Genomic DNA, 57,671 nt, shown 5'->3' with positions numbered 1-57,671 from the left:
TTACCTTTCGTTTGGGTTTTATCCAGTTTCGTCAATTTCCTTATATGGTTAAAGTCATGGCGAATAGCCGTACGGGAGCTGGTGAAGGAATTTCCTCTTTTCAGGCGTTTTGTACCTCATTAGCCGCTCGCGTGGGTACAGGTAATATGGCGGGTGTCGCTGTAGCGCTCTATCTAGGTGGCGCGGGTGCCATTTTCTGGATGTGGCTAATAGCATTAATCGGTATGGCCACCAGCTTTGCAGAAAGCACACTCGCACAACTATATAAAACAAAAGACAACGATGGTAACTTTCGAGGTGGCCCTGCTTATTATATGGAATATGGTTTAGGCAAACGATGGATGGGCATTCTTTTCTCTTTGTGTTTAATCTTAGCTTTTGGTTTAGTCTTTAATGCGGTACAAGCAAATTCAATTGCCGCAGCATTTGAAGTCGCATTCGACATACCTAAGCATATAGTTGGTGTACTGTTAGTTATTGGCTCTGCCTTTATCATTTTCGGTGGCTTAAAAACTATCTCGCGTTTCGCCGAACTTGTTGTGCCATTAATGGCGTTGGCTTACTTACTTGTTGCACTTTATGTTTGCTTTATTAACTATGACTTATTACCTGCTGTATTTAAGCAGATCATATATAGTGCACTTGGGTTTGAACAAGCCGGTGCTGGTGCCATTGGTTATGCAGTGATGCAAGCCATGATCCAGGGGATCAAACGTGGGCTATTCTCAAATGAAGCTGGTATGGGTAGTGCAGCCAATGCAGCCGCAACCGCCTCACCAAATCCAAACCACCCTGCCTCTCAAGGTTATGTACAAATGCTTGGAGTGTTTGTTGATACCATTATTATCTGTTCAGCTACCGCAGCCCTTATTTTACTGTCAAACCAGCTAGTTCCAAACTCAGGAGTAACTGGGATTGCTTTGACTCAAGCAGCTTTGGTGCAACATGTGGGTGAATGGGGCGCAATTTTTATTGCTATCGCGATTTTGTTCTTTGCGTTTACTTCAATTGTTGCTAACTATTCTTACGCTGAAACCAACTTAATGTTTTTAAACACCAAATATAAGCACAGTATGTTGATTTTCAGAGCCTGTGTTTTAGGTATGGTAATGTTTGGTGCGGTAGGTGAACTTGGCTTAATTTGGACAATGGCTGACATCTCAATGGGTATGATGGCTATCGTGAACGTTGCAGCGTTATTTATGCTCTCTGGATTTGTGATTTGGTTATATAAAGACTATTGCAGCCAGTTAAAATCCGGAGTAACCCCTGTTTTTAATCCAGACAATCATCCAGAAATGAAAAAAACCTTACCTCAGGGTATTTGGAAAAAGTAAAACCAACATGAGTAATTGCCTACTTCATGGGCAATTACTCATTTTACGCTCAATTAATGTTCAAACAAACCAGTTACTTATTGCCTTTTAAATTTTTATAAGTATAGTAAAACGCAAGTCGGTATGTGGCGCAGCTTGGTAGCGCACTGTCATGGGGTGTCAGGGGTCGCAGGTTCAAATCCTGCCATACCGACCAATCTTTTCCCAACTATTCTTTATCGTATAAAACTTTTCTTCTAAATATATTGTAGTAAACTCTGTTTTTTTATCCTTTATCCTTTATTTTCGCAACCTGTTACAACTTTGCTATCTAATTTGACAACACCACGCTCTAATATACATATGCTAACCTCACACCTATTATAGAAATAATTCAATGGAAGCAGCTACCACTGTACAATACAGTTCGATAGTAGATCAAAAAATAGATATTTACGTATCAGAGGTTCTTATCGAAACAGGCTGCGGTGTGTATCTGGTTAGAACAGAGCTAAATAATGAAATTGAAAAAGCGTATATGAGATATGCTTTCATACTCACCATATCTCAGTCGCATCTGATATTTATTAGTGACGTTTAGGACGTTTTTTGGCTACCGCTTGTATCGTGATTAGCTGCTTAAGCTTTGATCCAATACCTAAATCACTCCCACCGGTTACTTGTATAAGCTGACTTTCAGTTAAATGAACGAGCTTTTTCATAATCTAATCCTTAGTTTATTTTTGGGACTATGATGCTAATTAAAAAAATATACAAATACAATAAAGATTTTACGACAATCATTCTTCCACCAAAATAATTGTTTTTATAATGATAGTTATAAGTCTTATTTTTATCGATGCTTCTTCAATGAGAATGACCCATAGGGATCTCTCTATTTCAAGATTTGAAAGTTTATTTTACAGCGTTAGTGAATCACTCTTCACGTGAAATGCAATATGCACGTCGTTTAAAAGCAGCTCAATATATACACCCCATACTCAAGGGAGCACAAACAAGTCACTCTCTCTTAGCAACATTCTTATTTTTTAAAATGTCTTGAATAGTGGGTTTTAAACTGTTAATAATGGTGCAGCTGCTGAATGTTACAGCTATGTGAAATAAAAAATATAAATAAATTTTTCAAGGAAATGATATGAAACTTAATTTAAAAAAAGCACCTCTAAAGAACTTATCAACAAAAAATAGTCTACCAAATGATGCTACACCACAAATTGCTGGTGGCGCCAGCCGTCGTGCATGTAGACCTCCAGTGTCTCAAACCGGTGGACCATTTTGGGCATGTGAGTGTTAATAAACATTAAAGCCTACGTACAGCATATGTGATTATGCTGTACTATCTTCATACCGCTTTATTTATACTAATTTTCAGGGCACGTTTTTTTAGAATCAACCAGTCGACAGTCATTCATAGGCAAAATCACGTACTCTTCACCGCCAATAATAAACTGTATTAATTTACCGTAGTTGGAGCTTGGCTTCGCGACAGAGAACAACACTGAGAATACAAAAATCATTACTGCAAACAACGCCGAGCCGAGGGCACCTTTTAATATTGCACTACCCCAGCTATCGCTGTTAAGTCCAATGGTATGTTGAATTGCTTCACTTTCACTTTTAACGGTTTTTGCGACGGCATCATCCTTTAATTCATCATACAAATCATCAATACGCTGTTCTGCATAATGTTCTGCAAATGACAAAAAGGTTGCTTCAGCATCGCTCAGTAGCTTTTTTAATTTTGCATCGTGGTAATTTAATAAAAAGTTTGCAACGACTTCGGGCGGCACACTGCTGTCACCATGAACTTGGCGATACTGTTCTTTCCACTGATATTTTTCTAATTTGTAGTCTGCGTAGGCAAGCATACCAATGAGTCTATATTTAGAGTCTTCACTGGAGTCTATAACTAACCTTTCAAAAATTGGATTGTAATGTGGGTGGGAGGTGGTATTAGCCTGCGAGACCATGTACTAAAAGCTCCTGCTCTATTTGCTTTTTACGCCCGTTCCTTACTTTTAGCGCAGCTTCAAACGCATGATCAGCACCATTTACTTGTACTTTTTTCATAACGCCATTTACCCGTACAAACCGACTCGTAATAACGTTATTTTCATTTACATGATTCATAGTGCCCCCAATTAGTCTGCCATCATAGTATCAAACCTCTAGCACCCTGCTCAAGGTAAATTAAACTATGCTTTAAATCTAGCACATTCTGACTGATATCCGCAGCCCTTTAATAAACGCAATTATTAATACTTGCTTGGCATAGCCAGTGACTGATACCTTAAATTATCATAATATTACTACTTAGCTTAGCCATGCATAACTTTTTATCCCAACTCCCTCAAGATACAACACAAGAACACTTTGAGTCGCTTATTAGCACAAAGCAAACGCGTATTGAACGCATTGTCTCATTTGGTCAAATATCACCCGATACCGGTTGGTATGATCAAGATGAACATGAGTGGGTTATGGTACTAGAAGGCTCTGGTACCATTGAATTTGAAGACGGCACAAGTACAACGCTTAATAAAGGGGATTATTTAAACATAACCGCCCATACCAAACATAAAGTAACGTATACCGCAGTCAACCAACCAACAATTTGGCTTGCCGTTTTTTATACCTAATACGATGTAATTGGATCACTATACCCACTTAGGCACACCCGAGTATAAGTTAGCAAAATAAACCTATACTTGCTCTTCGAGCACAGACATAGCAGCTAACTCATTGCTGTCTATTTTGCCATCTGCAGAGATAACTTTGTGCGCTAACTTTACTGCAAATTCACGCATAGGCTGGTCAACAATATGTTTCATCCTATGCTGGATAAATGCTTCTATCTCATCGTTTTTTACTGCCAACACACACTTTCCTGTCATATCACAAATATAATCATCGAGCTTTACCGCTGAATTCCAACTTAAGGCGTCAGCCCACTTTTTAACAACAGCTAGCTCTGAATCTGAAATAATGCCATCTACGCCTACAAAGAGTAAGGCTAAATCTAATAGTGACTCTTTTTGTAATTGCTCAACACAAATGCCACTATCAAAGTGATTTAATAATTGTTCAAATTTCATTTGATTTCCTTTTGCCTACTTTGCTCAGATAGTTTCTTACCTTATGGAAAAGAAAATCAGTTGTCACGTTTGATTATTTCATACAGTGAGTTCTTTCCTCTCTCGCAGCAAAAAACTTTAGAGTTAAAACTTAACATTAGTGTTTAAAAGTCAATTTAAAATTAAGTTACTGATAAGTAATTGAAAATAAATTAAACTACAAAGCTAATGTAAGTGTACTATGCAAACCAACGCTATAAAATACCGCCTTAAACACTCAAAATAGTTACAATAAAAAGCACATCCTAAAAAGGAATGTGTATCCATTTACAATTCATAAAATACCAATTAAAGGTACTGATTATGGATTATTTCAGTTTACTCATGGCAATACTTTAAGCTTGCGTTCTTTCTTTTTTTCACCGAACAAAAAACTGCCTGCACATTAATCAACCACCAAAAACTCACTATTTTTTCTTAACTTCATATTTCATCCATTTTGTTTCAATATCTTGCACAGCCTCAATACACCCCTTACTCAAATAGGAAGAAATAGTTCATGAAAGAACTCAAGTTACAAGTCAATTTCGCATTTTACTGTGTTATTGGTATTATTGCTTTTTCGATATATATCATATCCTTAAGCCTTTCAGGCGGTTCACTAAGTGTACTTTTTAAAGGCCAAATGGCGTTAGCACTTATCGTGATAGTTATTGCAGCCATCAATTTTACACTTGCAATCACAGGTCAAAGGCATGTTCTTTTTTGCAATAATGGATTGTCGTATGTCAATGTATTTGGTACTCAAAAGTATATTCCAGCGGAAACTATTACCAATGTAAAAGTACAAACAAAACTCGCTGTTAAAGTGACAACAGTATCTACAGAACTTAATACAATTTATCTTGTCGGCTTCAAACCAGCTAAAGACCAAAAGCTGAAACTAAAGCAACTTGGTTATTTGGCCTAGAATATTTGCCTCATTACGACAAAGCCAATAGGATCGTACAATAATAATTTAAAAGAGGCATCTTATGTCACACCCTTATTCTATTGGCACAGTTGGCACACCTTGGGCTACACAAGAAAAACAACATTGGCTACAAGCACAATCGATTAAACGTAGTTACCAAGACAATGTAGTTTCTAAAATAGCTGAATTGAAAAAAGCATTTACCGTCGAACAGTATGGTTCGCTTAACTACAACGAACGGACCTTTGATTTGTTCGCGATTAAATCGCCAAATTGGGATATTACCAAGCCCGTCGCACTCGTTACCGGTGGCGTACATGGCTATGAAACCAGTGGTGTACATGGTGCGTTAGAATTTGTCGAAAAGTTTGGCCAGCACTACAGTCAGTCATTCAATTTGCTCGTACTTCCCTGCCTGAGCCCGTGGGGATATGAAACAATCAACCGCTGGAACCCTCATACTGTAGACCCAAACCGTTCTTTTTATCAGGAAAGTCCGGCTCAAGAGTCTCAAATGGCCGCTAACTACTTAGCACAATATGATGAAAATATACTATGCCATATTGACTTGCATGAAACCACAGACACAGATAACTCTGAGTTTAGGCCTGCACTAGCAGCCAGAGATGGCGTGGTAAATCATAATTGGAATATTCCCGATGGTTTTTATTTGGTTGGGCATACTCAGAAGCCGCAAGCCGATTTTCAAAAAGCCATTATTGAAGAAGTTGCGAAAGTTACTCATATTGCACCCGCAGATGAACAAGGCAAATTAATTGGCGTACCAATTGAGCAATTTGGGGTTATTAACTACGACGGAACCAAACTCGGCCTATGTATGGGTGTAACTAACGCGCCTTTTGTGTCAACGACTGAAGCTTACCCAGACAGCGCCGTTGCCACTCCTCAACTATGTATAGATGGCCAAGTCGCAGCGATTAAAGGCGCACTCAATTACTTAATTAAAACGCCACTGTAACTCGCCTTAAAGAAGGTTGAATAGGCAGGAATACCCTGCCTACTCCTTACGCTGTCATTTCCTGATGTTCATGAATAATTGAAAAAATATCTTTAAAAGAGTGCGCTTTTTGCAAAATATTTACTGGGATATGTAAGGCACGGGCTATATCACTGGCTGAAATCATTCCTCGCAATACTCCCTCATTATCAACTAGCAAAACATGTTGATGACCAAGGTCTTTGAGCGTTTCAAGTACATCACCAATCTTTGCTAATTGGACCATTGCATAGGGCATAGCATGTAAATCCGCTTTGCGTGTCATGAGATCTTCGACAGTTAAGTCGCTGCGCGCTTGATTACGTTGCTGCGCAATACTTAGCACCTTTCTACCGGTCAAGTCTTTAGAATTAATCACACCTAAAAACGTATCATCATGATCAATCACCATTTTAGAGCGTACATGACCATTAACCATCATATAAAGCGCATGATCAATATCCACATCCTTTAACACCACTTGTGGGACTCTACGCGTAAAATCAGTGATCACTGTCGTCGCATCACTTGATAATTCAAGGCGTTGAGAATCAAATTGATCACAAAACTGATATATCCCCTCTAACTTCACTGTCTCTAACTTTGTATATTCACCCATAGAAACCCCTTTCACTTCGAACAACAAATCGTACTTATAAAAATATGGTTCACCACCAGCAATAGTGCAAGGCTCGCCGTGTAACCTTGGTGTAATGTAGTGTAATAGCCAACGCGAGTTAAACATCCTAAAATCACGTATGTTCAGTCGAGCCTATGCCCAGGTTCGTTAGGTAAAAGAATAGATTGTAACCAGTCCTATTTCTTGAGTTTTATCTGTGAACATGCTCATTAACCACTGTTAATACAGTGCTTGATCAGCAGCTTCCCTCAATGATTAAGACCCACTTACGTGGGTCTCTTTTGAGTAAATAGTGGGAACGGTCTAATTAATATTTTGTTAAATAACAAAACATTGTAAAATACCGAGATAAACACTCCCATAGAAGAATATGGCGTAAAAAGATTTAAGGAATATGAATGGCTTACCTCATAGATGAACACAAATTAGAAAAAATATATCTCAAAAGCTACCACACAATCGGACGTTACAAATTTAATGTAGATACACTAATAGACCAACCTGGCGTATCTCGGCACCATGCAATCATCGAGCTCGCGCAAGGAAAATGGTTAATTCGCGACGTAAGTACTAATGGCATTTGGATAAACGATAAAAAAGTTGATAAAAACTTACCCTATCAACTGTGCGAAAACGATAAAATTGATTTCGCAGCACATGGCCAAAATTCATATGTGGTGGCCAACCTAAGCGATGACTGTCAATATTTAGTTTCTCAGACTCATAGTAGCCAAGTTATTGAAGTTAAAGATCAGATACTGCTTCCAAATAGTGACGATCCAAGTCATATTATTTATTTCGATTCGGTTTTAAATTACTGGTTTTTAGAAGACCTTACAAACAACGATCGTCAAGCACTTATTGATGGTGGTCTGGTCAGCGCATTTAACGACCAATGGCTATTTTATTCTGCCAGTACTGCGGCCATGACTAAACACCTTGATAATCAACCTACCGTTAAGCCATGTGGCCTTACCTTTAGCGTGAGTCAAGATGAAGAAAGTACCCAACTTTCTGTTGAGCTCAATAACGAGAGCTTTGATTTAGGCACCCGGACCCATCACTATCTTATGCTTTTATTAGCAAGAACCCGTATACAAGATAAACACGCGGGTATGGAGCTGGATGAACAAGGTTGGTTATACCGCGAAGAATTGGTTAAAGCACTTGGCGTACAAATGAACCATATGAATATAATGGTGCACAGAGCACGTAAACAATTGTCTGATGCTGGCGGGGAGTCAAACCCTGAACTCGCTTATTTACTAGAAACAAACAATGGTCGAGTACGACTAAATAGCCAAGACATCACCATTATTAAAGGCAGCAAGTTAGAAACTCGCATCACCATATAACGCTGTTACTCTTCTCCCTTTGCGATAAGTGAAGTATGCTTATCGCACTATTTTTTATCACTCTTGTGATTTTTGTAGGGACCAGCAATATCTATGATCTGTTGTTCTAGTGTATTTAAAAAGCCCAGCTTAAAGGCAATTTCAGCCACAACAAATAGTGGGCCTATAATTAACCCCATCAAATCATCAACAAAAGCCGGCTTTTTACCTTCAAAATAGTGACCTATAAACTGTATAACCCAACCAATCAAGAATAGTATACACGCCATGGCATAAAACCATTGCTCTATACCCGAGAAATATAAATAACTGCTCTGAGCCGTTATATAACCGGCGGCCAAGCAGCAAACCATAACACAACCGAGCTTAACCTCTAGCCAAATATAATAGACAGACACGCTAAAAATGATAAACAATGCTGGCGTTAACGTGACATTCTTAACGTTTTGCATAGGGATGTACAATAGCCAAATAACTGCCAATACAATCAAAGGCACCCCTATAAAATGAGTCAATATGTTTCGTTCATCACGATGGTAAATGGCATATTGTCCTAAATGTTCAATGAGTGTTTTCATCTTGAGCCCTATAAGCTTTACTCGTTAAACCATATTAGAGACGCCACTGACAATCAAGTTTTTGACGCAGGTTACTTGAAATACCAGCCACTCACTGTAAATTGAAGTGTGTTTAATAATAGATAATAAAAATACAACGATAGGAACACCCATAATGAGAGCTTTATTTACCCTAATTGTATTGGCCATACTTTCAGGGAGTGTATCAACAGTAATGGCCAATACGCCTTTGATCGATAAAATCAATAAAGATGTGATTACATGGCGTCGTCACTTACATCAGTTTCCAGAGCTGAGTAACAGAGAGTTCAAAACAGCTCAATACATCACTGATCATTTAACAAACTTAGGACTAGAAGTTACCACAAACATCGCACACACAGGTGTAGTTGCCACTTTAAACGGTGCTCAACCAGGACCTCTTATTGCTTTGCGTGCCGATATGGATGCACTGCCTATCACCGAGCTAGTCATGTTGCCTTTTGCTTCAAAACAAAAAGGTGAATATAAAGGGCAAGAAGTCGGTGTAATGCACGCGTGTGGCCACGATGCTCACGTAGCAATCTTAATGGCCGTTGCAAGCAGACTCGTTGCTCAAAAAGAACAACTCAAAGGTTCTGTCATGTTTATATTTCAACCTGCTGAAGAAGGTGCACCAAATGGGGAAGAAGGCGGTGCTCAGTTGATGTTAAAAGAAGGGCTTTTTACAAAAAGAAAACCGGATGCCATATTTGGGTTGCATGTAACAAACCGCTTAAATACTGGAAAGATTGGCTATCGAAGCGGTCCAATTATGGCGAGCGAAGATTCGTTTACAATTAAAGTACAAGGCAAACAAACTCATGGCTCAAGACCATGGCATGGCGTTGATCCAATAGTCACATCGGCTCAAATTATCTTAGCTACACAAACCATTGCTTCTCGACAAGTGAATGTCACTCAAGCTCCATCAGTGATTTCATTTGGTGCCGTTAATGGCGGTATTCGCTCAAATATCATCCCAGATCATGTAGAGCTTGTTGGCACTATTCGCAGCTTCGACCAAGATATGCGAGCTGATATTAAAAAGCGCTTAACAAGCACAGCGAGTTATGTTGCTCAATCTGCAGGCGCTACGGCACATACCCATATTAACCATGGTTACCCTGTCACGATTAACAACCCAGACTTAACCAAGAAAATGCTGCCTACTTTACAAAATGTGGTCGGTAATAATAATGTGATTGAAATGGATTTAATCACTGGTGCTGAGGACTTTTCATATTATGCGTTAAAAACCGCAGGGTTATTTTTCTTTTTAGGTATTACACCCAAGGAGCAAGATCCCGCTACATCGCCAAGCAATCACTCTCCTCACTTTTATATTGATGAACAAGCTCTACCAATCGGTGTTGAATCCCTTACTAACCTTGCACTTAATTATTTAAATACACCTTAGGGGCTGTTGATCTTTGCTGTTCTATTTTTGTTCTCTTTGAGCGTACTTTTATCGCGGCGCTTAATGTGTGGCCTAGTAATCTAAGCGAATATTAAGCAACAAAGAGAAAAGGGCGCTCAAAAGAACCGATAGGCAGCGCTTGATTGGCTTTTCTACTATGTTATCGGCTGACTCATATGGAATAACCATGCTACGCAGCCTCTGCCTTGTATAAAAGCCAATCAAACTGCTGCAAAAATGAACCTGAAAGATCAACAGCCCCTAATATTACTCGCAAAAAATACCGCCATACACAGCTAAAGTATGGCGGTGATCTACTAACCACTGGGCAGTGGGTTCAATTATTTATGTACTCAAACACATAGGTAGTGAGTGCCTAGCTTTTTGAAATAAAGCGTCAATTATTAAAATTAAATGTAGAACAGACCATTAAAAAAAACAACTAAGTATCATTAAATTAACCTAAAGTTAACCTATCTCGTAGCCCAGAGCATCGTGATACCGATTTTGCCATTGCCATATAAAGTACTTGAGGTTGTGCTACCAGCTCAAATTGGTGTTTGGCACGCGTAATACCGGTATAAACTAATTGACGGTTCACGCCTCTTGCTGCACGTTGCCTAGGAGGTAAAATCATTGCGGTATGGCTAAATTCAGAGCCTTGTGATTTATGAATAGTCATGACATAAACACTTTCATGACTCGGGAGCCGAGCTGGATAAAACGCTCGCTGCGCGCCTTGCTCATCAATAAATACCGCTTTAAGTTGCTGTGTTTCATCTGGTAATAAGATACCAATATCGCCATTAAACAGTTTTAACTGGTAATCGTTTTGCGTGATCATAATAGGTAACCCTGCATAGTATCGCCCGCTGGGCATGATCAACCCCTTAGAAAATAACTGCTGCTCAATACGCTTATTTAGCGTTGTTACACCATAAGGCCCTTCCCTTACCGCAGCCAGTAATTGATACTGACCAAATGCATGGTGAATAGCCACAGGATCTGCTTTCTCATGCATCAATTTTAGATACTCTGCGTAACGATTGGCAGAGCGAATAATTAAAGCTGTGTACTGCTCAGTCGTTAAGTCATACAACGCTAAATCTTTATACCCTTGTTCAAGGGTGTGGGATAGCTGTGCACGGCTATTATTGTTTACTGAAAATGCCAATTGACCTATCCCACTGTTGCTATCAAAGCGATGACTTTTTTGTAGAAATGCCACGCTATCAGCTAAATAAAACTCACTCTGTGTAGCATGTAAATACGGGTTACCTGCAAAGCAAAGTTGATTCAGTTGTGAAACAAGGTTCTTGCTATAAGGAGGCTGTTCGCCAAGTGTCAGCCCTTGGCACAAATCACTCAATACACTGCCCGTATCTACTGAAGTGAGTTGATCTTTATCTCCCAGTAAAATCAGCCGCGCATGATCTGGCAACGCAGTCACTAATTTAGCGAGTAACGACAAATCAACCATAGAGGCTTCATCAACAATCAATACATCCAGATGTAACTGATTTTGTTGGTTAAAGCGATAGCGATTACTGTGTGGGATCACGCCCAACAAGCGATGTATAGTTTGTGCGTGCTCAGGAATAAGGTGATCTATGTCTGGACCGAGATTAAGCTTATCTTTTGCACCTAAAATAGATTCACTCAAACGTGCTGCTGCTTTGCCTGTTGGTGCAACCAACTTGATAGTTAAAGGCGCTTGTTTATAAAGCGACTGCAAAATTGCCAGCAGCTTAGTGACTGTCGTCGTTTTCCCCGTTCCTGGGCCACCCGTTAGCACACAGAACCCTTTAATTGCAGCTATGGCACACGCTACTTTTTGCCAATCAACATCATGGTTAGTGTTATCAAACTCACCAAAATATTCCGTTAATAACGACTGCAAACGAGACAGATCTACCTTTATATTCTGAGCTTGCATCTTTTTAAAGCGTTCAGCTAAAGTGACTTCATAAGTCGCAAGTCGACTCAAATACAATTTTTGCGCAAACAACTGCAGTGGCTTGCCATCACCAACTGCATGATGCGAGTCTAGTCGTTGCCATATTTTTTTTCCGGATGACGATTGCCATGGTGTTATAGGTAAGTCTTCCTCCACCAGCTCAACGATCAATGAGAAAGGGTTGTCCCAATCGATATCACTATACGCTAAACAGCTATGTTGATTTTGTTCTGACTTTAACAACAACAAAATGACATAAAAACAGTCATTCAGTTTTTGATTGTTTAAAAGCTTAGCTAACGCGATATCACTATGACGTAACCGACCTTGCGCAAGTAAATACGTTAAATACTTACCGTGATCAATGGTACTCGCTGGCGCTCCCTCTTCAGAAAATAAGTCGAGTTGGCTCATGACAATGCTCCTTGTGAAAACAACGCATCTAAAGACAGTAACTGTGGTATGGTCAATTTATTAAAGAACACGCCTGCGCCATCTGGCATAGCCCTTAAAAATAAATAATATATCCCACCTAAATGAACCTGAGGGTCATAATTTTCTATACGCTGCTTGAGCAAACGATGTAAAGCAACAGAATAAATCAAGTATTGTAAGTGGTATTGATGTGCATCCATTGCTGAGCGTAAATTGTCATTTTGATAGTCAGCTGCACTATCTCCTAGGTAATTCGATTTATAGTCTAAAATAAAATACTGATCATTATGTACAAAGATCAGGTCAATAAAGCCTTTTAGCAAGCCTTTAACTTGTTCAAACTGTAGATGACTACTCTGTCCTGTGATCTCCAATAACAGTTTATTTAGTTTAGGCGCATTTAATGGCTCTAAAGGTAAATAAAACTCCATTTCAACGAGGCAATCATCTGGCTTTAATTGCGATAAGCTCAGCTCACTCTCTCGGTCTAACATGCATTGTAAACACGCACTGATCCACCGCTCTGTTGCCATTTGCCACTGGCCATCTATTCTAAACTTAAGTAAGCATTGCTCTACAGCTTGACTCAAAGGCAGTTGTACCTCCCCGACTGGGCTCTCAGGCTGCGTAAAATCTATCAACTCAAAGATTTCATGCAAACAGCTGCCAGGTTTGGCACCTTTAGGAAAGCTGTACGCAGACTGCTCAATCACTATATGCTGATCAGGTAAGTCAAGTTGATGATTTTCATCCAGTGCGCCGAGTGGCCTTTCATCAGAGTGCGCATGATAACTCAATTGACTGAAGCTTGTTGCTCGCCAGTGTGTTTCAATTTTCGTATTGACCCGTCTTACCTGTAATTGTTCACATTCAACCTCTTGTGACACACGCAGTGTTGCTCCGTTAGGGCTTTCGACAAATTCACAGTCTATATCGACATGCTGTGCGCAAAATTCAGTTAATCGTTCATGCCACTGCAGCGCTTCACTAAATGGTGTTGCACCGAATAAAACGAAACCCAAAGAGGTGTGTGTGATCCCTGGCTTTTTCGTTCGACCGGCCGCAATATTAAATAACCCCATATCACAATGATGTACCGCTCGAGTGATCGCCACATACAATAAACGAATGTCTTCTGCTAAGCGCTCTTTTTCAGCATATGCACGCTGATCATCATCAGGTGCAAGGCTGTATACCAGTTTGTCATTTTCATGATACACCGCCTCTGTGGCTTCTCTGTATGTCGTTGCAAAAGGCATATAGACAATTGGGTACTCTAGCCCTTTAGATGCGTGCATGGTAACTATCTTGACTAAGTCAGCATCACTTTCTAAACGCACTTGAGCAGCATCTTGCTGTGCTTCGCTACATTGTGTGCCCAACCAACGTAATACACGCAGCGTGCCATCTAGCTCAATTTGCTTTTGCTGCAATAACTCAGATAGGTGACGATAATCTGTTAACCATCGCTCCACCATATAACCATTACTTTTCCATAAACGTGGCAACTGATTATCAACCAATAACTGCTCCAACATCGCCATAGCCCCTTGCTTATGCCAAATGCGCTGTAATCGAGCAAATTGATCCAAGTAATGCTGCCAAGCAGCTTCTTGTTCACGTAATTCAAAAATGTCTTGGTGATGCAGTGCAAATAACGGACTCGCCAGTACGCCTCGCAAAGCAGCCTCGTCATAACTCCCATGAAGCACCGTTAAAAACTGTAACAATGCCAATGAAAGCGGCTGTTTAAAAATGCTGTCTCGGGCTAAATAAACACTGGCGACCTCATGCTGTTGAAGCGCTGACTTCATGATGCTTGCTTCATTACGGTCACGCACCAGTATGCAAATATCACTCGCTTTAACCGCTATATTGCCTATTTTAGCTTCTCCTTTATGTGCTTGGGTGAGCAACAAGGTGATTTTCTCAGCGAAAATAGTGCTTAGCGAAGTCAAAGCCACCCCTTTACTCGTGGTCACATTGTCGTCTTGTAACACACTGAAGGTCAGCGCTTTATGTTCATCACCATTTAATGTAAAACGCTTTTCTTCACTTTTTCCTTTTGCGGCAACCGCAATGAATGGGATGGTTTTATTAAAAATAAAACTATGTTCATGAGCAGAAAAAATACCGTTCACCGCATTAACAACTCCTTGAGATGAACGATAGTTGGTCGATAATGTATATTTGGCACTGTCAGCCACGCTCTGCTTGGCTGCCATGTACGTAAATATATCAGCGCCTCGAAAACCATAAATAGCCTGTTTTGGGTCCCCAATCATCGCGAGCGTCGTGGTATTTTGATCACTATAAATACAACCAAAGATCCCATACTGTATTGGATCAGTGTCTTGAAACTCATCAATCATTGCCACAGGGTACAGTTCAGCTATTTTTCGCCGTAATACGTGCCCTTGCTCGCAGTTTAATGCATCATGCAAATTGCTTAACAAATCATCTGGTGTGATCAACCCATGTTTAAGCTTATGAGCCTTTAACAGTGATTTAACCGACTTGCTCGCATGTTGTACTATTGCTAACGGTAAACCTTGACTCACTTGTGCATGTAACTTGGCTAACTTACTGAATTCAGACAACATAGGATGAACAATACACTGACCATTTTTCTTGTAATAGTGCGTGTCTTGAAGTAGCTCTTCACTCCACAAATTAAAAGAATGCTTTGCTGTACCAAATTCAAAATACCATTGTGCTCCATCACAGTAATCTCTCAGTGCATTGATATTTGCCGCGCGACCGGGGGCTTTATTCTTCGCAAGATCAGAATTAGCCAATACCGTAAAAAAGTCGCTGGTGGACAAACGCGCTTTAAAGGCTATGGCCTCACTTTGATATGCTTTACGAGCAGAAAGGACATCGGTTAACTCATAGTGCGGTGTAAGTTCAGCATTGCCTTTACTCAATACCTTCATGACTTTCGACACTAACGCGTGAGGGCTGGAAAAATGGGTTAATATCGCCTCCGTCGTATCTTTATCTAAAGGATAGATAAAACTGCGCCAATGGTCTTTTACAGCCTCAATGATCAACTCAGATTCATCTAAAATAAATTCTAGATTAAAGGCTACATTGGATTCAAAGGCATGCTGTTTTAGCATGCGTTGACAAAAACCATGGATCGTAAAAATCGCTGCTTCATCCATAGACTTTGCCGCAGCATCAAGTAATGCAAAAGCAGCTCGCTGGTCGGTAACCTGCTCAAGCACCGCACCAATTAGTTCATCGTCACATGGCGCGCCTAACAAAGCGTCGCGCGCAGCAATGATCCGAGTACGTACTCGGTCTTTAATCTCTTGTGTTGCCGCTTCGGTAAAAGTAACGACCAAAATTTGATCAACACTGAGTGGCATCTGATCCTCAGTGGTTTGTAATCCCAGTAAGCAACGAAGGTATAACCCCGTTATGGTATATGTTTTACCCGTCCCAGCACTTGCTTCAATTAAGCTTTGCCCAACTAAAGGCATACTTTGCGGGTTAAGCGTCTGCATATTTTTGCTCCTGCGCCAATTCGACAACCGCTTTTAACAAACGGTGACTTATTTGACTAAACTCATCTTCAACATCAAATAAACGCATAAAATTCAACGCCACATAAGGGTTTTCGCATTCACCAAAACCAATATACTGGCCACCAGAGAACTTATTTGCCGCTTTTTGCATATCACCAGTTTTAACGAGTTCATACCCTGAATTTGGAAAAAATGGCTGAGGTTCGGTTAATGCACTGTGATAAAAGTCAAACCATAGCTGTAGATGCTCAAGTGCATCACTAGACTCCATGGGCGCATAAGTGACCACTTCATCTAGCCCATAAATATGCGTACTCACCGCTTCACCATGGCATTGAGCAATACAGTGTAATAAAAAACCGCGAATTTTATCTTTTGCTTTAATGCTAGCACTGCGATAAAACACTTGGGTATTGTCATACACACTGTCTAACCAACCCAATAACGTGCAATTCGATATCACCAGTGCTACCTCTATCGGGTCTCGGTGATTTTTTAGCATTGGTTTTATATGTCTTACCATCGGCGCGATCCGTTGATGCAATTGATCTAATTGAATTGTGCCAACATGTGCTTGCGGTAAATTTCCTCGCTGCAATAACTGTTTTTCATTGGGTTGCTGATCGGCTAAAGCAGCAGCTAATAGCTCGTCTAAATAATAATACCTGTCTAAGGTATCCAGTAAAAATGGCTCTTCATCTTTATCTTGCAATGACAAGCTGGGTAACCTCAGACCCAAGCTTTGCTGATAAAACGCATCTTGTGGATTTAAAATAGTACGTAAAAATTGACTCAACTCTATTTCACCCCCAATGCTAACATCAAGTGCCGCGGGGACTGTTTTTGGTAACGGCGTCTGATCGGTCAACCACACCGGATTGTAACTTTGAAGAGGGTTGTCCTCAGTATAATAACTGGGGTGAAAAGGTTGTAATTGCGCTTGCTGTAACAAATGCTGCGACGGCAATACGGCGCTTGCTTGATAGAAGAAACTTCTATCAAGGTATTCAAGTAACTCACTGACAAGGACTGACGGCATTTGCGGCTCATTATTAAAACATGACCGACCGACATAACTTAAATACAAGGCATCTCGGGCGCTTAACACCGCTTCTAAAAACAAATAACGATCATCTAACTTACGAGAGCGATCACCTTTTTGACGGTGAGAATGTGGCACCAAGTCAAAACCAATCGGTTGCACTGTTCTAGGGTAGTCAGCATCATTGAGACCCAACATACAAACAACTTTAAAAGGCACTGCACGCATAGGCATTAAAGTACAAAAGTTAACCGGACCCACTAAAAATCGTTGCCCAACCCCTTTTTCTTGCACCCCTTGCTTCACCAAATAACTGATCACCTGAGGTGACACCGGCTCTTGCATATCGCGGTTTTCGTCATGTTTATTTAAATCATCAATGACTTTCTCAAGGGTTAATAGATCCCAGCTTTGTTCCGCTTCTTGATGATAAAACTCACTGACCAACGCACGCAGAACTTCTGCCTTGTCACTCAACCGTGTACTTTGTGACAATTGCGATTTGTACTTCGCTAAGCACTCAACAAAATGCACTAACTTACTGAGCGTATTCACTGCCATTCCTTCCACTTGATCAGCAGGAAATATCTCATTAAACTCATTATTCTCGTCTGAACACGAGACCCCCAATAACAATCGATTTAAACCATGTTGCCACGTATTGAGTGGCATAGCGGGTAGCTCATGTTCTTGTTTGTGTTCAGCATTAAGCCCCCATTTCACACCGACCTGATCGAGCCAATATTTTAATTGCTCGAACTCATGCTCTTCTATGCCAAACTGCTCAGCAATAGGCGTTGCAGCCAATAAATCTATAATGTCAGATACACCGAAGCGGCTAAATGGTAAATTAACAAGCGTCACAAATGAGCTTAGAATGGGCTTTTCTTGTTCAATAGCAAGATCAGCCAATGCGTAAGGAATAAAACGATCACCGCTTGCGCCCGCAAATACCGCTTCAATATAGGGGCTGTATGTACCAACATCAGGCATCATAACAATGATATCTTTTGGCGTTAACGTAGGGTCTTGTTCAAATAACCGAAGTAAATGATCATGTAGACACTCGACTTCTCTCAGCGGCGTATGACAATCCTGCAATAAAATCGAGCGGTCCGTTAGCTCTATGGGCAACTTGCCTTCATCATTAATAAACCATGCTTTGTCATCAGTTAAAGACTCACCTTTAAAAGCCAATTGGTAGACTTCTTCTTGAACTTTGCCCAATAAAGTCTCATCAAAATCGTCGATGAACCCATCAAGCCACTGCGCATCAAGTTGCAATAATTGTTCAAAATAGTCTCGACCAAGCTTACCCCATGATGATAAAAGCGGATTGCCAATAAAATAGTACTCACCCTGCTTTGCATCAATTTCTGGTTTTTTTGCGTATTTAGCTTCAATTTTAGCCTGTGTTTTCTCGTCAACTAAATCACCCCAGTAGTGTTCACTTGGGTTAAAGAAAAATAATAAAACAGACGTTTTTTCAGACAAAGCCTGAAATATTTCTAGTTGGCTCGTCGCCATTGCTGATAAACCAAAAATACTGATCCTTTGCGGTAGCGCACTTGGTTTCGCATCTGCTAACGCTTTGAGCAATTGGGTATGCATATTCGCGCGATGGTAATCGCTTTGTTGTAAGTTTTGTGTATGTATGACCAACCTTCGCCATAGGTCCGGCTGCCACGATGCAATTGAAATGTCGACATCTGGCAATTCATCCCCCCCAGAATCCCATGTACTGAGCCATTGGGGGCGATACATTAAATATTGGTCATAGATATCTGCTATTTTTTCGCATAGAGAAAAGAGCTTGGCACCATGCTCATCATCTTCTAAGTACTGTGATAATTCTTGATAGCGTGCATCGTCTAAACACTCGGGTAAAATTGTGACCAATTTCCACGTCATGTTTAACTTATTGTATGGGGATTCACTCGGCACATTAGGTAAAAACTGTTGATAAAGCTGCCATATAAAACTTGACGGTAAGGGGAAATCTACTTGCGCCGCAACACCAAGCGCTTGACTCATACCAATTTTAAGCCACTGTGACATACCCGGTGACTGCACTAACACCGTTTCTTTTTTAAAAGGAGAACTCAAAGGAGCTGTTTTAAGCACCGTATGAAACTGCGTTTGTAGCGCTTCCATACGGTTTGACTGAATTATATGCAACATAACGTGCCAAACCTTGCTAATGAGCTGCAATCACGACGCAATACTAAGCAGCTACATATTTTTATTTATTTGGCACAGTTTATGTTATTTATTCCACCTTAGATAGCTCTAGAACAAGTCGATATCGTTGCTTTCTTGATGACATTCAATCAGCTTATTCGCGATTAACTCTTCATAGAAACATAGCTTATCTCGGCCATTTTCCTTCGCGTAATACAATGCTTTATCCGCGTTTTCTAATACCGTAATAGGAAAGTCATAGGGGCTTATTCTCGACATACCCACGCTAATCGTTAGCTTTTTCACAAAAGGAAAGTGCGTCCCGCGCACTAAGTCCATAAACTCAGCCAGTTTCTTATGTATCGAGTCGTAGTCGGTCGGTTCAAACACCATCACAAACTCCTCACCACCAAACCTAAATAACAGGTCACTCGAACGAAAAAACTGCCTCATTTTTTGTGCAAGTAATAACAACACTTCGTCACCACAGACATGCCCATAGTTGTCGTTTACTTTTTTAAAGTGGTCTATATCAACCATTGCTAACCACGACGTTGCGCCTTGGTGTTGATTACGTAGATCACTCTGCCATACCGTTTTATGCTGCTTGATGACTTGTTTTTCCATCAACTGTTTTAACTTTTTTTCAAACGTTTGACGGTTTAATAACCCCGTCAACTTATCACGCTCATTCTCATGCAAAATCGTTAAATAGTTTTCAAATATACGACAAAAAGCGTTAAGTAAAACCTGATCTGAACTCTTAAGTCCATCACTCACAATGGCTATCGCACCAATAGGTTTATCGAGCAACGTAATTGGTAACCACCTTCGCTCTACGCCATCATTAGATTGTACCGTGATAATACATGCTGATTGCAAACATGAAACAAGCTCAGGTTCAGGTTGACGAACCACTTCTCTTTCTTCCCATTCATATTCACGGTCTGTCAGAACCTTTAATAACAGGCTTCTTTCAATCGCGAGCTCCCCTTGGATCTGCAAATCTTTGTAAACGGCGACTTCTTTGCAGCCAATAAACTCTTGAATAGTCGAGATCAAACTGTACTCTAACGAGTCTACATCTCTGGTTTTTGTGATTTTAATCACTGAATTCAGTAATTCTTCTTGCATATACTGCCTGCTAAAATACGTTTAATGCTGCTACCCAGCACCATTTGTGTAAGTTATAAACAACCCGCTAACGACATGCAATACTTTTCTATGATAATGGACAATATAGCTGTTCCCTTTATTCAGCTAGTGGTCAACATTCTTTGCCACTTTAAATGTGCGGTCGTAGTCTATGAGTTGCTCGATTGGTAAGGCCTTTTCATAGTACCAACCTTGTACCGTTTCGATTGATAATGCCTTTATAAAGTCTAGCTGAGATTGTAATTCGACGCCCTCAGCCACTAAGGTTTTATCCATTTGATGCAGTAACTGCACAACGGCACTATAAAACTCTCGGCCTTGGTCTGTTTCTACTTTATCTAAAAAGGCTTTATCTAGTTTGACTTGCTTTATTGGTAAATCAGACAGCATTGATAAACTCGAATATCCTGTACCAAAGTCATCAATGACGGTGTCAATTTTATGAGTCTTTAATCTATTAATATTATTGATTACGCTTGATTTATCATTGAAATAACTCGACTCAACCACTTCAATTTTTAACTGCTCAGGGAACTCTTGAAAACGCTCACATATATACAATACAGAGCTATCATCATTGATAAGTGTCGGATTCACGTTAACACTTATCACTGGGAAAAATGACTGAGACGCAAAATACTCTAAGTCTAGGGCGGCTTGATCAATGACCCATGAATCAATGATCGTTGTTTGCTTATGTTTCACTAAAATATCTATAAAGTAGGGCCCCACTATCGTCCCATCAGCTTTTTTTAGTCGTAATAGTGCTTCATAACCAACGATATTACCCGTCACTTGGCTCACTTGCGGCTGGTAATACAATAACAACTCCCCTTGCGCTAACTCTTCAAGTACCTTATTCAGCGCTTTAGAAGCACGCTCTTGGGCTCTTTGTGTTTGAATAAATTGCGATTCACTCGCCGAACGCAGTTGCTCTGAAATATTAAGTTGCTCGCTTAAATGATTTAGGGCTTTTTGATAATGAATTTGCTCGCTATGCCACTTTAGAAAGGGGTAATAAATGACCGCATTTAGTAACAGCAGCGCCAGTTGTAGGAATACGCCAGACAGCCCTCCACTGACTTGATACCCACTGATCAAAGTCGGCGTCATCCAACTCAAAGTAATATCATTGGTACTAATAAGCCCCCACTCAATAATTTGGTACGAAATAAAGAAATTGATAACTGGCACAAAAATAAAAGGGAGCAATAGCACAGGGTTCAAAAAGATAGGTAATGCGAATAAAATAATTTCACAAAAATTAAATGCGGTAAATGGGATTGATAGCTGCGCAATATTACGCTCATGTGCCCCTTTTCTTAAAAAAAGTGATGCCACGATCAGCCCCGCAAAACACCCTGTGCCACCAATTAAAACAAATGTGTCGTAAAATGTTTTTGCAGATAGGTTACCCACCAAATGTTCATTTAAAAATATTTCATCGAACAACATATTAAACGTGTTGTCGCCATGCACGCCAAAAAACCAAAAAGTATGCGACGCCAACATGCGTTTAAAAGTTAATTCAGCCACTGAAGAGTGGGCTTGATCTGGGGTTACCCACCCTCCAATGAGGTGCCCTATTTCACTGAGTACGGGTACCCATAAATAAAAACTAAAAAATACAATGGTGAATGGTAAAATAACTAAAAATTTTTCACGTAAAAACCGACTTAATGCACTGAATTGCCGCCTAGGTTGCGGTAAGGTCCGCATCAAGTATACAAAGAGTAGACTACTGATACTTGGTAGAATAATAGCGTATGCCGTGGCAGTGCTGTCACTTAGCGTGAATTCACCCGCGTGTAACTGTAAAAACTCCCCGTGCACAGCGAAACATAATAGCGCTAATAAAGCACCAATAATGCCACTTTGTGCATAATTTTTCGTTAAGAAAAATCCAATAGAAATACTGACTACAACAGGAAAAAACAACAGAATAATATGCGCGCTGCGACTCACAATATTTGCAATTGTCCCATCATCATCGATAACATTCAGTGTTAACGCACTATTGAGCGCTAAAATTGCCAAAGCACTGCTCACAAAATATGGAATAAGTGCGATGAATGCTTCACGCAAAGACAATAAATATCGTCCGTGAAGTAACTTAGAGACTTTATTTTGAAGTGCGTGCAACGGCAATGGGCATACCTATTATTGATTTTACCTAAAGTATATGCCCAGTTCAGTCTCTCTGCTCAATTATTATATTTAAGATTGACCCTAGACTAGCGCTTGCAGCATTGACTCCTCATATTCTTTAAGGGGTTCACTGTTTTTAACCCGACTTATGTAATCAGGGTTTGCAATCATGGGGCGACCGACCGCTACGAGGTCAAAACGATTCTCTGTAATTGCTTGTGCGCCAGTTTCAGCGGTATAACCACCAACGCCAACCAATGTCCCTGTATAATATTTACGCACGTAATCAGAAGCATGGCCTCCTAGATAATCAAATGTCATCGAGTCATCAAATATACCAATATGCACAAAAGCCAATGATCGACTATTCAATGCTTGCAACAAGTGATCAAAAACAGCGCGGTCGTCATGATTGCCTTCCATTAAAAAGTAGGCACCGGGCGATAACCTTAACGCAACCCTATCAGAGCCAATCTCAGCAATTACAGCGTCAACCACTTCTAATGCAAACCGAGACATATTTTGCACACTACCACCATATTCATCACTGCGGTTATTTGATGCAAAGTGTAAAAACTGATCGATGAGATAGCCATTGGCACCATGTATTTCAACACCATCAAAGCCCGCAGCGATGGCATTCTTTGCCGCTTTCGCATAATCAGCCACCAACTGCGCGATTTCTTCAACACTTGCAGCTCTTGGAGTTTGATAACTCAAGTCTCTCATACGAGGTACGCTGCCTTCGATCCCAATATTTGACGCACTCAGTACGTCACCGCCACCAAAGAAAAATGGATGTGCTACACGCCCAACATGCCAAAGTTGCGCAAAGATTTTCCCCCCTGCATTATGTACGGCTGTGGTGACTTTTTTCCACCCGTCCACTTGCGCTTGATTGAACAACCCGGGCGTATTTGGATAACCCTGCCCGTCAGGGCGAATGATGGTTGCTTCCGAAATAATTAACCCCGTGTCTGCTCGGCGCGCATAGTACTGCGCCATTTGCTCTGTAGGCACTAGGTTTTCATCGGCCATACAACGTGTTAGTGGCGCCATCAGAATCCGATTTTGTAATGTCAGGGTACTATTTAATTCAAAGGGGGAAAATAATGTGCTCGTCATTGTGCTCTCCATAATTGATGATTTTCTTGAATGATTGTTCAAGCTTAAATTTAATATATGGCTATTTGAACGATCATTCAAGAGTCATTTTTGAATAAGCAATCAAATTAAGTTATTATCAGTACTAATTAGTGGGTAATTTCGACATCATATGAGAAGTGCAGAATTCAATAAAGAGCATGTATTACGTCAAGCCATGGTAACGTTCATGCAATACGGCTACAACAAAACCAGTATGCAAACTTTAACTAAAGCAACTGGATTACACCCTGGTTCTATTTATTGTGCCTTTAAAAATAAAAAAGGCCTGTTACTTGGTGCCATTGAGCAGTACCAACAAGACCGTAACGCACAATTTGAAACGTTATTTTCTCAACACACAACTGCGCACAGTGCTTTAAGCGCATTACTCGATGTTATTGTCGACGAATGTTTAAACGGCGAGTCAGGTCAAGTGTGCTTGCTAACTAAAACCCTTACTGAGCTTGAAGGGCAAAATGACGAGATCTCTTCAGTTCTAGCCAATAATCTTATCTCATTCGAAAACAGCTTGGCCAAAGTCATACAAGATGGCATTAAAAGGCAGGAAATAAGCGCTAAGCCAGATGCCAAAGAACGCGCGCAATTTTTAGCGATGGGAATATACGGTATTCGCACCTATGCTGCAACACGACGACAAGCTGAGATATTAAGGCAGTTAAGTGATCGTTTACTTGCCACAGTACTGACCTAGCTACACACTAAAATAGCAGTACGTTTAACACCGTCAATTAGCATTGATAAATAGTGAAGATTTCATAATTGTGGGGGGATTAGCTGTAAGTGATTTTGCTAAAATATGAGATGTACACTGCCAGATGCTCAGTGAATATCTTTGTACTTCACTAATAGTTAACTGTAACAAGGACGTAGCAGACTATAACGTACTAAAGGTACTGTGTTTGAAAATAAACATGAGATAGTACTAAATGAAAATGGCGGAGAGGGAGGGATTCGAACCCTCGATAGGGGTTAGCCTATACACGAGTTCCAGTCGTGCGCCTTCAGCCACTCAGCCACCTCTCCGATACACCTAAGTGCGGGGCTAATACTATGAAAAGCCACGCACTTTAGCAAGCTCTTTTTAAGCCTGCACGCTTAACTGCTCAACTAACAAACAGTTTAGCGTTGTAAGCTCGCCGAGAAGTCTAACATACGATCTAGTGAACGTAATGCCCCTTCGCGAAGTGACATATCGACGAACACTTCTTTCCCTTCAGGGTTCACTAAAGACTCTTCTATGGCTTTCAAACCATTCATCGCCATCCACGGACAGTGCGCACAACTTTTACACGTAGCACCTTCTCCAGCCGTTGGTGCAGCAAAAAACTCTTTATCTGGGCATAGCTGCTGCATTTTGTAAAAAATACCTCGATCAGTTGCCACAATAAACTGCGTGTTATGCATCGTTTGCGCCGCTTTTATTAATTGGCTCGTAGAGCCGACAGCATCAGCTAAAGCAACAATCTCAGCAGGAGACTCTGGATGAACGAGTACGGCAGCATCAGGCTTAAGCGCCTTCATATCTTTCAATGCTTTAGTTTTAAACTCATCATGTACAATACAGGCACCATTCCACATGATCATGTCTGCACCCGTATTCTTTTGGATATAAGATCCTAAATGCTTATCAGGACCCCAAATGATCTTCTCACCTTGCTCATCTAAATGCTCTACAATCTCTAGTGCACATGACGATGTTACTATCCAATCAGCACGCGCTTTTACAGCCGTTGAGGTGTTTGCATAAACAACGACTTTACGATCTGGATATTGATCACAAAATGCTGAAAACTCATCGATTGGACACCCAACATCTAACGAACATGTCGCTGCAAGCGTTGGCATAACCACGGTTTTGTTTGGTGTTAATATTTTGGCTGTCTCACCCATAAAACGCACACCAGCAACCACAATCACATCAGCATCGTGCTTTGCACCAAAGCGGGCCATTTCTAAAGAGTCAGCAACACAGCCACCGGTTTCTTCAGCCAAAGCTTGAATCTCAGGATCTGTATAATAATGCGCAACTAACACCGCATTCTTTTCTTTTAATAGAGTTTTTATCCGCGCTTTGTACTCATCTTGTTCTTGAGTAGTTAAAGGTGCAGGTTTTGGAGGAAAGATATAATCCTCAGGCATGATTTGTTCAGCTAGACTCATTTCTCGACCACTATAGTCCACATTGCATAATTACCGCGAATTATACGGAAATAGACACAACAATCATAGTCAATGACGCTTTTGGGATAAAAAAATTAAGAATATATGACGTTTACCAACTGAGCTAATGACCCACTTAGTCGCAGCAGTTTGGTTTGAACCAATCGCCTGCTGCGGGCGCTTATAATACTTATTTAAAAAATGAGTGCAACTTAAATACGTAGTTTTTTTAAGTTTTTATGCTTAAGCGCTTAATTTTAAACCATAGTGGCAAAAAATCGAGCTTTTAGATCTTGGATAAACGCTCGGTGGCCATTTTTGCAGCCGTTGTGCTTGGGTATTCATTTAGCAATGTCGTCAAAATAGACTTAGCTAATTCTGCTTTTCCCTGCTTTTCATAGAGCGTACCCAGTTTTAACATTGCCTCTGGGCGTTTATTCGAATCAGCAAAACTATCTACCACTGTTTTGAAGTGGCCAATCGCATTTTCATCGTCATTTTTAATTGATAGAAGCTGCCCCAACCAATAGTGCGCATTAGGTATATACACCGACGTTGGGAAAGTGGTCAAAAATGACTGGAACTCAGGGATCGCAGCATCATAACGCTTATCTTTCATGATTAGCGCCACAGCTTTGTCGTACGCTTCATTTTCAGATAGGTCACTACTAACAGCTTGAGATGAATCTATCACCACCTCAGTGGCTGCCGTGCTGCTCGCTTGCTCGTACACCTTAGACACGCGGTTTTCTATTTCTTGGTATAATTCACGTTGGCGCTGTAACACTTTCTCAAGCTTATAGCTCTGCTCTTCGGTAACACCACGTACTTGACTTACTTCGTCTTGTAATAAGCCTAACTGCTGCTGTAGCTCGACTTGTAATAGGTTGCGGGTCTTCATCATACTTTCTAACTGCGCAATGCGTTGCTCTAAAGACGATTGCGAGTTTGCAGCCTCAGAAACAGGAGCGGGAGCAGCCAAAATTTGGGTGCTCCCGCTCAGAATCATTATGGCTGCCAATAGTTTCGTTGGCTTCATAATATCTCTTATCAAATTAGTATACTAAAACCGCACGACGGTTCTTAGCAAAAGCTTCTTCAGTGCGAGACTTCACCATTGGTTTCTCTTCACCATAGCTTACTACTGAAATTTGGTTGTCAGACACACCTAAGCTTTGCAAGTATTTAGCAACTGCTTTACCACGGCTTTCACCTAGCGCAATGTTGTACTCTGGCGTACCACGTTCATCAGCATGGCCTTCAACCAATACTTTTACGCTTGGGTTCTTAACCAAGAAGTCAGCATGTGCTTGTAAAAGCTCAGCGTAAGCACCTTGTACTGTTGATTTATCAAAATCAAAGTAAATGATCTGCTCTTGACGCAGTGCTTCATATTTCTCACGAAGCTTTTCTTCTGCTGATTTAACACGTGAAATCGTGTTTACATCAACGTTGTTATTTTCTTGAGATGTTGCTTGGTTACTTTCATTTGCAGCACCTTCATCTACACTTGAAGATGAGCTACACGCGGCTAGCGTCATTACTGGCAACGCCACTAATAGAGCTTTTAATGTTTTGTTAAGTTGCATCGAGTATATTCCTATATCTTAAAATCTAACCAGCAAAATTACTGTAAAAATGGCGACCAAGCTGGAGCTTTCACTTGCCCATCAGAAACCGGAAGTCGCGCTTTAAACCGCCCATCCATAGACACTAAAGCCAATACCTGCTTGTTGTTATGCAGCGTACTATAAATAATCATCGAGCCATTTGGCGCTATGCTCGGAGATTCGTCCAGACGAGTTCTTGTTAAAACTTGAAATAGCCCGGATCTCAATTCTTTTTTAGCAATATGATATTTGCCAATGGTACGATTTACCATTACCAAATGCTTCCCATCAGGTGTCACTGACCCTGCTAAATTCATATCGCCGTCAAAGGTAATACGCTTTGACCTACCAGTTTGTAAATTTAACTTATAAATCTGGGCATTACCACCCCTTTCAGACGTATACACAATTTCTTTGCCATTTGGGTGCCAACTTGGCTCAGTATCTATGCTACGGTGACGTGTTAAACGACGCTCTTTGCGTGTTTGTAAGTCATAATGGTACACCTCTGTTGCACCACCTGCATCTTTAGAAAGTACAATGAGCAACTGCTTGCCATCAGGTGAAAACTGCGGTGCGCCATTTATTCCAGGGTAACTCGTGATGAGATCTCGTTTACCTGTATAAATATCTTGCACATAGATTTGTGATTGGCGATTTTCAAACGTAACGTATGCTAGTTTGTTTGCATCAGGTGACCATGACGGCGACATTAAAGGCTCTTTTGAACGCAATAACACCTGTTCGTTAAACCCATCATAATCTGCAACAACTAACTGGTAAGGCTTATCATCCTCGTCACGAACAATTACATAGGCAATTTTTGTTCTAAACGCACCGCGTTCTCCCGTCAATGATTCATAAACCACATCGCTTATTTGATGTGCATACTGTCTGAATCCATCGCTAGATATTACACTTTGTCTTGCTTCTTGTACGTGATCTTGGCTTTTCATTAATTGACCATTGCTCATCATACGCGTTTCACCACCCGTAATTTGTGCTCTGATCACATCAATTAATTCATATTTAACTAAGTAACGCCCGCCAGGTTGCTGCACAATGGTACCAACAATCACCGCTTCAACCCCTTTATTTACCCACGCAGTATAATCGACCTCTTTATCTGTGCTCGGTAATTGAGGCAACTCGGTAAATGAAAGTGGTTTGAATTTACCGCTTCGCGTTAAATCAGCAGCGATAACTTCACTCACTCGCATAGGCTTTTGACCAACCCCTTCATATTTAAAAGGAACAATGGCAATCGGGCGTGCGCTATCCACACCTTCTGTTATAACAATCTCAAGCGCCGCATGGACGACGCCTGACATGCCAAAAGCAACAAAAATCAACAATGCTTTTAATCGGTTGAACATAAACTTCCTTTATAAATTAGGTTTAATTGTTAAATTAATATTTTTAAGCTGTTCAAAAACATCTTTCTCTTTTGAAACTGGCAGTGTATCAGCCATTCTCACAGCACGTAGCGCGGCTTCACAGACTAGCTTATCACCGCCTAAGGAGCGTGAATCAGTCACCAAACCATTAAAGCCTAGACGAATATTGACTCGGCATTGTTTGCCTTTCATCTTTTCATCAATTAACAAGTTTGCCTGTATGCGCTGCATGATCAGTGCTTTGTATTTATCAACTTCTGATAATACCTGCTGTTTACGTATTTTATTACGCGCTGCCTGCTCTTTTGCTAACTGCTCTTGCATTAACTGCTCTTGTAAAGCCTTTTGACGGGCTTTTTCTGCGGCCTCTGCTTTACGTTTTTCTTCTGCCTCACGACGCTTGCGGGCATCTTCAGCTTTTTTAAGCGCATCTTCTTCCGCTTTACGTTTATTCGATGCTGCTTTTGCTGCTTTTTCTGCCGCTAACTTTTCAGCGCGTGCTTTATCGGCTTGAGCGCGTTGCTTTTTCTCTATTTCACGGGCTTTTTTGGCTTGCGCTTCGGCCTTTTTCTTCTCGGCTACTTTCGCTTTACGCTGCTGCTCTAGCTTTTTAATACGTCGAGCTTCAGCTTCTCTATCTTTACGTGCTTGACTCGCTCTGCGCTCTAAATCTCGAATGCGCTTTTCTTCCGCCCGCTTTTTATTCAGCTCTTGCGTTTTAAGCTCTGCTATTTTTTTCTCAACAGCAGACTGATCGACAGAAATGGCTGAAACAACCTTTTCATCTAAAGGCTCAGTAATTTCAGGATTTAATGTCACTTCCATCACAGTAGGTTCAGGCGTATGAAAGTTTGCCGAAGCGAACAATATTCCGGCCAAAGCAAAATGTAGTACCAGCGACTTTAAAATACCGCTTTGTAATGCTCCCATTAGCCCTCCTCAAATGATTTAGTCATCAGGCCAACTGAGGGCACACCCGCATTTTTTAAGAAGTCCATAAGAAGGAGTACTTCTTGGTAAGACACTCTACCCGAGCCTTTTATCATCACTGGGGTGTCTGGATTTTGTTGTAACTTTAGTTTAATAACCGCCGCCACTTCAACCGCATCCATCGGCGCTTCAGGATCAGTTCCTACACTGACAAAATATCGCCCCTCTGAGTCTATCGAGGCTATTATCGGCGGCGCATCTTTTGTTTTAACTAAATCTGACTCTTGCATTTGTGGCAAGTCTACTTTAACCCCATGCGTAATGAGCGGTGCAGTGGCCATGAATATGATCAACAGTACCAACATCACATCGATGTAGGGCACCACATTGATCTCTGCGACTGGGCGACGTTTTTTACGCTGATACATGTTGCTTTACCTCAGCAGAACTTGCGGCCTGACGATGAAGTATATTGGCAAACTCTTCCATAAAGTTAATGTATTGCGTTTCAAGTTTCTCAACACTCTTAGCAAATTTGTTATATGCCATAACTGCTGGGATGGCAGCAAATAAGCCCATTGCTGTGGCAATCAAGGCTTCAGCAATACCTGGCGCAACCATTTGCAGCGTTGCTTGTTTTACTTCACCTAACGCAATAAATGCATTCATGATCCCCCACACAGTACCAAATAACCCAACATATGGGCTTATAGACCCAACGGTCGCTAAAAACGATAAACTTGATTCTAGCTTTTCCACTTCACGAGATAACGCGACGCGCATAGAACGATGTGTGCCTTCAATAACCAGTCCTGCAGATTGAGTGCTTTGTTTTTTATGTCGAGCAAATTCTTTAAAGCCAGATACAAATAACGCTTCTAGACCTTGCGGGTTAACTGCACGGGCGGTTACTTCGTTATACAGTTTACTTAAGTCCATACCGGACCAAAATTTTTGCTCAAACTTTTTCGCATTATCCATTGCGTTTGAGATAATTGATCTGCGTTGAAATATAATGGCCCATGAGGCGATTGACATGCCAACAAGTGCCAACATTACAAGTTGTACTAGCACACTGGCTTTTAATATAAGATCAATAAAATTTAGTCCCGATTCCACGTTATTATACTCCTAAGAAATGGTGTGTCGGCTTTGTCTTGCGCTATAGCCGGTTACAACATTGACTGTAAGCGACTATAAAGGTTCAGTTAGTTTACCGACACATATCTGTGCTGACAATCTCATTACTATGAAATTACGGTATTTGGCGATAAATACGCTAAAAACACACTAGAACGATATACAGAACCTTCACATAGTTAATTCAACAAATATTAGCCCTGAATAATAAACGCGTATTTATGAATGCTAGCTGCATAAAACTCATGGTTTATGCACAATTTACGAATAAACCACCAAAAACCAATTGGTAATACCAATTAACAACAATTAAACTAATAATAAAGCAAAAACCAAAATAAATAAAAATCCATATAAAACATCAATTTAATAAATTACACTGATTAAATAAAAACCAATAGGTACAATAAAAAAAACCTTCGGATTAGTTTTATTAATTTGAAAAAATAATTTTTCTAGTTTGATGAATTACCCAAACCTCTTTAATATACACCCTGTACTGAGCACACAGCATCTATTATGCAAAAGCACAGTTGTTAGCAATAGGATTCTGATTTGTCGTATTGCTGTGATAAGAGCGCTGAGGATAAAACCAACGTTAACTTATCAACCCCAGGATTACTTCCTTCAACTTGTTGTTTTGCCCGCATTTTTTGCGGGCTTTTTTTTGCCTGAAATTTGTGTGAATTATAAAAATATAAGGCTGCTCAACACAAGAAAGTATATAGCCACAACGTAAAACCCTTGTCTGCGATTGTTTGAACAAGTGCACCTTGTGAATGGGGTTTGACCATGGAAATTATGAGAGAGCTTAAGGCTATGGGTTTATAAATTCACGCAATAACATGCTTGTTGAGCGATAACGTATAAAGCAAAAACTCAGCGGCTGCTGAGTTTTATAGATGTTAATCGATGACTAAAGGGCTATTATGACTCAGGTACCGCTAAGTCAAAATGAAGATAAGCTGCATTGGATGCAATGCGCCCTCTTGGCGTTCTCTGAATAAAGCCTTGCTGGATCAAAAATGGTTCAATGACATCTTCAATGGTTTCTCGCTCTTCGCCAATGGCTGCGGCCAAGTTATCTAGACCAACGGGTCCACCCATAAACTTTTCAATAATGGCCAACAAGTATTTGCGGTCCATGTAATCAAAACCACGCTTATCTACATCAACCATTTCAAGCGCAAGGTTGGCGATCTGTGCACTTACTTTACCGTCACCCTTTACTTGTGCATAGTCGCGCACTCGGCGTAATAAGCGATTTGCAATACGGGGCGTACCACGAGACCGACGCGCCACTTCATCTGCGCCCTCAGGGCTTATCCCTAAATCCAAGTAAAATGCTGAGCGAGAAATAATAGTCGACAGATCCGATACCGAATAAAACTCTAATCGCTGCACAATACCAAAACGATCTCGTAAGGGGGATGTAAGTGATCCCGCTCTGGTTGTTGCACCAATTAACGTAAACGGCGGTAGCTCTAACTTTATTGAGCGGGCAGCAGGTCCCTCGCCTATCATAATGTCTAACTGATAGTCTTCCATTGCGGGGTATAATATTTCTTCAACTTGCGGGCTTAGCCGGTGTATTTCATCAATAAATAATACGTCACCTTCTTCAAGGTTCGTTAATAAGGCCGCCAGATCTCCTGCTTTTTCAAGTACCGGCCCAGACGTCGCTTTAATATTTACATCAAGCTCGTTTGCGACAATGTTTGCCAGCGTGGTTTTGCCTAATCCTGGTGGGCCAAAAATCAACAAGTGGTCCAGCGCCTCTTCCCGTGAACGAGCCGCTTCTATAAAAATGGCCATTTGCTTTTTTACATGATCTTGACCTGTATAATCAGCAAGTAATTTCGGTCGAATTGCCCTATCAACACTGTCTTCATTGCCTTGTACTTCAGGCTCAATTAATCTATCTGCTTCTATCATGCGTTATCACATCATTGACTTAAGGGCTTCTTTGATCAGTGTTTCAGTCCCCATATCAGGTTTTGACACTGCTTTAACCGCTTTTTGTGCTTGTGCTAGTTTATAGCCTAAAGCCAGTAATGCAGCAACTGCATCATCAGCTGGCGTATCCTGAACAGTTGGGTTTTCTTGTGGTGCAATCACCGCGCCATCACTAAACGGCGTTAGTAAATCATGACCAAAGTTCTTGAGTCTGTCCTTCATCTCAAGTACCAAACGTTCCGCCGTTTTTTTACCGACACCAGGGATCTTAACCAACGTCGTGGCGTCTTCATTGTTAACACAGTGGATAAACTGCTCCGCTGACATACCCGATAAAATAGCCAGCCCCAATTTTGGCCCAACGCCGTTGGCTTTTATTAACTCTCGAAACAACGCACGTTCTTTTTTATGATTAAAACCAAACAATAATTGCGCATCTTCTCTTACCACAAAGTGCGTATATACCGCAGTTTGCTCACCACAATTCGGTAATTCATAAAAACAGGTCATGGGCATTTGCACTTCATAACCAACGCCAGCGACATCAAGTAATATTTCTGGCGGCTGTTTTTCTAATAAAATTCCACTGAGTCTTCCAATCATCTATTTTTTACCTCAATCTACGGCGTACAGTTTTTGTTGCACTGCCAGCAAGACGAATTAAGCTTTGTTCAGAGTGAGCATGACAAATCGCAATAGCCAAAGCATCTGCTGCATCAGCTTGGGGGGTGCCGGGCAACTTTAGGATTCGTTTCACCATTTCCTGAACTTGTTCTTTTTTCGCACCACCATTACCCACCACCGCTTGTTTGACTTGCCTTGCTGAATATTCATGTACCGCAATATCTTGCATCGCAGCTGCAACAATCGCTGCACCTCGGGCTTGACCAAGCTTTAAAGCTGAGTCTGGGTTATGGGCCATAAAAACCTGTTCAATAGAAAAACTATCAGGCTGGAACTGCTCCACCAGCTGCGTTACACCTTGATAAATCATTTTTAAACGAGTCGGAAAATCAAACTCCCCTATTTTGATACAACCACTGCCCAAATATTGAAATTTACTGCCTTGATGCACGATAACACCATAGCCTGTAAATCGAGAACCCGGGTCAATGCCCAAAATAGTCGCCAAAACATAATCCTAAATCGTTTTTTTGCATCATGCCAAAATACTGTATGAATTACCAGTTAAATACTATAGCAGGTATAAAAAAGACGACCAATTATAGTCGCCTTTTTCTTACGTTATATTCGCTTATGCGTATTACTCACCGTCTTGTTGTACGGCTTCTTTTTCAACTTTAGCCACTGCAATCGCTAACTCTTTTAAAGAGTCTGGATTTGCAAGACTTGGCGCATCAGTCAATAAACAAGATGCTTGAGTTGTTTTAGGGAATGCAATCACGTCACGAATATTATCAGTGCCACACAACAACATTACCAAACGATCTAAACCAAATGCTAAGCCAGCATGTGGTGGTGTACCGTACTTAAGAGCATCTAATAAGAAACCAAACTTATCTTGCTGCTCTTGCTCTTCTATACCTAAAATTCTAAACGCCGCTTCTTGCATATCCGCGGTATGAATACGCACAGAACCACCGCCCACTTCATACCCGTTGATAACCATGTCATATGCATCAGAAATTGCTCCTGCTGGTGCAGATTCTAGCGCTTGAGCTGTAATGTCTTTTGGTGCTGTAAACGGGTGGTGAACAGCATGCAAGGTACCTTCATCATCTTCTTCAAACATTGGGAAGTCAACAACCCATAATGGTGCCCATTTGTTTAAGTCAGTCAATTCTAGGTCTAACCCTACTTTCAAACGCAGTGCGCCCATAGCCTCGTTAACCACATTGCGCTTATCGGCACCAAATAACAGGATGTCGCCTGTTTGTGCGTTAGTACGCTCTAACAAGCCATTGATCACTTCTTCATTTAAGAATTTAGCGATGGGCGATTGAACCCCTTCAATACCTGCATCATGGTCATTCACTTTCATCCAAGCAAGACCTTTCGCACCATAAATACCAACAAATTTCGTGTATTCATCAATTTGCTTACGAGACAGTTTGGCACCACCTGGAACGGTTAATACCGCTACACGACCTTTTTCATCGTTAGCAGGCGCAGCAAGTACTTTAAATTCAACGTCTTTAACTAAGTCAGCAACGTCTATCAACTCCATCGGGTTACGTAAGTCTGGTTTATCAGAACCAAAACGACGCATCGCTTCGCTGTAGGCCATTACCGGGAATGCACCTAGGTCAACGTCAAGTAGCTCTTGCCACATTTCTGTTACTAAACGCTCAGTCATCGCACGTACTTGGTCTGAACTCATGAACGATGTTTCTAAATCGATTTGGGTAAATTCAGGCTGACGGTCAGCACGTAAATCTTCATCACGGAAACATTTCACAATTTGATAATAGCGATCGAAGCCTGACATCATCAGTAATTGTTTAAACAACTGTGGTGATTGTGGTAAAGCGTAAAAGCTACCTTTATGAACACGGCTTGGTACTAAATAATCGCGAGCGCCTTCTGGCGTAGCTTTTGTAAGTACTGGCGTTTCTATATCAAGGAAATCATTACCATCTAAGAAACGACGAACAAAACTACTCGCTTTCGCTCTTAGCTTAATACGGTCGCTCATTTCTAAACGGCGAAGATCTAAGTAACGGTACTTTAAACGGCGTTCTTCGGAGTTTTGCTGATTAAAATCCAGTGGCAATGGCTCTGAACGGTTAATAATATTTAAGCCAGTGCCTAATATTTCAACTTCACCGGTTGCCATGTCTTTATTTACTTGGCTATCAGGGCGCGCTCGAACAGTTCCTTTTACTTGTACACAAAATTCTTGACGAAGTGTATTAGCAGTATCCATTAGCCCTTCTACTTCTGGGTCAAATACTACCTGCACAAGTCCTTCACGGTCACGTAGGTCGATAAAAATTAAGCCGCCCAAATCACGACGCTTATTTATCCAGCCACATAATTCTACTTCTTCGCCAACATGGCTTTTATTTAAGTTCCCACAATATATCGAGCGCATAATATTCCTGTTAGTCAGCTACACTAAAATGCAGCCAATAAGGTTAATTTGAAAAAATTACCGCCAATTATATAAAATTCCCCCTTAAAGTCATCCTTGATCGACATAAGTAAGCAAATTTCCCAACGATTAATGTGTTTTGATACAATTAATACACTTAATCGTTATTGGATCTCGCATTTTATGCTTTATATAGGTTGCCCTCAGTGGAGCTCAGCACATTGGAAAGGCCGGTTTTTCACCCGAGACTGCCAACCAAAGCACATGCTCAGCCAGTACAGCCAAATTTTTAGTTCTGTTGAAGGCAATACCAGCTTTTACGCCGATCCATCTCCTGAGACGATCTTAAAGTGGCAAAACAGTGTACCTAGCCATTTTAAATTTACGTTTAAGATCCCTAGACGGTTTTCTCATGATATGGCATTAAGGAATTGCCAAAGCGATTTACTTGAATGGCTAAAACTCTTTGAACCATTGTTTGAAAATATTGGCCAAATTATGCTGCAATTACCCAAAAGCTGCAGCCCTGACTATCTTGACACTATTCGAGACTTCAGCCGTCTCTTGCCGAATAACCTGCCCATTGGTATTGAAGTGCGCCATCTTGGTTTTTTTGACAAAGCGGACAATGAAACTAAATTCAATCAGTTTTTAATCGCTCAAAACCACAATCGGATCATGATGGATACTCGGCCACTATTTAGTGAACCACCTCTGACGGAAGCGATTATCGACGCACAAAAAAAGAAACCAAAAGTACCTTTACATGTTATTTCGACAGCTCAAGCACCAATCATTCGATATGTTGGCTGCTCAGACTTACAAGCAAATAAACAGCTATACCGCCCTTGGTTAAATAAGATTCGACATTGGTTAGATGAAGGTAAAACACCCTATTTGTTTTTTCATACTGCCGATAATTATGATGCACCGTTGCTCGCTAAACAGTTTATAGCCGATTTGGCACATCCATCTGCAACCTTAGGTAAGTTTCCTGCTGAGCTAGAGCCTAGTCAAACTAACTTATTTTAACCACTATTGGTTTTTGGAACTTAAACAGGTACACTGTTATTGAATAATAAATCAACAAGGAATAAGTATGTTATTAAAACTACAAAAAAAGAACATCAAAACTCTTTCGCAAGATAAAACTTTGCTACCTGTCGCCACACAAAAAGTAGCCGGTGGTATTTCAGGTGATCACGTTTGCTGTACTGAAGTAACAATAAGAACGAACAAAAAAGCTGTACAAAAAGAAGCACAATCATTCGCTTCATCTTGTTGCACAATAGAAACTCATTATTGATTACAAATAAAGCCTGCTAATATAGCAGGCTTTACACCTTGCTAATCACGACCGGGTTCAAATCGTTCATATCGCGGCAATTGCGCATCTAAGTCCTCCCAATCAGCTTTTGATGTAACAAAATTATGTGACATAGGCCTTTCAGCAATTGGGGTATCTAAAATTCCTAAGCGAAATCGAACTTTTTGGGGATTATCCCTGTTTGAGCTATAAATAGGAGATGCGCAATGGCGACAAAAATGGCGCTTGCGACCATGCTTAAACTCAAAGTGTGTGATGTCCTCACGCCCTGTCACTACTTTAAATAAATCAGTCTCTACAAAACCATTCGTAGCGTACGCGGTACCTGTTGATTTACGACACAAAGAACAATGGCAATGAATTATATCGGTGATCGGCCCATGAATTTCTACTTTTACGGCCCCACACAAACAACTCGCTTTATACATACTTTTTCAAACTATTCGGATCCTTGTTGCGCATTAGCATATAATAACTATCACTTTTAGCCTAACGAGTTTTTTATGGATTTTAAGCACTACTTTCAGCATTATCCTGAAAACATACAACAGCAAGTGTCACAGTTAATTAACTCTAATCAGTTGGCAACTTATTTTAAAAATAAATATCCGACTCCACATCAACTTAGATCTCAAAAACAGTTATTTGAATACACCAACGAATTTAAACAGCGTTACTTAAAGAATGCGCCAAAGTTATCTAATGTTGCCTATAAAAAGCAGAAGGATTTAGTTAAAAATGCGTTGGGTACGCATACTTTTAAAAGCCAGCAACATGGTGGGAAACTCAAAGCTAAACATGAAATTGCAATTGCAGACCAACTAAAATATGCACCTGAACCCTTACTTAGAATGTTAGTTGTACATGAATTAGCCCACTTTAAAGAAAAAGACCATAACAAGGCATTTTACCAATTATGCTGTCATATGGAACCTGACTACCACCAGCTAGAATTAGACTTACGACTTTTTTTGGTATTACAACATCAAGCAATGAGCTTCTACGAGTAGTCATTTCTATTGCATGACTGAGTACTGATACATAACAAATAAAAGCGTTCATGGAAAGTATGAACCACATACACATCATAATGTGCTGCAATAATGTAGTGGAATATAAAGATATCGAGAAAACGAAAAAGCTGTCTTCACATCACATAAAGCACAATACAACTTTATAGATGCTTTAACAGCTTTACATACCATAGCGGCTTTAAATGCAATCGAGTTCTAATTGGTTATGCTAAATTAACATAACCGAATCAGCACACGATAGAAATCGCAAGTTTATAGGCCTAATTCAGCCATAAAGTCATCATCACTCACATCTGTTGCTTCAGATGCAGCTGCTTTTTTTGCTTTATCATCATTTGCTTGATTCGCAATAATGTCATCAGGGTCAACCGCTTCGGCAATATCAAAGTCATGCAGTTTGATGAACTCTGTTTTGTCCATGGCCAACTCTAGGTAGAAAATATTTTGATTCTGAGTAGTAAAAGTCACCCGACGAGCCTGCGGTCTGTCCATCGTGGTATCGACTGAAATTTGCACCTGCTTATTAATTGCCATCATTTTAGGCTGGTTTTGTGTAATCGATGTATGCAGTTGACTACGTACTTTGCCTGTGAAGTCACCGACAATCTGATTCATTAACTCACCCATTACGTTAGACACATCGTCTGATAGGTGGCTGTGCGCTATCTCTTCTTCAGGCATACCCATATTGCGCATATAATCATGATAAATTTCCATTGCCGATTGCGCGGTAAAGTTTGTCACAACTAACCCTGTAAAACCGCCATCAAACAATACAAAACAGCCAATGTCTGGGCGCATACACGTACGCGTGATTTTTTGAACCATTGCTGAGTACGCAATTTGATTGCCACTTGCGGAAGACAATACTTCAGTCACCGAGTTGCACAATGTGGATAGAATATCTTCTGTGCTAATTACTTTATTTCTCGCCATTTTTCGTCTCTTTTATACTTCTTATCATTAATAGTAGCCAAGCTACTGAAATTATCACTGACTATCCAGTATAAAATGTTAAAATAACCAGATTATTTAGAAAGAGAGACAAATTGTGACTGGCACAGACAGTATTTATGCCTCTGAGCAGCAAATAAAAGATTTTAGCTTTGATGAAAACGTAGTCGAAGTATTTCCCGATATGATCCAACGCTCAGTACCTGGTTATGCAACAATCGTCAGCACCATGGGCAAGCTGGCAGGACAATATGCACAAAGCAATTCAAATTTATACGACTTAGGCTGCTCATTGGGCGCGGTCACATTAAGTATGCGTCGTAACATCGAAAAACAAAACTGTGAGATCATTGCGGTTGATAATTCAAAAGCCATGGTTGAGCGCTGTCAGTTGCATTTAAAAGGCTTTAAGTCAGACGTGCCTGTCAACGTCGTTTTAGGTGATATCACTGAATTAGAGCTTAAAAATGCCAGTGTAGTCGCACTCAACTTTACCTTACAGTTTATTCCTCAAGAACAACGAGAAGACGTACTTAAACGCATATTCAACAGCTTAAAACCGGGTGGCGTATTATTACTAAGTGAGAAAATTAAAGGTGAAAATGAGTTAACTGATAACCTGCTCATCGACCTTCATCACGACTTTAAACGCCATAACGGCTACTCTGAATTAGAGATAAGCCAAAAACGCACCGCCATCGAGAATGTAATGCGACCGAATATCCTGTCTACCCATCTTGAACGACTAAACACTATTGGTTTCAGCCAAACTCAGGTTTGGTACCAGTGCTTTAACTTTTGCTCACTTATTGCCATCAAATAACGGAGTCATCATGAATTCTTGGTTTACCGACTTTTATGCAGCCATCGCCAAAACATCTCTGAGTCATTGGCTAGAAACGCTGCCAGCACAACTGAGTCATTGGCAAAAAGAAGCACAGCATGGCGACTGGCCAAAATGGGAAAAGGTTCTAAAAAACCTGCCTGAGTCAAACTCTGAGCATATTAATATTACCGATAAAGTTGAATTTGGTTTAGCTGAGGAGCTATCAGAAGGACACACCAAACAATTAACCCACTTACTGAAAAAGATGATGCCATGGCGAAAAGGCCCTTTTCATATTCATGGTATTCATATTGATACAGAATGGCGCAGCGACTGGAAGTGGGACCGATTAGTCGAACATATTTCTCCATTAGACGGACGCAGTGTGCTTGATATTGGCTGTGGCTCAGGGTACCACCTGTGGCGTATGCGTGGTGCAGGCGCAAACTTCGTTGTCGGCATTGACCCTTCCGATCTATTTTTATCTCAATTTCAGGCGATCAAGCACTTTAACCCTGATCCAAACGTCCATCTATTACCACTGGGCGTTGAACAGTTACCAGCATTAAAAAGTTTTGATACTGTATTTTCTATGGGCGTACTTTATCACCGCCGTTCACCCATAGATTTTCTGTCTCAACTAAAAGCGCAATTGCGACCTGGCGGGGAGCTTGTATTAGAAACCTTGGTCATTGAAGGAGATGTTAACACCGTACTCGTGCCAACCGATCGCTATGCTAAAATGCGCAACGTGTGGTTTATTCCTAGCACCGCTGCACTGACTCTCTGGCTAGAACGTGTCGGTTTTAAAAACGTGAAAGTGGTCAATAATGATGTAACGTCACTTGATGAGCAACGTCAAACACCTTGGATGGAAACTGAGTCATTAGCGGATTTCTTAGACCCAAATGATAAAACAAAAACCATTGAAGGGTATCCTGCTCCACTACGTGCAATACTGACTGCACAAGCATAACTGCTAAATTAAAATACGCGTAAACCTGCCTTACGCGTATTTACAATGAATTTAAGTAAAAGGTTTTATATGCATTTATTAATCAGCGCATATAAAACCTCTCTCCACTGAGCCCGCAGCCAACTCATCAATATACCACTTCTCTATTTCATCATTAACTCACTGTTATTATGAGCAAACACCCTCTATTTGAAGACGAATCATGGCTTGCTGGTGGGATCTGTCATATTTACGCTAGCCGCCCCTAACCAATTGTTGTAAAATACGCGCGTTTCTAAGCAATCCATAAAGCAATTTTTTGAGGAAAACCCGTGAGCGATCAAAAACAGTCTCTTAGCTACAAAGACGCAGGCGTAGATATTGATGCCGGTAATGCATTAGTTGAGCGCATTAAAGGCGTAGTGAAAAAAACTCGTCGTCCAGAAGTAATGGGCGGGATCGGTGGTTTTGGCGCACTGTGCGAACTTCCTACTGGTTATAAAGAGCCTGTATTAGTCGCTGGCACTGACGGCGTAGGCACTAAGCTTCGTCTAGCGATTGACCTAAAAAAACATGACACGGTAGGTATCGACCTCGTTGCCATGTGTGTAAACGATTTGATTGTCCAAGGTGCTGAACCCCTATTTTTCTTGGACTACTATGCAACTGGTAAACTCGATGTTGATACAGCTGCTGACGTTGTAACAGGCATTGGTAAAGGGTGTGAACTATCAGGCTGTGCACTGATCGGTGGTGAAACTGCTGAAATGCCAGGTATGTACGAAGGTGAAGACTATGACATGGCTGGTTTCTGTACTGGTGTTGTTGAAAAGTCAAAAATCATTGACGGAACTAAAGTAGCGGCTGGCGACCAATTAATCGCTCTTGCTTCAAGCGGCCCTCATTCAAATGGCTATTCTTTAATTCGTAAAGTACTAGAAGTATCAGGTGCTGATACAAATGCTGAATTTGAAGGTAAGACTCTGGGTGAACACCTACTTGAGCCGACACGTATTTACGTAAAATCGATTCTTGAATTGTTGAAAGATGTCGACGTTCATGCTCTTTCGCATATTACAGGTGGTGGCTTTTGGGAAAATATCCCTCGCGTTTTACCAGAATCAGCAAAAGCGGTTGTTAAAGGCGATAGCTGGGAATGGCCAGCAATCTTCAACTGGTTACAAGAAAACGGCAATATCAGCACACACGAAATGTACCGTACATTTAACTGTGGTGTAGGAATGATCCTAGTTGTTCCTGCTGACAAACTAGCACAAAGCCTTGACGTACTTAATGCACAAGGTGAGCAAGCATGGCACATTGGTGAAATTCAAGATGCAAATGCAGGCGAAGAGCAAGTCGAAATCGTTGCTGGTAAAGACTAATGACGCCATCTCGCTTAGTTGTATTGATATCTGGTAGTGGCTCAAATTTACAAGCCATTATAGATGCTTGCCAAAACAACGAAGTTAATGGCGAGATTTGCGCCGTGATCAGCAATAAAGCTGATGCATATGGATTGGTTCGCGCTCAAAATGCAGGAATAGAAACTGCTATTTTGAGCCATAAAAATTATCCATCTCGTGAAGACTATGATGTTGAACTTGCCGCATTAATTGACTCATTTAATCCAGATTTAGTTGTATTAGCTGGATTTATGCGTATTCTAACCCCACGCTTAGTGCAAAAATTTAAGGGAAAAATGTTGAACATTCACCCTTCTTTGTTGCCTAAGTATCAAGGGCTGAATACCCATCAAAGAGCAATAGATGCAAAAGACGATGTTCATGGTGTAAGCGTACACTTTGTAACGGAAGAGCTAGACGGTGGTCCCGTTGTATTACAAGCCAAAGTACCTATTTTGGCAGATGATACAGCAGATACCCTCGCCAAGCGCATTCATGAACAAGAGCATGTTATCTATCCTTTGGTGGTCAAGTGGTTCAGCGAACACAGACTAACAATGGAAGCAGATTATGCCGTTTTTGATGACCAACCCCTTCCAGCTCAAGGCGCAGCGTACCCAGAATAAAAAAATTGGCGCTTGGCTTGTCGGGTTAAGCGCTTTCTTTTCTTTTTCATTATTTGCCAACACCCTCACCCCCTACCATGCAGAGTACCAAATACTCCGTAAAGGCTCTGTCCAAGGCTCTGCCACTCGAGATCTTAGTAAAATAGATGAAAGTACATACCAACTAAAATATCAAAGTGATATAAAGTGGATGATTTTCAATGACAAACGGATAGAAACATCCATGTTTACGTTTGATGATAATCGCACACAACCCATTCATTACGATATGACTCGCAGCGGGACCGGCCCAGATAAAGCATACACAGTCAGCTTTGACCACACGAAAAAAACCATCAGTTCAAATAAAAAGGAATATCCTCTCGATATTACTTGGCAAGCTGAACAGCAAGACGCTCAAACTTATCAAATACAGCTACGCCGCGATATAAAAGCGGGTAAAACTAAGGTGAGCTATCCGATTGTAGATAAAAAAGGTAATCAACGTAATTACGACTTTGAAGTTGATGGCCACGAAACCATTACCCTACCTATTGGTAACGTAAAAACAGTCAGAGTGAAAAGGTTATACGATAATAACAAGCGTCAAGCCACTGTATGGCTAGCACCTGAATATGACTACATGTTGGTGAAAATGTACAAAGGCAAAGAAGGGATAGAGCAATTTCAAGTACACATGACGAAATATGACGTAAAATAACCTTAAACCGTGCCGCAAATTAAATCTGCGGCACGGTCCATGCTGTAAAATTATGCGCTAAGCCTAAATTTTTTCTCCAAGCTTAAATAATACAAATTCACCTGGTTCCATCTTTTGCCATTGCTCATCATTCGTTAATGGCCTTGTTGCTATAACACTGACAATATCATTTGGTGTAGTTTCTTCTTTAAAGTCCACCACCATATCAGCATCAATCAATGTGGCTTTACCAAAGGGCGCTCTGCGAGTAAGCCAGTGCAAATTGTTCGTACAATACGCCAGTACATACACCCCGTCAGTGAGCAACATATTGAAAACGCCTTTGTCTTTCAAGGTGGCCGCTAATTTAGCCGCATATCGAAAAACCACCGCCATGTTTGATGGTTTTTTTGGATATTTTTCTCTGATCTTATCTAACAGCCAACAAAATGCGAGCTCACTGTCTGTATTACCAACAGGGCGATAAAATTCAGGTTTTAAATCATTATAGTTAGACAGTTGCCCATTGTGCGCATAGGTGATCTCTTTTCCCCATAATTCACGAGTAAACGGGTGAGTATTCTCTAAACACACTCTGCCACGGTTACCTTGACGAATATGACTAATGACCGAGACACTTTTTATAGGATAGGCTTTAACTAATTTAGCAATTTCTGACTGACAACTTGGTTCTGGATCTTTAAACGTTCTACAACCCTTACCTTCGTAAAACGTGATCCCCCAGCCATCTTTATGAGGCCCTGTATTACCACCGCGCTCTAATAACCCTGAAAAACTGAAACATATATCTGTTGGTACATTCGCAGACATACCTAATAACTCACACATTAATTAGAAACCTTTAAATTCAATAAACCGACGGGATAAATATAAGAAAAACTTTATTAGTGTTTTTAGCATCAATATAAGCAGCTGCATTAGTGCTCATATATGTTTAGCCGGTATTTTCATCATTATTGTTCCCCATGTTTCATATAAAGGCAAGCTAATTGATGTGCTCACTAAAGCATACATGAACAATATAAAGCGCCAGATAAACGTAGCATTTGCTTTAGGCTCTCCAGAAACTTTTTAACTTTATGACGTAACGACTGCGATTTATTAGACCACCCCATCACTGTTAAAACGGATAAAAGTATTGGAGAAAAGGTAACAAAAACTGACCTTAGCTTTTATTACCATTGAAGCATCTACCGTGTCGGGCAAGTACACGTAACCTCATCCGATTCCCGCTTAGGGTTGCACCACCAGAGTATTGACTCATTTGTGTAAGCAGTACCTCCAACAACTTTATGTGTTGCAGCTACAGGAAATGCGTTTTTATTTAGAGATAAGTGTTTGACAATTTTTTTGTTAACTGAGATTTTCATATTAATCCTTGAATATCGATATTGAGTGAATCAGAAATAAAAATATGACCATAAGCACTCACACTGTCAATAACTAGTATATTAGTAATATTCATTTTGCCCATGTTTGGTAGACAATCTCAGCTAACTTTTTATCTGAAATAATCAAATTTTCACGCACTAGAGTAAGCGTATTATGGTTTTTGACAATAGAGATTTCATCGGACATCAGTCTCATTTCTAATATCATGGCATTCTCTTCTTTCAAGCTTGGTCTATTTTGCTGGGTTTGCGGAAATTCAATCAGTACAACGCGATACATATCCCCATTGTGATCAATCCAATCTTTAACTTCCCAAGAACTCATAAACCCTTCTTCCCCCTTTGGGGTAACAACAACTTGACCTTCTGTATTAAACTTCAATTCGGTCAATTTAGGTAAAGCGTTACCCTCATCTGATGTATTAATATCACGCAGGTGATACAACGTTTTACCAGAGACAAAGCTTTTATCTATGTTTACTTCCCCTTTTGAAAAAATCGAGCTGTCAGTCCATATTGCAGGATCATTTTGCTCAGAGAAGCTCAAAGCATACTCCTCATTCATAACAACAAAAGTAAAGCTGCTATCACCATACGACAACTTATTGTGGTTAAGCTTATACTCAAGATCGTAACCACGATAACTGATCACTCCATCATTAAATGACACTAACTCATCATAATCATTGCCGTTTATAATATGGTGATTGCTAAAGGTCGTTTGAATGAAAGACTTCCCAGCGATATATGACTCAATGTGTGTATCTTTGGGTTGTGAGTAAAGTTCACCTAGCAGTGAATTGTAAGTAATATCTATAGAAGTGAGGTCAACCCCTTGATTTAACGCCTCCTTGGCGAGTGTTGTGATCTGCTCAACCTGAGAGTTTAGCGCTTCAAGGTCATTGGCTGCCACTTCACTTGCTAAAGCTAACGTCACAGAACGGGCAATAAGGTGTGAGAACTGAGACTCAATATCTGTATTTTTTACATAATCAGCAGTAATTGCATCCTGCTCTAAACCAAACTTGATTGCTAATTCTTCTACAGACAGTTCATTTAAGTAAGCAAGGGTCGTAAAAGGTGTTATGTGATCTGATCCAGCTGCTGCGATTAACTCATAAGATTGCGTTAATACCGATAAGCGATCGCTGTCATAAGTAACCCCAGCTTTTGCCTTCGCAATGATTGGGTATTGCGCATTATCCACTGTAATAACAACTTCCCCCACCTCATTGGTTAATGTCGATAGTTCTTCACCTAAAGAACACACACTATTTCGATCTGTATCTATACACACCGTCGCATTATGCAAATAACCATCCATCACCGTAATGGTTTTAGTCTGTGGAACTACGGGCGTGTTTACCGCACCTCCATCACTACTCCCACCACCACACCCCGCAATTAAAAGTGGTATCACAGCCATTAGTGGCGCTAAAAATTTATACTGATTCATACAATTCCTTTTTGATAACTCAACTTATTAAAACGTTTGATACTTTCCTATTTTATCAACTCGCAGATGAAACGTTAGTAATGTTAACAACATGTATCTTAATTAGCCACATTATATGAGTTCTACTATTGATTTAATTACCAACTCACATTTAAACCACTTTTTGGATTTCCCAGACTTTGCTAGACACCCAATGAGTTACATTGTAACTTCTAATAAAAGGTGTTTTTATGAGTAAAGGCAAGCGGTATACCCAAGAATTCAAAATCGAAGCAGTTAAGCAAATCACAGAGCGTGGTTATTCAGTTACAGAAGTATCTGAACGACTAGATATTTGTACCAAAACGTTATATCACTGGCGGAGCCCGTTATCAGATAAACCTAAATCGGTTAAGTCATCAGACGAACAACTTAGGATCGCTAAACTTGAGGCTGAATTAAAACGTGTCACGGAGGAGCGGGATATTCTAAAAAAGGCCGCAAGGTACTTTGCCAGCAACCCCGAGTAAAGTACGGCTTCATCCAAGATCACCAAGATGAGTTTTCCATCACTACGATGTGCCGCCTTTTTAAGCTGCATCGAAGTGGTTTCTATGCGTGGTTAAAAAATCCTGTAAGTGATAGATCGCTTGAAGATAGTCGCTTGTTAAAGCTCATTAAAGAGTTTTATATAGCCAGTGGCGGCACATATGGTAGCCCTTGGATACATGCAGACTTGCGTGAAGCCGGTGAGCAATACAGCGTAAATCGTGTTGCTAAAATCATGCGTCAACATAATCTTAAAGCGCAAATTGGGTATAAACGTCGTCATATTAAAAGCGGTAAAACATCACGGATTGCAGATAACTTATTAGCACGTCAATTTAGCCCGCCAGCGCCTAACCAATCATGGGTCAGCGACATCACCTATGTTAGAACTTATGAAGGCTTTTTATATGTAGCAACGGTTATGGATTTATTCTCTAGGCGTATAGTTGGTTGGTCGATGGATAAAAATATGGATAAGCACCTTATTATAAATGCCCTGTTGATGGCTGTATATCAACGTCAACCGAAGACTGAAATACTGGTGCATAGTGATCAAGGTAGTCAATACGGTAGTGCTGACTATCTCGCATTTATGAAAGAACATAATCTAGTGCCTTCAATGAGCCGCGCTGGGAACTGTCATGATAATGCGGTTGCTGAAAGCTTTTTTGCGACGATTAAAAAACGAATAATTAAGCATAAGATATACTCAACATGAGAAGATGCGAAAGCTGAGATATTTAATTTTATAGAAATGTTTTACAATCCTAAAAAGCGCCATTCACACACAGGCGGTGTTTCACCTGCTAAGTTTGAGGAAGCGTACTATTCTGAGTTAAAAACTGTCTAATAAAAGCTGGGAAGTCCAAATGATTTAAACGAATAAATGAAGATATTTTGTTTGCATATTACGGTTTCTAGAGAAGTTACAACTCATAAAATATATAATCCGCTCCCTATTAACTGAAAAAAGTTTACAAAGCTCTAAAAATTATTATCCTGGAGCAAAGTCTTAAAAGGAAAAGATGTAGTTGGAAAAGTCAGTCAAAGTTATTGATATCTTCGCAGGGCCTGGAGGATTAGGAGAAGGCTTTTTCTCTTATAAAGACGACAACGGTAATTTTCCATTTGATAGCCTAATATCAGTAGAAAAAGATCTTCACGCACACGCAACACTTACATTAAGAGCATTTTATCGCCATTTAATAAAAAACAATCTAGAGATTCCCGATGAATATTACCAATATGCCGATGGTAAAGTAGACTTTCCTTACACGGCTGCGACAAAAGAGCTATGGGAGCAAGCTAATAAAGAAACACTTCAACTCGAAATGGGACAAGATCAGAAAGCTGATATAGAACTATTCCGAAATATTAAGGAAAGTAATGATGACACATCACCAAGAATTTTAATTGGTGGCCCACCATGTCAAGCGTATTCTTTGGTCGGCAGAGCAAGGAATAAAGGCAATAAAGAGTATGTGCCGGAAGAGGATCATCGACATTTTCTATACAAAGAATATTTATCGATTATGGAAATATTTTCACCTGATATTTTTGTCATGGAAAACGTCAAAGGTATGCTTTCTTCAAAAGTTAATGGTGGTGCCGTATTTGATCAAATAATCAAAGACCTTGAGTGTTGTTCGGCAGGATATTCATTGTATAGCTTAAAAACTGGAAAAAAGTTTGTAAGCGGTGAGACAAGCCCTAAAGATTTTATATTGTGTTCCGAAGATTACGGGATACCGCAAAATAGACATAGAGTGATCATTCTTGGTATCAAGAAAACAGACGGGCAAGCTCTAGACTCAATAGCACCATTAGAACACTCCCCAAAAGTTAGCGTCGGTGATGCCATTGGCGATTTACCAAAGTTAAGAAGTCCACTATCGAACAGAGGTAAGCGCTACAATAAAGATAGTTTAAACGCATGGAAAGATAACTTGCTAACCGGAATTAATGAATTAATAGATAGTGGTACTCTAGATAATAAATTAGTTATCAAAATGAAGGATAACTTAAGTCTCTTGAAGCCGAGTTGTTTGGACACTAGCTCTGTAGCTGAATATAATCCAAGTAAGTTACCAACAGGGTTTGATGAATTCGTAAAGGATGCTCCCTTACTAAACGTTAGATCACATGAATCTCGTCCACACATGGACAGTGATTTACTTCGTTACTTTTTCTGTGCATCCTTTAGAGGCGTTTATGGTCGAAACGCTAGAGCGGATGACTTTCCTGACTACTTGGCACCAGACCACAAAAACTGGAAAAGTGGCAAATTCGTAGATCGGTTCAAAGTTCAATCTTTCAATAGCCAATCGAGTACAGTAACTTCTCACATAAGTAAAGATGGACACTATTTTATCCATAGCTCAGCTGAACAATGTCGCTCTTTAACTGTGCGTGAAGCAGCTCGAATACAATCTTTTCCAGATTCATATCAGTTTATGGGAAAACGAACAAATCAGTTTCACCAAGTCGGCAATGCAGTGCCTCCACTTCTAGCACGGCAAATAGCCAATATAGTTATGAAGTTACTAAAGTAATTTAGACATTTTAGATGCATTGGCTTCGCTGCCGTGAGCCTTTGCGTCAAGCTCTCCTGCATAAATAATATCTTTCAAGAGTGACGAAAAATGCTTCGGGGCTTTGTTTAGTTCAATTCCTAAAAACGTTCCTTGAAAACTTAAATCAGAAATTTCATGTTCAGCATTGGTGATTGACAAGCTCTTGGTGTTGCTAGCAATAGTGAACATACCAAAAGAGCTAGCTATCTCGGAAAGGACGTAGAGACCAAATCCTGAATTATCATAAATATTATCGGTACTCGTAACATTTGAGGTTGATGAAACCCCTGGTTTTATAGCCTTTAATAATGCTTTTTCATCATCAGGTACAGTAAAAGACCTCGCTAAGCTTTTCGATATACCGATACCTTCATCTAGAATAGAAATCTCTACTCGGCCATCACTCCAGCGTTGCCCACATATATAACAGTCAGTTGCTTCTGAGTGTTCAAAGACATTTCTTACTAGCTCGCGTAAAGTGTATAAGTAAAACCTGTGCTCTTCAGTATCCTCTGGAGAGCCAGCTAGAACGTTAGCAAGACCTCGTACAGATGAAATAATATCACCATACCAAGTTTGAAGATCGATAAAGTCTGGTCGAGATATTTTTGTGATAGGTGTATAGGTAAAACTGCCTTTTGCTTCTCCCATCTCTTTGCCAACAACCTTCTTTGAGCCAATCAAGTCAAAAAAACCAACATGCGCCATGTAACCATGAGCTTCATTATCAGTTAGTTTGACTAAACGTGTTCTAAGGTTCTTACGTTGGCGATATTCTCGCCAACGTCTTAGCATAGAGCCTGTTACCAACATCGCAGCTGGACGAGAAAACACGATACTATTTAGGTCAACTTCAACCGCATCATGATCCTGAGTCGCTTCCAATTGCTTATTTACAAAACGAATAGAATTTGAATCAAGATTTTGGGGGAATTGAATTCTTCTCATTAATCACTATCTTCCGTGTCAAAATACCCTTTAATACCTAATAATTCACCATTGATTGTCATTCGATCCAATAGACTATTAAACACCTCACATGAAGTCTCAGGAAGAAGCAAACAGTTATGGCAAGCTGCAAGGTTCAAACCACTTGGGCCTTGCCCACCACTATGACCAGTTTCAAAACAAATTGGGTCAGAACTACACCAGCTAGCATCATTAAGAGCGCTCTTTATAGTGGACTCCAATTTACCTGCTTTTCCTAATCTAACCAACCCACCCAGTGACCCTTCAGAATCTCCAGAAGCGGTATATATAAGAACACCATACATAATAGTATCAGCTTGTGTACTCACATAAATTCTTTCTCTTAAGGCCGCCGAACTGTAGCCACTTTCATGGATGAGTCTATTGATTAATATATGAGAAAAACTATGTATTAACAGAAATTGAGGACTAAGTGGCCCAAATGAATCAAGAAAAGCATTTTCTTCTTTTTTCTCATTTAAAGACTTATAGGCATTACACTTCGCATACTCTTCAGCCCATTTATTAATTTTGTCAGCGCTGAACTCTATATATATACCTTCTCCATGATTCTGCACAGCGGGCAACCATGTTGAAATTTTGGTTTCGTCAGCCCAAAGCATACTCTTGTATTCATCAATTGATTTACTATTGCTAGGAGTTAAACGATCAAAGCCGTACATTGCTTGAGTGATTGTCAATTTATCAATTAAAGAGACGCTAGCGAAAAACTCTCTAAACCAATCCTGATAATCATTGATGTTTTGTGGCTTGGATGACAACTCTTCCGAAGTCGTTTTGTTTAAGAAAAAACCTCGCTCTTCATGTCTAAACTCTTCTTCGGTGAGTTCCTCTAAATCAGCTATGTCACAATCTTGCTCAATGAACAGTTTTATATTGCTAAGGCTATACTCCTCGTTCAGGGCCATCGATAACAATAAAGCCTTAGTTTCATTGTCAGCTGCACCTTGTATCATTGCTTTTTGTGGATCACTAAGTTGTGAATACGCTGCTGCGATACCACTAGCGATTCCTTCTAACTCCTGAGGGATATAAATTGAAGAATGTGTTTTAGAGAAATAAACATTTGTCGATTGTCTTAGAGCTGCAACAATCGGGCTTGAACAACCACCACTATTTGTTTCACCAAGCCAAGGCTTATTTGACTTACAACCTATCTTAGCTTTAGAGAAAGCACTTTCAGGTTTACCATTATCATCGAATCCAGAATAGAAAATTCCTTTAAGTGAAGCTGACTTGTTACAATCTATACATCTTACTCTAATATTGGATACTGAAGAGCTTCCCGTACCTTCCAATTTCAAATGACACCCATCAGATTCACTACATTGACCGTCAGAGTGGTGATTTAACCAGTCAAACCAAGGAAAGTCATCAATATGACCCTCGGAGCATATTGTTATAAATCGAGATTGATAAGTTGGTGCGCCACAACTGGTACAGAAAATTTTAGATTCATCATTTGCCTCATTTGCTCCTTTTTGTAATTTCTGACACCTAGTGTTACTGCATACTCTCCATAATGGAAATCTCTTGGCAGGTATTGGTACTTTTCGAGTAAACCCATCCTCTGTTACTTTAAAGTCAGGTGGAACCCTGAAGGATTCTACATCTAATTTCTTTTGTAAACGCTTATCAGTTCGAACAAATTTTCCTACCGCGGACAATTCAGCTCCTTGATCATCTTCAAACCAGTGATCTAGACCACAGGTAATCATAGATATTCCGTTTTTATTGACCTGCATGGCTCCTGTTCCAAATGTGTGGATTAGTTGCCCTTTTCTTGTTTTAACTTTGCTTCTATTTCCCACTAATTACTCCTTACCATTCATCGTCATCCCAAGAATCAAGCTCTGGTTCTAAATATGCTTCAGGACTTATCCACACGACAGATTCACCATCTACATTCCTCATACTTGTAGGGCACGCTAATTGATGCTGCTTTTTCCCAGTAGCACCAAACTGGCACATTATTTCACTCTCACTTGGTTCTACATCTGGTTGTAAATTGCCCCACGAATCTGACTTGGCAGAACGAATTCCCCAACTGTGTTTAAACTTTCTTTCGTAAAACCTATGTAAATCTTGTCTTTCATGCTCTTTAATTGCCTCTTCACGAAGCTCTAGCAGCTTATTAAACCAACCATCAAAAATTTTAATATCAATGTCTTTAGGTAATGTATCAATTGGAGAAAATTGTCTAGCATAGGCAATCATAAGCGCAGCAAAGCCTCTCTCAATAGATGGCCTTGAATATGGTGTGACAGAAGAAGGTTCTACTTGAGCATATAGCTTTTGATGATAAGCCCTAAAGTCCTCATAATGAGACTTATCTCTTGGCTTAGCATTATTAAAAATGGTTGTTACCAATCCAGGTCGTTCGTCTGCTCTTCTCCCTACGCGGCCAGATACTTGGATATATTGTGCAGTTGTTTTAGGCTGACCTACTATAGACATTAATGACAACCTATCTATATCGACCCCAACTTCAATAATACTCGATGCTAAACAGTATGGAGTAATTTCCCTCCCACTAAGTAAATTGATAAGTAAGCTTATTTGATTGGGGTATTTAATATCATTAGCTTTGCAAGCAGCTTTTAGTTCATCAACCAGAATATAATCTTCTACAGACAGCGCCCCTTTCATCGTTAAACACGTAAGAAGTTTGTCCCCTGGCTCTTTAATCTCTTGGTGCTTATTAACTAGCCTTTTAGTCTCTTCAATAATAGCTGCATGGAACTTATCACTTGGTTTTAAAAGAGATGTACTCAAACTTCGTTCAAGTAAAGCAATAGCAGCGGGAATTTCGTCATCTTTCAATCGGCTAGTTAATTCCATTCCTCCATTTAAAAATCGAGGTAATAGAAAAGAAGGGTATCTACGTTTAAGCTCTAATAAATAGCTGATGATATCAGCTTGAAATAAAGTTAAGGCACCACCAAGCTCCCTAATACTGTTATAAAAGCTCAATAAAGTAACCCAAGGATCTCTATTCTCAAGTTCCACTCGATTTGAAGAGAACAACAGAGCAGAATGAGTTCGCACCTGAGTGGTTAAAACTGAACCTAGTCCCGGAGCACAAACTCCGACATATTTTCTTCCGGGTTTCAGTTTATCCGACTCGTCTCTCTCATACCTTGCAAAAAATGAGTCTTCAGATGTAAGTCCAGGAGGAGGAAATATGTCTGTCCTACTCCTACCATATATTGACTGAACTTGCTCTTTATAACCTTTTGTTGTTGCAGTTGCACAAACAATTTTAGGCTTTATGTATTTGCCATTGTCGTCGGTATAAGAGCATAGCTCTTCAATTAACGGCTCATATAATCCAACCATTGTTCCAAGAGGACCAGTAATCAGGTGAAGTTCATCTTGGATTATCAGTTGAGGAGGTAATTTACTTCTTTCACCTTCTTGGTCTATGCCGAATAAACTTCTAATTTTAGGCTCCCAAGCGAGCATTGCGAATTTGTCCACTGTGCCAATAACTAAGGAAGGCTTCTTGTCGTATATATCTTCGTCAACTAAATAAACAGGGATTTCATTATGAAAGTCACACTTTTTATCTTCACAATGAAACTTCACAGTTCCTTTGTATGCCTTGTAACCTAATAGTATCTTTTTATCTTCTCCCGCTACTCCAAGCTGAGCGGCGCAATGGGGGCAGCGATCCAGTAAGAATGGGTTTTCTATTTCACCTTTATTTAAGTCTGATTTAATCTTTGATAACTTTGCCTTTGCAACAGCTCTCTTATTAGGAGTATTTTTACTTCCTACCCAAAGCCCAATTCCAAATTGTCCACCAGGTATCTTGTGTTCTCTGCGAATGACCTCTAAACAACATATTAGTGTAGACGCGCGTTGCAGTTGTTGTGCAGTCAACAATCGCAAGGTGTACCGCATTAATACCTGAACACTTTCTGCTTTTTCTCCATACTCCAGTCTGTTGTATAACAAAGTAAAAGCTGCTAAACCAAGATAAGCTTCCGTTTTACCGCCGCCAGTTGGAAACCATATCAAGTCAACCAATTCATGATCTAAATGTTCTGGGTTAACTGCGCCACTAACACACATCAACAAAAATCCAATCTGAAATGGTCTCCAAATACCTTTAGCGGAAGAATTCTCGCTAAACTCACTGTCAAACTTGAGTGTACCTTCCTCTAATGAAGCCTTTCTGATTTTCTTAGGTGCTCTTTTTTGTTGATTTAACATTGCTAAATTAGCAAGTTTAAATGCTTTTTTAGCTTGGCTGTTAGTCTGTAAGACTTTTAAGCCCTCTGACATTCGAATATGAGCTTCTCGACATTTTGATATGTGTTTATCAGCTTGCTCAATGAGCAGTTTCGTATGCTCCTGATTTCCTGATGTAATAGACTGTTTTTCTTCGACTAGTTTACCAATCCACCTCTCGTACCAATCAATCAACTGCTTTAGCTGAAACTCTCCAAGGCTCCCAGTTGATAATTCTGACAGCTCCTTCATAGAAATGGTTAAGGTCTCATCCTCATTCTTAATTTCTGCTGTGATACTAGGAGTTTCAAATGAGGGTAATGATTCTGTCCAGACACTAGAAACCGACTCCTTGGCTTCATATGGAGATAAATTCCAGTCAGCTGCAACCCCGTGACCTTTGGCGAAGGATGGCGTAATACGATAAAGTAACTGATTACTTAGTTCGTCTTCTTCCAAGTTTTCAGAGAAAAGGTCTAATGCAGCACTCTGATAAGGCAGTATATTATCAGTAGATGCTCCATCTAATGTTTTAGTTTCCACCGATAACTGCGCTTGAAACAAAGACCGTTTATTTCTCTCTAAATAGCTCGAAATATCAGTTGAGCGGTTAACTAATACTAGTGTAACGATTCTGTAATCACCGTAACGGCGAATAACCCCTTCTACATGAATTTCTGAAAAGTTTGGTTCAGTAGAAGTTTCTTTTAAAGCAATACTGATCTTACTTCTATCTGATGCAAGAGTATATTCAAAGTCCGTGGACACAGGCTTTCTTTTCCACCAATTGAATATATGTCCTTCGTCACTTTGAACCTTGAAGTCCTCATAAAAAGCTCCTTTAATAGAAATCTTTAACTTAATTGGCTCCTCTTCATTCACTACAAATGATAACCCCATACTACTCGGTGCTCTCGAATTAGCTAAAGAGACATCAAAGTCATCTTTATCATCATTTGTATTTAAGATAGTCTGTTTTGAAAGTGAAGGTGGCTTAATAGCTTCATGTTCAGATTGGCTAAGAGGTTTAATGCTTTCCACAGTGTTTGCTTCAGTTGGCATGGCTTCAAGCTCTTCCAATGGGTATAGTACACCAACTCCATATCGTTGTATTGGATACGTTTTTAGTATTTCTTCTCCATCGTCGTCAGACATCAAAGGAATATTAATTTGTTTCTTCTTAACCTTTCCGTCTTGCCATTTAAACTTTTCTCCATAGGCACAAGGCCCAACAAGTTCTTCAGACAAAGTTCCAAAGATTATATTGTCTCTAACTTCTGCACCTTTCATTTTTAATTTTTGATCCCTTTCAATAAGTGTGTTTTAACTTCATCTTTAAACATATAGATCACTAGTTCCGTTGCCCTACTTGCACCTACATACAACAGTTTCTTCGACTGTTCTGATTCTATTTCAGAAAAGTCAGTTAAAATAACTACGGGTGAATCCAACCCTTTAAACTTATGAATAGAAGTATATTGAACTGCATCTTCCCTAAAGCCAAACGGCACAACATTAAGTTCGCTTTCGTATTGTTTAGAGATTGACTTTGATTCAGAAACTTTAGATAAAAGGACTAATTCTGAAGCTTTAAAACCTTGCAGAATAAGCTTTTGAACTACGCTCGATATTTTATTTACTTGTTGTTCATCCGAAGCATAGAAATAATACTTAGAATCAAATAATGGATTACTTGTTCTCAAAAAATGGCTATAAGGAATTTCTATACTCGCTAAAGAAAAACTGAGTTCACTGACTGCCTGAATGTTCCTGCAATTTATGGCTAAGCGATAAATAGAAAAATCATTGCAACGGTTTCGAAAGTCATCCAATAAAGTATTCATTTCATACATAGAGTAAATATTTTGAAGCTCAAAGTCTCCGAATAAACTCCAGCGCCCGTTGGATAGACCTTGGTCTATCAGCAGTTCCAAGCAATCTAACCAATTTTGAACACTCAATATGTCTTGAGCCTCATCGAGCACTAAATATTTGTATGGGACAATTTCTTTATTTAATATTTCTTCAAAAGCATTGTTCGGGAGGTCTATAGTCCAGTAATCGTTTCTATCTTTCGCACTTTTTTTCACAAACTCTGAGTTGGCATACCTCTCTAGAAGTTCAGTAATTGTATAAATATCAATATTTGAATGAAATTTTCGTAAACTACTAGCTAGATGTTTATTTTTACATACGAAAAGTACCCGCTCCCCCCTAACAATTACCCTATTTGCTGATTCTAAAGCTAGGATGGTCTTTCCAACACCAGCAGCACCGTTAAAAACGACCCTTTTGTTATCTTCCATCGCATCTAATGCTACAAACTGTTCCTTGGTAAATTCAAAAAGATCCTTTTTGGTTTCGTCTCGAAAAAAGCCAAAACTAGTAGGCATTTCCAAGGATGGCCTTAT

Annotated in this window: 48 protein-coding genes, 2 tRNA genes and 1 pseudogene (2 of these 51 cut by a window edge); 19 read left to right on the top strand and 32 right to left on the bottom strand. The window is 40.1% G+C overall.

Annotation, left to right across the window (positions count from 1 at the left end; translation table 11 throughout):
• Both BGP78_RS10530 and BGP78_RS10525 read left to right on the top strand, forming a co-directional pair.
• A protein-coding gene (locus BGP78_RS10530; RefSeq protein ID WP_119861357.1) for a sodium:alanine symporter family protein crosses the window boundary here: on the top strand, positions 1–1,337 show its 3' portion. The gene continues 82 nt to the left of window position 1, outside the view; only the last 1,337 of its 1,419 coding nucleotides appear in the window; the start codon falls outside the window, past its left edge; its stop codon occupies positions 1,335–1,337.
• A 119-nt stretch (positions 1,338–1,456) separates the two neighbouring features.
• Positions 1,457–1,533, top strand: a tRNA-Pro gene (locus BGP78_RS10525).
• Positions 1,534–1,903: 370 nt separating this feature from the next.
• Here the strand turns inward: BGP78_RS10525 and BGP78_RS22915 are convergent.
• A complete protein-coding gene (locus tag BGP78_RS22915; RefSeq protein ID WP_259386282.1) occupies positions 1,904–2,038 on the bottom strand; it encodes a hypothetical protein in 135 nt (44 codons plus the stop codon).
• A 434-nt stretch (positions 2,039–2,472) separates the two neighbouring features.
• Here BGP78_RS22915 and BGP78_RS22640 point away from each other — a divergent pair, with 434 nt between their 5' ends.
• Positions 2,473–2,631, top strand: coding sequence for a hypothetical protein (locus BGP78_RS22640; protein ID WP_182912267.1), 159 nt, complete (start codon positions 2,473–2,475; stop codon positions 2,629–2,631).
• A 67-nt stretch (positions 2,632–2,698) separates the two neighbouring features.
• Here the strand turns inward: BGP78_RS22640 and BGP78_RS10515 are convergent, their stop codons facing one another.
• Both BGP78_RS10515 and BGP78_RS22635 read right to left on the bottom strand, forming a co-directional pair.
• Positions 2,699–3,307, bottom strand: coding sequence for a hypothetical protein (locus BGP78_RS10515; protein WP_119861355.1), 609 nt, complete (start codon positions 3,305–3,307; stop codon positions 2,699–2,701).
• Positions 3,291–3,467 (bottom strand): hypothetical protein, encoded by a 177-nt coding sequence (locus tag BGP78_RS22635; protein WP_157592869.1) that lies wholly within the window; start codon positions 3,465–3,467, stop codon positions 3,291–3,293. Before BGP78_RS22635 ends, BGP78_RS10515 begins: the two co-directional genes overlap by 17 nt.
• Before the next feature lie 194 nt (positions 3,468–3,661).
• Between BGP78_RS22635 and BGP78_RS10510 the strand changes: the two genes are divergently transcribed.
• Entirely contained in the window at positions 3,662–3,976 is a 315-nt protein-coding gene (locus BGP78_RS10510) for a cupin domain-containing protein (RefSeq protein ID WP_119861354.1), read from the top strand.
• Positions 3,977–4,039: 63 nt separating this feature from the next.
• Here BGP78_RS10510 and BGP78_RS10505 read toward each other — a convergent pair whose 3' ends face one another.
• Positions 4,040–4,432, bottom strand: coding sequence for a hypothetical protein (locus tag BGP78_RS10505; protein ID WP_119861353.1), 393 nt, complete (start codon positions 4,430–4,432; stop codon positions 4,040–4,042).
• Positions 4,433–4,970: 538 nt separating this feature from the next.
• Here BGP78_RS10505 and BGP78_RS10500 point away from each other — a divergent pair.
• Both BGP78_RS10500 and BGP78_RS10495 read left to right on the top strand, forming a co-directional pair.
• Positions 4,971–5,381, top strand: a complete 411-nt coding sequence (locus BGP78_RS10500) for a hypothetical protein (protein WP_119861352.1) — start codon at positions 4,971–4,973, stop codon at positions 5,379–5,381.
• Between the two features lie 64 nt (positions 5,382–5,445).
• Positions 5,446–6,363, top strand: coding sequence for a M14 family metallocarboxypeptidase (locus tag BGP78_RS10495; RefSeq protein ID WP_119861351.1), 918 nt, complete (start codon positions 5,446–5,448; stop codon positions 6,361–6,363).
• Between the two features lie 46 nt (positions 6,364–6,409).
• Here the strand turns inward: BGP78_RS10495 and BGP78_RS10490 are convergent, their stop codons facing one another.
• Positions 6,410–7,000 (bottom strand): CBS domain-containing protein, encoded by a 591-nt coding sequence (locus tag BGP78_RS10490; RefSeq protein WP_119861362.1) that lies wholly within the window; start codon positions 6,998–7,000, stop codon positions 6,410–6,412.
• A gap of 419 nt (positions 7,001–7,419) precedes the next feature.
• Here BGP78_RS10490 and BGP78_RS10485 point away from each other — a divergent pair, with 419 nt between their 5' ends.
• Positions 7,420–8,376 (top strand): FHA domain-containing protein, encoded by a 957-nt coding sequence (locus BGP78_RS10485; RefSeq protein ID WP_119861350.1) that lies wholly within the window; start codon positions 7,420–7,422, stop codon positions 8,374–8,376.
• 47 nt (positions 8,377–8,423) lie between these two features.
• Here BGP78_RS10485 and BGP78_RS10480 read toward each other — a convergent pair whose 3' ends face one another.
• On the bottom strand, positions 8,424–8,954 hold the full coding sequence (locus tag BGP78_RS10480; protein ID WP_119861349.1) for a DUF962 domain-containing protein: 531 nt from the start codon (positions 8,952–8,954) through the stop codon (positions 8,424–8,426).
• Positions 8,955–9,168: 214 nt separating this feature from the next.
• Between BGP78_RS10480 and BGP78_RS10475 the strand changes: the two genes are divergently transcribed.
• Positions 9,169–10,392, top strand: a complete 1,224-nt coding sequence (locus BGP78_RS10475) for an amidohydrolase (RefSeq protein WP_249348609.1) — start codon at positions 9,169–9,171, stop codon at positions 10,390–10,392.
• A gap of 457 nt (positions 10,393–10,849) precedes the next feature.
• On the opposite strand, the gene recD is transcribed toward BGP78_RS10475, so the two are convergent.
• The 6 genes from recD to BGP78_RS10440 all read right to left on the bottom strand — a co-directional run bounded on the left by recD (position 10,850) and on the right by BGP78_RS10440 (position 23,968).
• Positions 10,850–12,763 (bottom strand): exodeoxyribonuclease V subunit alpha, encoded by a 1,914-nt coding sequence (gene recD / locus BGP78_RS10465; protein WP_119861347.1) that lies wholly within the window; start codon positions 12,761–12,763, stop codon positions 10,850–10,852.
• Positions 12,760–16,296 carry an exodeoxyribonuclease V subunit beta gene (recB, locus tag BGP78_RS10460; protein ID WP_119861346.1) on the bottom strand — a complete coding sequence of 1,179 codons (3,537 nt, stop codon included), beginning with the start codon at positions 16,294–16,296 and terminating at the stop codon, positions 12,760–12,762. The genes recD and recB overlap by 4 nt, the downstream gene beginning before the upstream one ends.
• Positions 16,283–19,540, bottom strand: coding sequence for an exodeoxyribonuclease V subunit gamma (gene recC, locus BGP78_RS10455; RefSeq protein WP_119861345.1), 3,258 nt, complete (start codon positions 19,538–19,540; stop codon positions 16,283–16,285). The genes recB and recC overlap by 14 nt, the downstream gene beginning before the upstream one ends.
• A 108-nt stretch (positions 19,541–19,648) precedes the next feature.
• Positions 19,649–20,674: a GGDEF domain-containing protein gene (locus tag BGP78_RS10450; protein ID WP_119861344.1), complete on the bottom strand. Its 1,026-nt coding sequence runs from the start codon at positions 20,672–20,674 to the stop codon at positions 19,649–19,651.
• A gap of 126 nt (positions 20,675–20,800) precedes the next feature.
• Positions 20,801–22,843, bottom strand: coding sequence for an EAL domain-containing protein (locus BGP78_RS10445; protein WP_119861343.1), 2,043 nt, complete (start codon positions 22,841–22,843; stop codon positions 20,801–20,803).
• An 81-nt stretch (positions 22,844–22,924) separates the two neighbouring features.
• Positions 22,925–23,968, bottom strand: coding sequence for an alkene reductase (locus tag BGP78_RS10440; RefSeq protein ID WP_119861342.1), 1,044 nt, complete (start codon positions 23,966–23,968; stop codon positions 22,925–22,927).
• Positions 23,969–24,119: 151 nt separating this feature from the next.
• On the opposite strand from BGP78_RS10440, the gene BGP78_RS10435 reads away from it, so the two are divergent.
• Positions 24,120–24,701, top strand: a complete 582-nt coding sequence (locus BGP78_RS10435; protein WP_119861341.1) for a TetR/AcrR family transcriptional regulator — start codon at positions 24,120–24,122, stop codon at positions 24,699–24,701.
• Between the two features lie 242 nt (positions 24,702–24,943).
• Here the strand turns inward: BGP78_RS10435 and BGP78_RS10430 are convergent.
• The 12 genes from BGP78_RS10430 to aspS form a co-directional block, all read right to left on the bottom strand.
• A tRNA-Ser gene (locus tag BGP78_RS10430) sits at positions 24,944–25,033 on the bottom strand.
• Between the two features lie 96 nt (positions 25,034–25,129).
• Positions 25,130–26,170 carry a quinolinate synthase NadA gene (nadA, locus tag BGP78_RS10425; protein ID WP_119861340.1) on the bottom strand — a complete coding sequence of 347 codons (1,041 nt, stop codon included), beginning with the start codon at positions 26,168–26,170 and terminating at the stop codon, positions 25,130–25,132.
• Between the two features lie 286 nt (positions 26,171–26,456).
• On the bottom strand, positions 26,457–27,209 hold the full coding sequence (ybgF, locus tag BGP78_RS10420; protein WP_119861339.1) for a tol-pal system protein YbgF: 753 nt from the start codon (positions 27,207–27,209) through the stop codon (positions 26,457–26,459).
• Between the two features lie 16 nt (positions 27,210–27,225).
• Positions 27,226–27,759 carry a peptidoglycan-associated lipoprotein Pal gene (pal, locus tag BGP78_RS10415; RefSeq protein WP_119861338.1) on the bottom strand — a complete coding sequence of 178 codons (534 nt, stop codon included), beginning with the start codon at positions 27,757–27,759 and terminating at the stop codon, positions 27,226–27,228.
• A gap of 38 nt (positions 27,760–27,797) precedes the next feature.
• Entirely contained in the window at positions 27,798–29,156 is a 1,359-nt protein-coding gene (gene tolB, locus BGP78_RS10410; protein ID WP_119861337.1) for a Tol-Pal system beta propeller repeat protein TolB, read from the bottom strand.
• A gap of 9 nt (positions 29,157–29,165) precedes the next feature.
• The gene (gene tolA, locus BGP78_RS10405; RefSeq protein ID WP_010365043.1) at positions 29,166–30,107 is read right to left on the bottom strand and encodes a cell envelope integrity protein TolA; all 942 of its coding nucleotides are present in this window, start codon (positions 30,105–30,107) and stop codon (positions 29,166–29,168) included.
• Positions 30,107–30,535, bottom strand: a complete 429-nt coding sequence (gene tolR, locus BGP78_RS10400; RefSeq protein WP_010365041.1) for a protein TolR — start codon at positions 30,533–30,535, stop codon at positions 30,107–30,109. Before tolR ends, tolA begins: the two co-directional genes overlap by 1 nt.
• Positions 30,522–31,226, bottom strand: a complete 705-nt coding sequence (tolQ, locus tag BGP78_RS10395; RefSeq protein WP_119861336.1) for a protein TolQ — start codon at positions 31,224–31,226, stop codon at positions 30,522–30,524. Before tolQ ends, tolR begins: the two co-directional genes overlap by 14 nt.
• Positions 31,227–32,174: 948 nt before the next feature.
• A complete protein-coding gene (ruvB, locus tag BGP78_RS10390; RefSeq protein ID WP_119861335.1) occupies positions 32,175–33,182 on the bottom strand; it encodes a Holliday junction branch migration DNA helicase RuvB in 1,008 nt (335 codons plus the stop codon).
• A 6-nt stretch (positions 33,183–33,188) separates the two neighbouring features.
• The gene (gene ruvA, locus BGP78_RS10385; protein WP_010365036.1) at positions 33,189–33,806 is read right to left on the bottom strand and encodes a Holliday junction branch migration protein RuvA; all 618 of its coding nucleotides are present in this window, start codon (positions 33,804–33,806) and stop codon (positions 33,189–33,191) included.
• Positions 33,807–33,813: 7 nt separating this feature from the next.
• On the bottom strand, positions 33,814–34,335 hold the full coding sequence (ruvC, locus tag BGP78_RS10380; protein WP_010365035.1) for a crossover junction endodeoxyribonuclease RuvC: 522 nt from the start codon (positions 34,333–34,335) through the stop codon (positions 33,814–33,816).
• 132 nt (positions 34,336–34,467) lie between these two features.
• Complete coding sequence (gene aspS / locus BGP78_RS10375) at positions 34,468–36,258, bottom strand: aspartate--tRNA ligase (protein ID WP_119861334.1); 1,791 nt, start codon at positions 36,256–36,258, stop codon at positions 34,468–34,470.
• A 183-nt stretch (positions 36,259–36,441) separates the two neighbouring features.
• Between aspS and BGP78_RS10370 the strand changes: the two genes are divergently transcribed.
• Both BGP78_RS10370 and BGP78_RS10365 read left to right on the top strand, forming a co-directional pair.
• The gene (locus BGP78_RS10370) at positions 36,442–37,290 is read left to right on the top strand and encodes a DUF72 domain-containing protein (RefSeq protein WP_259386276.1); all 849 of its coding nucleotides are present in this window, start codon (positions 36,442–36,444) and stop codon (positions 37,288–37,290) included.
• 67 nt (positions 37,291–37,357) lie between these two features.
• Positions 37,358–37,564 carry a hypothetical protein gene (locus tag BGP78_RS10365; RefSeq protein ID WP_119861332.1) on the top strand — a complete coding sequence of 69 codons (207 nt, stop codon included), beginning with the start codon at positions 37,358–37,360 and terminating at the stop codon, positions 37,562–37,564.
• A gap of 41 nt (positions 37,565–37,605) precedes the next feature.
• Here the strand turns inward: BGP78_RS10365 and BGP78_RS10360 are convergent, their stop codons facing one another.
• Positions 37,606–38,013, bottom strand: coding sequence for a GFA family protein (locus BGP78_RS10360; protein WP_119861331.1), 408 nt, complete (start codon positions 38,011–38,013; stop codon positions 37,606–37,608).
• A 75-nt stretch (positions 38,014–38,088) separates the two neighbouring features.
• Here BGP78_RS10360 and BGP78_RS10355 point away from each other — a divergent pair, with 75 nt between their 5' ends.
• Positions 38,089–38,595 carry a M48 family metallopeptidase gene (locus tag BGP78_RS10355; protein ID WP_119861330.1) on the top strand — a complete coding sequence of 169 codons (507 nt, stop codon included), beginning with the start codon at positions 38,089–38,091 and terminating at the stop codon, positions 38,593–38,595.
• A gap of 276 nt (positions 38,596–38,871) precedes the next feature.
• Here the strand turns inward: BGP78_RS10355 and BGP78_RS10350 are convergent, their stop codons facing one another.
• A complete protein-coding gene (locus BGP78_RS10350) occupies positions 38,872–39,555 on the bottom strand; it encodes a DUF3334 family protein (RefSeq protein WP_119861329.1) in 684 nt (227 codons plus the stop codon).
• 115 nt (positions 39,556–39,670) lie between these two features.
• On the opposite strand from BGP78_RS10350, the gene cmoA reads away from it, so the two are divergent.
• The 5 genes from cmoA (at position 39,671) to BGP78_RS10325 (ending at position 44,086) form a co-directional block, all read left to right on the top strand.
• Positions 39,671–40,396 (top strand): carboxy-S-adenosyl-L-methionine synthase CmoA, encoded by a 726-nt coding sequence (gene cmoA / locus BGP78_RS10345; RefSeq protein WP_119861328.1) that lies wholly within the window; start codon positions 39,671–39,673, stop codon positions 40,394–40,396.
• Between the two features lie 10 nt (positions 40,397–40,406).
• A complete protein-coding gene (gene cmoB / locus BGP78_RS10340; protein WP_119861327.1) occupies positions 40,407–41,375 on the top strand; it encodes a tRNA 5-methoxyuridine(34)/uridine 5-oxyacetic acid(34) synthase CmoB in 969 nt (322 codons plus the stop codon).
• Between the two features lie 311 nt (positions 41,376–41,686).
• Positions 41,687–42,739: a phosphoribosylformylglycinamidine cyclo-ligase gene (gene purM / locus BGP78_RS10335; RefSeq protein WP_010365026.1), complete on the top strand. Its 1,053-nt coding sequence runs from the start codon at positions 41,687–41,689 to the stop codon at positions 42,737–42,739.
• Positions 42,739–43,386 carry a phosphoribosylglycinamide formyltransferase gene (gene purN, locus BGP78_RS10330; RefSeq protein ID WP_119861326.1) on the top strand — a complete coding sequence of 216 codons (648 nt, stop codon included), beginning with the start codon at positions 42,739–42,741 and terminating at the stop codon, positions 43,384–43,386. Before purM ends, purN begins: the two co-directional genes overlap by 1 nt.
• Complete coding sequence (locus tag BGP78_RS10325; RefSeq protein ID WP_182912266.1) at positions 43,331–44,086, top strand: DUF3108 domain-containing protein; 756 nt, start codon at positions 43,331–43,333, stop codon at positions 44,084–44,086. The genes purN and BGP78_RS10325 overlap by 56 nt, the downstream gene beginning before the upstream one ends.
• Before the next feature lie 63 nt (positions 44,087–44,149).
• Here the strand turns inward: BGP78_RS10325 and BGP78_RS10320 are convergent, their stop codons facing one another.
• Positions 44,150–44,914, bottom strand: a complete 765-nt coding sequence (locus tag BGP78_RS10320) for a class II glutamine amidotransferase (RefSeq protein WP_119861325.1) — start codon at positions 44,912–44,914, stop codon at positions 44,150–44,152.
• Between the two features lie 633 nt (positions 44,915–45,547).
• On the bottom strand, positions 45,548–46,933 hold the full coding sequence (locus BGP78_RS10305; protein WP_119861322.1) for a hypothetical protein: 1,386 nt from the start codon (positions 46,931–46,933) through the stop codon (positions 45,548–45,550).
• A gap of 230 nt (positions 46,934–47,163) precedes the next feature.
• On the opposite strand from BGP78_RS10305, the pseudogene BGP78_RS10300 reads away from it, so the two are divergent.
• Together BGP78_RS10300 and BGP78_RS10295 are read left to right on the top strand one after the other, a co-directional pair.
• Positions 47,164–48,311: pseudogene (locus BGP78_RS10300) on the top strand (IS3 family transposase).
• 181 nt (positions 48,312–48,492) lie between these two features.
• Complete coding sequence (locus BGP78_RS10295) at positions 48,493–50,013, top strand: DNA cytosine methyltransferase (protein WP_119861320.1); 1,521 nt, start codon at positions 48,493–48,495, stop codon at positions 50,011–50,013.
• Here BGP78_RS10295 and BGP78_RS10290 read toward each other — a convergent pair.
• The 4 genes in view from BGP78_RS10290 to BGP78_RS10275 are tightly spaced (at most 10 nt apart) and all read right to left on the bottom strand, a layout consistent with a single transcriptional unit that may run on beyond the window.
• Positions 50,005–50,982: an ATP-binding protein gene (locus BGP78_RS10290; RefSeq protein WP_119861319.1), complete on the bottom strand. Its 978-nt coding sequence runs from the start codon at positions 50,980–50,982 to the stop codon at positions 50,005–50,007. The genes BGP78_RS10295 and BGP78_RS10290 overlap by 9 nt on opposite strands.
• Positions 50,982–52,835 carry a DUF1998 domain-containing protein gene (drmB, locus tag BGP78_RS10285; protein WP_119861318.1) on the bottom strand — a complete coding sequence of 618 codons (1,854 nt, stop codon included), beginning with the start codon at positions 52,833–52,835 and terminating at the stop codon, positions 50,982–50,984. Before drmB ends, BGP78_RS10290 begins: the two co-directional genes overlap by 1 nt.
• Before the next feature lie 10 nt (positions 52,836–52,845).
• Entirely contained in the window at positions 52,846–56,550 is a 3,705-nt protein-coding gene (locus BGP78_RS10280) for a helicase-related protein (protein WP_119861317.1), read from the bottom strand.
• Between the two features lie 2 nt (positions 56,551–56,552).
• Positions 56,553–57,671, bottom strand: partial view of an NERD domain-containing protein gene (locus BGP78_RS10275; RefSeq protein WP_119861316.1) — the 3' portion only. 594 nt of this gene lie beyond the right edge of the window; 1,119 of the gene's 1,713 nt are visible here — the last part of the coding sequence; its start codon lies beyond the right edge, outside the window — the gene reads right to left on this strand; it ends in the stop codon at positions 56,553–56,555.

Origin of the sequence: Pseudoalteromonas sp. MSK9-3 (assembly GCF_003590335.1) — a bacterium.
Lineage (GTDB): Bacteria > Pseudomonadota > Gammaproteobacteria > Enterobacterales > Alteromonadaceae > Pseudoalteromonas.
Note: the sequence above shows the minus strand (reverse complement) of the source record. Positions and strands in the feature narration are given on the sequence as shown.

What these genes read in the sequence shown, in the direction of transcription:
- BGP78_RS22915 (WP_259386282.1), bottom strand. Translation starts at nt 2,038, where the DNA reads ATGAAAAAGCTCGTTCATTTAACTGAAAGTCAGCTTATACAAGTAACC.
- BGP78_RS22640 (WP_182912267.1), top strand. Translation starts at nt 2,473, where the DNA reads ATGAAACTTAATTTAAAAAAAGCACCTCTAAAGAACTTATCAACAAAA.
- BGP78_RS10515 (WP_119861355.1), bottom strand. Translation starts at nt 3,307, where the DNA reads ATGGTCTCGCAGGCTAATACCACCTCCCACCCACATTACAATCCAATT.
- BGP78_RS22635 (WP_157592869.1), bottom strand. Translation starts at nt 3,467, where the DNA reads ATGAATCATGTAAATGAAAATAACGTTATTACGAGTCGGTTTGTACGG.
- BGP78_RS10510 (WP_119861354.1), top strand. Translation starts at nt 3,662, where the DNA reads ATGCATAACTTTTTATCCCAACTCCCTCAAGATACAACACAAGAACAC.
- BGP78_RS10505 (WP_119861353.1), bottom strand. Translation starts at nt 4,432, where the DNA reads ATGAAATTTGAACAATTATTAAATCACTTTGATAGTGGCATTTGTGTT.
- BGP78_RS10500 (WP_119861352.1), top strand. Translation starts at nt 4,971, where the DNA reads ATGAAAGAACTCAAGTTACAAGTCAATTTCGCATTTTACTGTGTTATT.
- BGP78_RS10495 (WP_119861351.1), top strand. Translation starts at nt 5,446, where the DNA reads ATGTCACACCCTTATTCTATTGGCACAGTTGGCACACCTTGGGCTACA.
- BGP78_RS10490 (WP_119861362.1), bottom strand. Translation starts at nt 7,000, where the DNA reads ATGGGTGAATATACAAAGTTAGAGACAGTGAAGTTAGAGGGGATATAT.
- BGP78_RS10485 (WP_119861350.1), top strand. Translation starts at nt 7,420, where the DNA reads ATGGCTTACCTCATAGATGAACACAAATTAGAAAAAATATATCTCAAA.
- BGP78_RS10480 (WP_119861349.1), bottom strand. Translation starts at nt 8,954, where the DNA reads ATGAAAACACTCATTGAACATTTAGGACAATATGCCATTTACCATCGT.
- BGP78_RS10475 (WP_249348609.1), top strand. Translation starts at nt 9,169, where the DNA reads ATGGCCAATACGCCTTTGATCGATAAAATCAATAAAGATGTGATTACA.
- recD (WP_119861347.1), bottom strand. Translation starts at nt 12,763, where the DNA reads ATGAGCCAACTCGACTTATTTTCTGAAGAGGGAGCGCCAGCGAGTACC.
- recB (WP_119861346.1), bottom strand. Translation starts at nt 16,296, where the DNA reads ATGCAGACGCTTAACCCGCAAAGTATGCCTTTAGTTGGGCAAAGCTTA.
- recC (WP_119861345.1), bottom strand. Translation starts at nt 19,540, where the DNA reads ATGTTGCATATAATTCAGTCAAACCGTATGGAAGCGCTACAAACGCAG.
- BGP78_RS10450 (WP_119861344.1), bottom strand. Translation starts at nt 20,674, where the DNA reads ATGCAAGAAGAATTACTGAATTCAGTGATTAAAATCACAAAAACCAGA.
- BGP78_RS10440 (WP_119861342.1), bottom strand. Translation starts at nt 23,968, where the DNA reads ATGACGAGCACATTATTTTCCCCCTTTGAATTAAATAGTACCCTGACA.
- BGP78_RS10435 (WP_119861341.1), top strand. Translation starts at nt 24,120, where the DNA reads ATGAGAAGTGCAGAATTCAATAAAGAGCATGTATTACGTCAAGCCATG.
- nadA (WP_119861340.1), bottom strand. Translation starts at nt 26,170, where the DNA reads ATGAGTCTAGCTGAACAAATCATGCCTGAGGATTATATCTTTCCTCCA.
- ybgF (WP_119861339.1), bottom strand. Translation starts at nt 27,209, where the DNA reads ATGAAGCCAACGAAACTATTGGCAGCCATAATGATTCTGAGCGGGAGC.
- pal (WP_119861338.1), bottom strand. Translation starts at nt 27,759, where the DNA reads ATGCAACTTAACAAAACATTAAAAGCTCTATTAGTGGCGTTGCCAGTA.
- tolB (WP_119861337.1), bottom strand. Translation starts at nt 29,156, where the DNA reads ATGTTCAACCGATTAAAAGCATTGTTGATTTTTGTTGCTTTTGGCATG.
- tolA (WP_010365043.1), bottom strand. Translation starts at nt 30,107, where the DNA reads ATGGGAGCATTACAAAGCGGTATTTTAAAGTCGCTGGTACTACATTTT.
- tolR (WP_010365041.1), bottom strand. Translation starts at nt 30,535, where the DNA reads ATGTATCAGCGTAAAAAACGTCGCCCAGTCGCAGAGATCAATGTGGTG.
- ruvB (WP_119861335.1), bottom strand. Translation starts at nt 33,182, where the DNA reads ATGATAGAAGCAGATAGATTAATTGAGCCTGAAGTACAAGGCAATGAA.
- ruvA (WP_010365036.1), bottom strand. Translation starts at nt 33,806, where the DNA reads ATGATTGGAAGACTCAGTGGAATTTTATTAGAAAAACAGCCGCCAGAA.
- aspS (WP_119861334.1), bottom strand. Translation starts at nt 36,258, where the DNA reads ATGCGCTCGATATATTGTGGGAACTTAAATAAAAGCCATGTTGGCGAA.
- BGP78_RS10370 (WP_259386276.1), top strand. Translation starts at nt 36,442, where the DNA reads ATGCTTTATATAGGTTGCCCTCAGTGGAGCTCAGCACATTGGAAAGGC.
- BGP78_RS10365 (WP_119861332.1), top strand. Translation starts at nt 37,358, where the DNA reads ATGTTATTAAAACTACAAAAAAAGAACATCAAAACTCTTTCGCAAGAT.
- BGP78_RS10360 (WP_119861331.1), bottom strand. Translation starts at nt 38,013, where the DNA reads ATGTATAAAGCGAGTTGTTTGTGTGGGGCCGTAAAAGTAGAAATTCAT.
- BGP78_RS10355 (WP_119861330.1), top strand. Translation starts at nt 38,089, where the DNA reads ATGGATTTTAAGCACTACTTTCAGCATTATCCTGAAAACATACAACAG.
- BGP78_RS10350 (WP_119861329.1), bottom strand. Translation starts at nt 39,555, where the DNA reads ATGGCGAGAAATAAAGTAATTAGCACAGAAGATATTCTATCCACATTG.
- cmoB (WP_119861327.1), top strand. Translation starts at nt 40,407, where the DNA reads ATGAATTCTTGGTTTACCGACTTTTATGCAGCCATCGCCAAAACATCT.
- purN (WP_119861326.1), top strand. Translation starts at nt 42,739, where the DNA reads ATGACGCCATCTCGCTTAGTTGTATTGATATCTGGTAGTGGCTCAAAT.
- BGP78_RS10325 (WP_182912266.1), top strand. Translation starts at nt 43,331, where the DNA reads ATGCCGTTTTTGATGACCAACCCCTTCCAGCTCAAGGCGCAGCGTACC.
- BGP78_RS10320 (WP_119861325.1), bottom strand. Translation starts at nt 44,914, where the DNA reads ATGTGTGAGTTATTAGGTATGTCTGCGAATGTACCAACAGATATATGT.
- BGP78_RS10305 (WP_119861322.1), bottom strand. Translation starts at nt 46,933, where the DNA reads ATGAATCAGTATAAATTTTTAGCGCCACTAATGGCTGTGATACCACTT.
- BGP78_RS10290 (WP_119861319.1), bottom strand. Translation starts at nt 50,982, where the DNA reads ATGAGAAGAATTCAATTCCCCCAAAATCTTGATTCAAATTCTATTCGT.
- BGP78_RS10280 (WP_119861317.1), bottom strand. Translation starts at nt 56,550, where the DNA reads ATGAAAGGTGCAGAAGTTAGAGACAATATAATCTTTGGAACTTTGTCT.